Origin of the sequence: Pseudoxanthobacter soli DSM 19599 (assembly GCF_900148505.1) — a bacterium.
Lineage (GTDB): Bacteria > Pseudomonadota > Alphaproteobacteria > Rhizobiales > Segnochrobactraceae > Pseudoxanthobacter > Pseudoxanthobacter soli.
On record NZ_FRXO01000017.1, the window covers coordinates 1 to 54,140 of the forward strand.

Here is a 54,140-nt window from a genome sequence, read left to right on the forward strand (position 1 = left end):
CGATCGAGATCGTCCCCGTCTCCAGGTTCGTGCCACCCGTGTAGGTGTTGTTGCCGCTCAAGGTGAGCGTGCCGCTGCCCGTCTTCGTCAGAACGCCGATGCCGGACACCACACCCGCATAGGTCCCGTCCGCCGTCTGGTCGAACAGCAGCGTCGCGTTGTTGGTGATGTCGCCCTGCAGGCTCGTCGTGTCGCCCGCGAGCGTGCCCCCGGTGATGATCGTCCCGCCCGTATAGGTGTTCGCTCCCGTCAGCGTCAGCGTGCCGGAGCCAGACTTCGTCAGCGTGCCAGAACCCGAGATCACCGCGGAGTAGGTGCTGTCCGTCGCCTGATCGATCGCAAGCGTGCTGTTGTTGACGATCGTGGCGTCGCCGAGGCTCGCCACCGACGCCTGCAGCGTGCCCGCCGACACCGTGATCATGCCGCTATAGCTGTTCGCTCCCGTCAGAACGAGCGTACCCGCGCCGGACTTCGTCAGACCGCCGCTCCCCGACACGGCGCCCGACAGCGTCAGCGTGTTCGACGAATCAACCGACACCCCGCTCGCCGCAGACACAGCGACATTGCGCGCCGAAGAGAACGTCCCCGTCGCGGACAGCGTGCCGCCCGACAGCGTCACACCCCCGCTCGCGCCCAGATTGTTGTCCGCAGACACCGACAACGTGCCGCCGGACACCGTCGTCCCGCCCGTGTACGTGTTCGCGCCCGACAGAACCTGCGTCCCGCCGGACAGCGTCAGCGAGCCGGTGCCGCCGATCACACCCTCGAAGGAGTTCGCCGCAGCCGTCAGCGTCAGACCCTTGCTACCCAGCGTCACCGTGCCGGCGCCGGTGAGGCTCTTGATCGACGCGCCCGCCGTCGCCCCGCTGATGTCGAACGTCCCGCTCACCGCCACCAAGCTCGAAGCCGCGATCGAACCCGTCCCGGACAACGCCAGCGTCGCACCAGACGAGACCGCTGTCGAACTGGTGTACGTGTTCGCGCCGGACAGCGTCTCGCTGCCCCCGACCACTACCAGCGAGCCCGTGCCGCCGATCACGCCGGAGAACGTGCCCGTCGCAGCCGTCAGCAGCAGCGTCTGGGGCCCCAGCGTCACCGAGCCCGAGCCTGAGAGGCTCGCGATCCACACCCCCCTCGTCATCCCGCTGATGTCGAACGTGCCCGTCGCCGTCACCATGCTCGACGACTCGATCGCACCCGTTCCGGAGAGCGCAAGCGTCGCGCCAGACGAGATCGTGGTCGAGCCGGTGTATGTGCTCACACCCGACAGAACCTGCGTCCCGCCGGACACCGTCACCGAGCCCGTGCCGTCGATCGCGCCCGAGAACGTGCCCGTGGCAGCCGTCAGCGTCAGTGCCTGAGACCCCAGCGTCACCGTGCCGGCACCCGCCAGGCTCGTGATCGAGGCGCCGCTCGTGGTCCCGCTGATGTCGAACGTGCCCGTCGCCGTCACACCGCTTGACGAGGCGATCGAACCCGTCCCAGACAGCGCCAGCGTCGCGCCGGACGAGATCGTGGTCCCGCCGGTGTACGTGTTCACACCGGACAGCGTCTGGGTCCCGGTTCCCGACTGCGTCAGCGAAGCCGCGCCCGAGATCACACCCGAGAACGTGCCCGTCCCCGCCGTCAGCGTCAGCGCCTTGCCGCCGAGCGTCACCGAACCGGCACCCGCCAGGCTCGCGATCGAGGCGCCGCTCGTGGTCCCGCTGATGTCGAACGTGCCCGTCGCCGTAACACCGCTCGACGAGGCGATCGAACCCGTCCCCGAAAGCGCCAGCGTCGCGCCGGACGAGACTGTGGTTCCGCCGGTGTACGTGTTCGCGCCGGACAGAACCTGCGTCCCGGTCCCGGACTGCGTCAGCGAGCCCGCGCCCGAGATCACGCCCGAGAACGTGCCCGTCCCCGCCGTCAGCGTCAGCGCCTTGCCGCCAAGCGTCACCGAACCGGCACCCGCAAGGCTCTTGATCGAGGCCCCGCTCGTCGTCCCGCTGATATCGAACGTACCCGTCGCCGTCACAAGGCTGGAGGTCGCGATAGAACCCGTCCCGGACAGCGCGAGCGTCGCGCCAGACGAGACCGTGGTCGCCCCCGTGTACGTGTTCACGCCGGACAGCGCCTGCGTCCCGGTCCCGGACTGCGTCAGCGAGCCCGCGCCGCCGATCACGCCCGAGAACGTGCCCGTCCCCGCCGTCAGCGTCAGCGCCTGAGACCCCAGCGTCACCGAACCGGCACCCGCCAGGCTCGCGATCGACGCACCGCTCGTGGTCCCGCTGATGTCGAACGTGCCCGCCGCCGTCACAAGGCTGGAGGTCGCGATCGAACCCGTCCCAGACAGCGCGAGCGTCGCGCCAGACGACACCGTGGTCGCCCCCGTGTACGTGTTCACGCCCGACAGCGTCTGCGTCCCGGTCCCGGACTGCGTCAGCGAGCCCGTGCCCGAGATCACGCCGGAGAACGTACCCGTCCCCGCCGTCAGCGTCAGCGCCTGAGACCCCAGCGTCACCGCGCCCGAGCCCGCCAGGCTCGCGATCGAGGCCCCGCTCGTCGTCCCGCTGATGTCGAACGTACCCGTCGCCGCCACAAGGCTGGAGGTCGCGATCGAACCCGTCCCAGACAACGCGAGCGTCGCGCCGGACGAGACCGTCGTCCCGCCCGTGTACGTGTTCACGCCAGACAGCGTCTGCGTCCCGGTCCCGGACTGCGTCAGCGAGCCCGTGCCGCCGATCACGCCCGAGAACGTGCCCGTCCCCGCCGTCAACGTCAGCGCCTGAGACCCCAGCGCCACCGAACCGGCACCCGCCAGGCTCTTGATCGAGGCCCCGCTCGTGGTCCCGCTGATGTCGAACGTGCCCGCCGCCGTCAAACCGCTCGACGTCGCAATCGAACCCGTCCCCGACAGCGCGAGCGTCGCGCCGGACGACACCGTCGTCCCACCGGTGTACGTGTTCGCGCCGGACAGAGTCTCGGTGCCGCCGGACAGCGTCAACGCGCCCGTGCCGGAGATCGCGCCCGAGAACGTGTCCGTCCCCGCCGTCAGTGTCAGCGCCTGAGACCCCAGCGTCACCGAACCGGCACCCGCCAGGCTCGCGATCGACGCACCGCTCGTCGTGGCGCTGATGTCGAACGTCGCCCCCGTGGATGCGGTCACGCTCGCATTCGCGATCGAACCCGCCCCCGTCAACGCCAGCGTGCCCGCCGAGATCGTCGCCCGGCCTGCGTAACCATTGCTGCCGCTGGACAGCGTGAGCGTACCGCTCCCCACCTTCGTCAGAGCGCCAGCGCCGCCCAGGCCCCCCGCCAGCGTCACCGTGCTCGACCGGGTATCGAGCGTGCTCGCCGCAGAGACGGTGACGGCCCGCGTCGTGGTGAAGCTCCCGCTCGCCGCCAGCGTCCCGCCGTTGAGCGTCAGCCCACCGCTCGCAGCCCCCAGATTATCGGTGTTAGACACGACAAGCGCACCGCCGGAGATCACCGTCCCGCCTGAGTAGGTGTTGGCCCCGGTGATATAGAAATTACCCGATCCGCTCACCGCAACGGAGCCCGTTCCCGAGATCGTATTGGCAATCGTGGACGAGCTGCTTCCAATAAATACGATGGCGCTATTGTCGATGACGTTGCCGCCGCCGATCCGATAAACCTGAAGCGTACCGGCCGAAATGGTCAGGTCACCGGAAAGGGAGTACAATCCGGAGAGCGTCAGCGTTCCCGAACCCGTCTTCGTGAACGTGCCGGAGCCACTGATTTCGCCCGCATAGTCGCCATCGGTGGTTTGATTGAAGATCACCGCGCCGTTGTTGACGAGCGCTCCGGCAAGGGTCTGCGAGGAGGCCTGCAACGTGCCCGCAGAGACCGTAAGCTGCCCATTGAAGGTGCTCGGCCCGGCCAGAATGAGCGTGCCCGTCCCGAGCTTCGTCAGCGCCCCCACGCCGGTCACCTGAGCCGTCTGCGTCAGTGTATAAGAGCCGACGTCGATGGTACTTGCGGTGTTGACATCAATGGAATGGGTCGAGCTGAAGCTCGACGCCACCTTCAATGTTCCGCCTTGAAGAACGATGGCACCCGGGCCCAGGTTGGCGTCGCCCGAGACAATGAGGGTCCCACCCGAGATCGTCGTGGCGCCGGCATACGTGTTGGTGCCCGACAATGTCAGCGTGCCGCCGGACAGGGTCAGAGAGCCCCCGCCGACGATCACGCCGGAGAAGGTTCCGGTCGCTGCGGTGATCGTCAGACTTTTGGATATGCCGACCGTGCCCGCACCGGTAAGGTCAACAATTGTGGCCCCTGTCGTGTAATCGGCTTGCGAGAATGTGGCCCCGGCCGCGACAGCGACGCCGCTCGACGACGCGATCGAACCCGTTCCCGAAAGCGCAAGCGTGCCGGAAGAGATCGTCGTCGAACCCGTGTACGTGTTCGTGCCGGACAGCGTCAGCTTGCCGGAGCCCGATACCACCAGAATGCCGGCACCCGAGACGACGCCCGAGAGGGTCAGCGTGTCGCTCGCATTGTTGACCCTAATGGTGTTGGTCGTCGCGGTCGCCAGTGTGACCGCCCGCGAAGACGTGAAGCTCCCGCCGACACCAAGCGTGCCGCTGGAGAGCGTCAAACCGCCGCTCGCATCACCCAGATTGGCGTCCGCCTGGACGTTCAGGACGCCTCCGGCCAATATCGTCGTTCCGCCAGAATAGGTGTTCGTGCCGTAGAATGCCTGGCTAGAGCCGCCGCCGACAATCACCACGGCACCGGTGCCCGAGATCACACCGCTATAGGTGGTTGACGCCGGGGCCGAAAGTGTCAGCGTCTGAGAGCCCAATTTCACTGCAGTGGTGGCGTTGCCGGTGATCCACTTAACCGACGTGCCATTCGTCGCCCCACTGATGTCGAGCACACCATTCAGGGAGAGCTGCACACCGGAGCCTGCAATCGAACCTGAGCCCGCCAAGGCCAGCGTGCTGTTGCCCGAGATCGTCGTAAGGCCCGTATATGTGTTGGCGCCAGTCAAGGTCGCCGTACCGCCCGACACGGTCAATCCGCCTGCGCCCGAAATCACGCCGGCGAACGTGTCGTTCGCAACCTGCAGCTCCAAGCTCAGTCCGGTATTGCCCAGCGTCACCGCGCCCGACCCGGCCAGGCTCCTGATCGAAGCGCTTCCCGTCACGCCGCTGATGTCGAACGTGCCGCCCGTGGAAACCGTCACGACATTCGACGTCGTGATCGAGCCCGTCAGTGCCAGCGTGGCACCGGACGAGATCGTCGTCGCGCCCGTATACGTGTTCGCGCCCGACAGCGTCAGCGTGCCGCCGGACACGGTCAGAGAGCCGCCGCCCGAGCCGCGGATCGCGCCGGAGAACGTGCCCGCCGCAGCCGTCAGCGTCAGACCCTGAGTCCCCAGCGTCACCGTGCCGGCGCCCGTCAGGCTCGCGATAGACGCGCCGCTCGTCGTCCCGCTGATGTCGAACGTCGCCCCCGTCGCCACCGTCACAAGGCTCGACGCCGCGATCGATCCCGTCCCGGACAACGCCAGCGTGCCGGACGAGATCGACGTAGACCCCGTGTACGTGTTCGCGCCCGACAGCGTCAGCGTGCCAGGGCCCGACATCACCAGAGTGCCGGAGCCGGACAGGACACCCGAAAGCCCCAGGGTGTCGCCCGCATTGGCGACGCTCACCGTGCTCGTCGTCCCGCTCGTCAGCGTGATCGCCCGCGTCGACGTGAAGCCCGCCGTCGTCAGCAGAGTGCCGCCCGACAGCGTCAGCGTCCCGCTGCTCGCGCCGATGTTCGCGTCCTGCGAGATCGAAAGCGTGCCCTCCTGAAGGATCGTGCCGCCGGAATAGGTGTTCGTGCCGGTGAGGATGAGCGTGCCCCCGCCGGTCTTCAGCACATCGCCCGGCTGGCTGCCGTCGCTGATCGTGCTCGCGACGGTGACGGTGTCTCCGGTCGCGACATCGAAGGTCGGGTCGCCGGACAGCACGATCGGATTGGAGATGACGAGGCCATCGCTCGCGAAGCTGAGGGCGGTGCCTTCGCTCATCGAGAGCGTGCCGGTGCCGAGCGCGTTGTTCGAGCCGACCCCGATCGTGCCCGCGGTCAGATTGATCCCGCCGGAATTGGTGTTGTCGCCAGAAAGGGTGAGAGTGCCGGCGCCGTTCTTGGTAAGCACCCCCGATCCGCTGAGGACGCCGGACAGCGTGACGGCGTTCGATCCGATGTCGAGCGTGCTCGCCGACGAGATCACCACGGAACGTGCCGAGTTCGCAGCCGCCGTCACGGCGAGCGTGCCGCCCGCGAGGGTGACGCCGCCGCTCGCATCGCCCAGGTTGGCGTCCGACGAGATCGAGAGGATGCCGCCCGAGACCGTCGTGCCGCCGGTGTACGTGTTCGCGCCGGACAGCGTCAGCGTGCCAGAGCCGGATTGCACCACCGATCCGGTGCCGCTCAGGACCGACGTGTAGGTGAGATCGGAACTCAGATCGAAGTCGAGGGTGCCGCTGTTGGCGATCGGCCCCGCGAGCGAGCCGCCGTCCCCGAACTGCAGCGTGGCGCCCGAGATCGTCGTCGTGCCCGTGAACGTGTTCGCGCCGGTCAGGATCACCGTCCCGCCGCCCGAAACCGTCAGCGATCCGCTCCCGGAGATCACGCCGGCATAGGTGCCGGACGTCGCCTGATCGAAGACGACAGCGCTGTTGTTCACGATCGAGCCGGAGAGGCCCGAGGTCGTGCCCTGCAAGGTGCCCGCGGACACCGTGATCGTGCCGCCGTAGGTGTTCGCGCCCGACAGAATCAACGTGCCGGAACCCGCCTTCGTCAGCGCACCGGTTCCCGAGACCACGCCGGACAGGGTCACGGTGTTCGAACCGACGTTGACGGCACTTGCCGACGACACCACGATGCCGCGCGCCGACGTGAAACCGGACGAAGCGGCGAGCGTGCCGCCCGAGAGCGTCAGGCCTCCGCTTGCGTTGCCGAGATTCGCATCCGACGACACCGAGAGCGTCCCGTGCGACACCGTGGTGCCGCCGGAATAGGTGTTGCTGCCGGACAGCGTCAGCGTGCCGGAGCCCACCTGCGCCACCGAGCCGGTTCCAGACAGAACGGACGAATAGGTGAGATCGGAACTCAGGTTGAAGGCGAGGGTGCCGCTGTTGGCGATCGGACCCGCGAGCGAGCCGCCGTTCCCGAATTGCAGCGTCGCGCCGGACGAGATCGTCGTCGTGCCCGTGAAGGTGTTGGCCCCGGTCAGGGTGACGGTGCCGGTGCCAGACACCGTCAGCGAGCCCGTCCCGGAGATAGCACCGGCATAGGTGCCGGTGGCCGTCTGATTGAAGATGACGGCACCGTTGTTGACGATCGAACCGGTGAGGCTCGACGTCGTGCCCTGCAAGGTGCCCGCGGACACGGTGATCGTGCCGCTATACGTGCTCGACCCCGACAGAACGAGCGTGCCCGTGCCGACCTTTGTCAGCCCGCCAGCGCCAGAGACCGCGCCGGACAATGTCAGGGTGTTCGCCGATGTATTTATCGTGCTCGCAGCCGAGACCGCGACGGCACGAGCCATCGTGAACGTTGAGCCTGCGGCGAGGGTACCGCCGTTGAGTGTCAAGCCACCGCTTGCATCGCCCAGATTCGCGTCCGCCGACACTGACAACGTGCCGCCGGTGACGGTCGTGCCGCCCGTATAAGTGTTCGTCCCGGAGAGCGTCTCGCTGCCGCCCGACAGCGTGAGAGACCCCAACCCGGAGATCACGCCGGAGAAGGTGCCGGTGGCGGCCGTGAGCGTCAGATTCTTGCTGCCGAGGACCACAGTCCCCGCCCCAGCAAGGCTCTGGATCGAGGCTCCGCTCGTTGTCCCGCTGATGTCGAACGCGCCCGTTGCCGTCACACCGCTCGAGGTCGCGATCGAACCCGTCCCGGACAGGGCGAGCGTCGTTCCGGACGAAACCGTCGTCCCGCCGGTGTACGTGTTCGCACCCGACAGCGTCAGCGTGCCCGTCCCCGACGCAACCAGGGCGCCGGAGCCGGAGACCACGCCGGAAAGGGCCAGAGCGTTGGCCGGGGCCACGCTCACCGTGCTCGACGTCGCGGCCGCAAGCGTCACGCCACGCGAAGACGTGAAGCCCGACGAGGCGAGCAGCGTTCCGCCGGACAGCGTCACGCCGCCGCCCGCGTTGCCCAGGTTGTTATCCGCGGACACCGACAGCGTGCCGGCGGAAACGATCGTTCCGCCGCTATACGTGTTGGTGTTCGACAGGACCAGCGTACCGGCGTTCGTCTTCGTCAGCGCCCCGGCACCCGAAACGACACCGGACAGCGTCAGCGTGCTCGACGCGGCAACGTCGATCGAACTCGCGGCGGACACAGCGACCGTCCGGGCGGACGCGAACGTCGCCGTCGCGGCAAGCGTACCGCCGGACAGCGTCACGCCGCCGCTCGCACCCAGATTGTTATCCGCCGACACGGAGAGCGTGCCCGCGGAGACCGTCGTCCCACCGGTATATGTATTCACACCGGACAGTGTCAGCGTGCCGGTATTCTTCTTCGTCAGCGCCCCGGAACCCGAGACGACGCCCGACAGCGTCAGCGTGCTCGATGCCGCGACGTCGATGGCGCTCGCCGCAGACATGACCACCGCCCGGCTCGACGATATCGTCGCCGTCGTCGCGAGCGTGCCGCCATTCAGTTTCAGATTGCTGCTTGCATCCCCAAGGTTGCTGTCTGCGGATACGGAAAGCGTGCCCGCCGAAATCGTCGTCGCACCGGTGTAGGTATTGGTACCGCTCAGCGTGACCGTGCCCGTGCCCAGGACGGTGAGCGCGCCAGTGCCGGAAATCGCCCCGGCGTAGGTTCCGTTCGAGGTCTGATTGAAGTTCAGATAGCCATAATTGACAATCGACCCGGCCGTAATGCTGGTGGTCGTACCCTCCACCGTGCCGTTGACGAGCGAAAGCTTACCGGAATAGGTGTTGTTCGTCCCTGTAATGGTGACCTTGCCGGCACCTGCGATACTTAAATTACCGCTACCGGAGATTTGTCCCGAGAGCGTCAGCGCGTTGGTCCCCTGGGAGATCACGCTCGCGAGGGACACAATGATATTGCGGCTGGAACTTATATCGGCGGTTGTTTGCAGAGTGCCGCCATTGAGCTTCAGCGCGCTGCTAGTGGCGCCGAGATTGTTGTCGCTCGCGACTGAGATCGTACCGGCCGTGATGGTAATTCCGCTTGTGTTCGAATTTGAACCCGAGAGGACCAGCGTGCCGTCACCGGTCTTCGTCAACAACCCCGAACCACTGACAGTACCGCTCAATGTCCAGGTCGTACCAGACAGGACATTAACGACCGACCCGCCGTTGACAGCGAATAGATTTCGCGACGACGAGAATGTCGCCGTCGTATAAAGGCTATCGTACAATTGAACTGGTGTACTGGCATCTCCGAGATTCGCGTCGCTGGAGACCGAAATCCCCCCCGATGTAATCGTCGTTGCGTTGGCATATGTATTATTGCCGGAAAGCGTCAGGATGCCCGATCCCTGCTTAAAGACACCGCCTTGACCCGAGATGACACCGGAGTAGGTTCCGTTAAAATCCTGTTTAAATACAACAGCCGAACTATTGTTAATTGAGCCAAGTATACTTGACGACGTGCCCTGCAGCGTGCCCGCCGACACCGTGATCGTGCCGTTGTAGGTGTTCGCGCCGGATAGAACCAGAGTTCCGGTGCCTGCCTTCGTGAGGGTCCCGGTCCCGGACACGACGCCCGTCCACGTCAGCGTGTTCGTGCCGACATCGATCGTCCTCGTGACAGCGTTGGAACTGATCGTGAGGTTCCGCGCGGACGAGAATGTCGCACCCGCCTTCAACGTCCCTCCCGATAAGGTCACGGCCCCGCTTGCGGCACCGAGATTATTGTCGTTTGAAACAACAAGTGTGGCTCCGATGGGAGAGAAAATCGTCGTTCCACCAGAATACAGGTTGGTCGCATTCAGCGTTACTGTTCCGCTGCCGGCCACAGTCACACCGCCGGTCCCACCGAGAGGGGACGAAATCGTCACAGATGAGCCGTTTACAGGATAAAAAGTAACACCGCCGGAGGAGACGACGGCCGTGCTCGCGCTGAATCCGGAGAGATAATTACTCTGATCCGCTTCGATAAGAAACGTCCCTCCGAGATTGAGGAGCGCCGTTCCCGAATTATTCACGATCTGGGAAACAATTACATTTCCACTGGACGTATTTGTAAATGTATTCGACGCGCTCGTATATGAACTGTCGCCCAGATAAAGCACACCGGCCGCTGTTACCTGCGCATTGTTTACAACCGTGCCGGATCCACCCCCGCGGCCCAACTGAATGTAGCCCAGAGCGTTCATGGTATTTGTAGTTTGATCGCCACTTATCGTGACCGATCCTGTCGCCCCGACGCCATCACCTATGAAAATGTTAGTCGCGGAGAAGCCGCCGGCCGCTGAAATGGTGACGGTACCGCTCGCCGTCGACGTCGACGATGACGTGCGACCGATAAAGGCATCTCCGGCCGAAGCGGTAACACCACCGCCGGAGAAGGTGGCCGTCCCCGTCACCGCCCCCTGTGCCCGGACGTTGTAGCCGACATACAGCGACCCCGTCAGAAAGAGCTTGCCGCCAGTATAACTCGTTACGGAGCCGGAGGCGGAGTTGCTCGATCCACTGGCTGTCAGATATCCCACGAACAGATCGATGGCATTCCAGTTAGCCAATCCCGAGTAGCTCGGGTTTGTCGCCTGCAAGATGAGTTTGCCGGTAGACGAGGACGTGGTGCCGGAACCGACATAAATGGAGGTCAAGCCATTCGGCGTCGCGCCCGTCGTCGCGTTGATCGTCAGCGTTCCCGTCGGCGAAATCGAGAGAGCGCCCACAGGATCGGGGATGTCGCTTTGGACAGACCATGTCGTCGCGTTGCTGATCAACGTATCCGCGCGCGCCGACGGCATCGCCGTGACCATCGCGCTGACGGACGCCGCGCACATCAGAGCCGCGACGGCGGCACCCCGCGGACGCCCGGTCAGATGCCTGAACAGATCCCGGTGAGCCAGCCCCTTGATGGCCGGACGTTCGTTAGCCGGGTCCTTGATGGACAGGTCCCCGATGGCCACTTCCGGGCGCCGACGAGTGCCGTTGCGCCGACGGGTGGCGCCTGCAAAACCGCGTGAAATAGCCATCATCATTCATCTCCCGGCACTGTATCCGCAGCCGCTGGCCGCGCCCGCGGTCTCGGCCGTCCGCGCTGCGGTGTCCGGTCCGAGAGCCCACCTCCGGTGATTCCACCTGGAGAGAGAGGCACCTTGCTTGATAGATTTTCGGGGGGGATCGTGGAGTAGGCGGCGACGCCAAAATGGTTGCAAGACACGCCAATCTTGGAATGGCTCACATCTCGCAGAGCGGGCTATCCGCAACAGGTCGAGACGCCCCGGGTCCGCGTGCGGACTCGGTGGCGACGTGACTTGATTTATGTCAATTTTTTATCTGCCTAAACAGGCAACAAGCCATGCGTCCGCGCCGGGTCGACTTGGCTTCACTTACGCAGCGGCACCGATGCCGTGGATTCAACACCGCCGAATGCCGTCGCACCGCCGCCTGGGACGATGACGGCCGCCCGGCACACGCGATCCGGGGATGATGGTCGTCCGTTGCCCCCGGCATGCCGCCAAGGCGCGACAACTGACAGGCCGCCATCGGCACACGCCGAAGACGGAAAGGGCGCTAGGACGGAAGCGGAGGTCGCGCGCCCGTGGACGCGAGACCTCCGCTTTCGACGAAATGGCAGCCGCGGCTGAAGGGCCCGACTGAAGCGGCCGTGCCGGGCGTCGGCCGGGTCGCTGCGATCCGGCCGAGGCGACCGCTCGCGGAGAACGCGCGAGCGGTTCGAAGACCAGCGCGCTCAGGAGCCCTGGGCCAGCGCCTTGACGCGCGCGAGACCGGCGTCGAAGCCCTTCATGGAGATCGAGAGGTCGAGCTTTTGCGTGGAATCAACCGCCTGCGCGGACAGGGCGATCTGCTTCGCGGCCCGCAGGCTCTCCAGCATCGCGCCATCGAGCTTCAGCTGGACAACGCAGCCGGCGGGAACACAGGTCTGGAACGGCAGCGTCGTCGGCAGCCCGGCGTCGCCGACCTTGAAAGAGACGCCCTTGTTGAGATCGAGGCCGAAGGGCATCACGAGAATGCCGGTCGGCGCACCGTCGGTACCGATGGTGACTTCCATGGCGAGGACGCGCTGCTTCGTCTGCGGATCCGCCTGGGTCTGTGACAGGCTGCAGGTCTTGCGTCCATCCGGCAGCACGCAGGCCACCGTCCAGTCGCCGAACCCTTCCTGCAGCGAGGAAGCACCGCCGGGGAGAAGCGTGCCGTCCTTGTGGGTCGGATCGCCCTTGGTGGCGGACTGCACCGCAGGGAGCCTGGACCTCTGCGGCGCCGCCGGCGTCGTCGACGCATCGGTGGTCTGCGCTGTGGCGGGAAGGACGGCGGCGGCGGCGCAGATCAGCGACGTGACCGCGATGGCGCGAGAGATGTATTTCATTTTAGGTCCTGTTCTGTGACATGAATGGGGAGCCGCCCCGGACGAGGCGGGGGCAAAGTCCGGGGCGGCCTTTCCTCCTCAGGATGTGCAGGAGACCTGAGGAGGCGGGGCCGAGTGAACAGCCCCTATCCCGCTCCTGCTGGAGGAGGGGATTCGGAAAACACGCTTCATTCGAAAGCTCCGATCAGAGCGACCCTCTCGCCACTGCCGATGGAGCATCCGGCCTGGGTTGTGCGTCATGACCGGGCCTTACCTGGGACCGACCGGCCCGGGCGCGTGACGCGTCCCGGCTCATATGCGCGTTTCCTTACACTCACTGTGAAAAGAACGCCGCCTCTCTGAGGAGCCATTCGGCCGCCCGGATCGGATGAGCTTCCTCACCAGGCGCGCATGGCTACTTCATAAGCGTCCGCGACTCGCCGCGAAGTAGGAAGTTCCGCCAAATTGGTTGCCAAACACGCCAAACTCGATGCATCCCACTCATCTCAAGGATCCCGGTCGTCGGGGTCATCGATCCGCGGGCCTTAACCATCGACATACTGGTATGCATCCGCCTCAAGTTCGCGAATCTGCCGTGCGCGACGCCATTGACTTGGCGTCATCCCCTCTTGATCGCGAAAGGCTCGGTAGAAAGATTTAGCATCTCGGAACCCGAGGAGGTAGGCGACTTCCTCGACGCCGGTGAAGGGATCCGACAAAAGCTCATGCCCGAGCTCCTGTCTCGCCTCCAGGAGAAGCGCGCGAAAGCTCGTGCCTTCCTCGGTGATCCGTCGCTGCAGCGTGCGCTCGCTGATGCCGAGATCGCGGGCGACCCTCGTGATCCCTGGTCGCCCGCTCGCAAGTGTCCGCTTCAGGACAAACTTGACTTCCTCCCTGATAGAGCGCCTCGCATCGATCTTACCAAGTGAATTCGTCAAGATGGGTGTCAGAATTCCAAGCAGTTCCGGATTATAACTCGAAAATCGCCTGTCCAGGTCCGTCGATTTAAGGATAAGGGCGTTGCGCGACGCCGAAAATCGCACGGAACGGCCGAAATATATCCTGTGCGCCTCGCCATATGGCTCAGGGCGCACGAGATCCACCCGACCGGGGAAAAGGGTCGAACCCGTGCCCCTCCGGCCCAGTTCGAGCAGGGAAGCGAAGCAGACGTCCGCGATGATCGCCGGTTCCGGTACCGTGGCATAGAGCCACTCGGATCTGATCGTGAACTCGCCATCGCTCTCTACGAAACTGAACTGTTCCGGCCTGCACAGGCGCACAAAGCGTGCAACGCGCATAAGCGCATCGCGATAATCAAACGCATAGAAGGGCGAAAGCATTGCCGGCGGGAGCGACGCGGGATCAAGCTCCCGGATCAACAAAATCCCGATCGCCGGATCCTCGGACATCGCCTCGATCGTTTTGAACAACGTGAAGTATTGTTGCGTTGTGATGGTGGCGCAAGCATTGGTATGGAGACCGAAAGGTAGGTGGGCCCGCCGAAGTACGTCGACAGGTGCGAGGCCCACGCGCTCCATCGCCGTCCAGAGCCCCCTCGGTATACGGCATTGATCGGCCATTCACGCGCCTCCAAACGCTCAGATCTGGTGCAAGCGCGAGAGGTTTCGCTCGCTTGGTGAGCTTTTGTTGTTTCTTATCAAGTCACTATGCGACCAGCCGCATATGCGGCTAAAGTCATTTACATTTCAAGATAAGATCATCTAACGATAATGGACGGTGAAATAGCCATCCCTGGCCCAATTCGACGCCCGGAAGAGATGCAAACTGAGCAAGTTGCTCCTCTGTTTCAATTCCCTCGACAATCATTTCCAAGTTTATATCTCGCATCATCCTGGCGACCGCGTCCGCGATTGCGATCGCTTTACTGCCCTTATGCGCAACCTCAACCATGGAACCGTCAAGTTTAACGCCATCTATATCCAGGGTGACGAGTTGCGCGATACCGGAGTAACCAGTCGCGAAGTCGTCGAGAAAGACAGGATGTCCGCTCTTTCGGATACGATCTATGCCTCGCTTCATCAGCGTCAGATCCGCCGATGTCCGCTCCGTAATCTCAAACGCTACGCAGCTGCATGGAATCTTCCGGGTGCGACACACATTCTCGACAGCAATTTGGACTCTGTCATCGAGTAATTCCTGGCTTGATATATTTATGGTCACAAATAAATCCGGCCGATCACGCAACAGCTCTCCAACTTCTCGCGCGATTCTATCCAGGACATACAGAGTTAGCCTGGCAATCATTCCGTATCTCTCAGCAATAGATATGAATAATTCCGGATTTATATGATTGCTATCACCCATCGTCCAACGCGAGAGCGCCTCGAATCCCACGATGCTCCGATCGGAGAGGCGAACGATGGGTTGATACACAAGCGCGATCTCCTCACGCTCCAGAGCGACTCGCAGCGCATGCGCCATCGCATCTTCGCGCACACTCGAAGATGCGATATGTTCGCAGGGTCTGCCGTCTAATGGATGGAGCATGGGGCAGGGATCACGTTTAACCTTGTCTTCAATCATTCTTTCACGGCTGAGTTCTCGACTGTAAAATTCTCATCATCCTTTCGATACGCTGCATCGCAGGTGTGACTTCATAGGAACAATTTTGACGAGGGAAGCGAATTATTCAATATTCCCTCTACTTACATGAGATTTTCATCATAAATCTCATTTTTATTATCACACGGCACGCGGTGATATATATTTCGCATGATACATCTCGGCATGATTGCAGGTCACAGACGTTGTCACCGTGATCGACCCCTGGAAACTAATTTTCATCGTCGGAAATATTCGTGGTGATGCGGAGCTTATCGTCGCCACTAGCCTTAGACTTTCGGAGCATACGATCTGCATATATCACGCCCGTCTACCCCGTTATTTTTCTCAAGCGCGGCGCCCTTGTATCCGTACGATCCACCGAGATCGTGTTACTCGCACGCGGCGCCCCCCAGAGGCGGCTCTATTTATAGATGCATTAAGAACGCTGAGGAGTAGCGATATGCGCCAGCTACGTGGGCGATTGCGCCAAAGACAAGTGGGACCGGATAAGCCCGCGGGACGCATAGATGACGTAGAGAATATAATCTTCACGCCGCCCTCTCACTCCTCTTTCAAGATGAGAGAGAACCTCGCGCATGTATCCGGAATATGGCGGGCCCCATCTACGCTTAGTTTTCAATAGCAGATGGCGGATGCCCTGTAATGCGGACTGTCCAATCCCGTAGCGAACCCGTATCGACCTCGAAGAAGCCAGTCAGATCGTAGCCGCGGGCTGCGCAATCATCGGCACCTTCAATCACAAAGCGTTTTACATGCGTACACATTGACGCCGAGCCACCCCAGGCGCCTTGCGCAACACGATCCGCAGCATAGATGTAATAATAACGCGCCTGGAGCGGGCCGTTCTGAACAACGGCACAACTGCCTGACGAGATATTCCACCAACCCTGTGTTGTCCAGTCGCGGGCTGATTTGTATCCGACCGAAACGTCCAGTGCGTTCTCGGTATTATTACAGACTCTTAGATCTGCCAATGCTGCCTTCACATTGAGAAAGCACAGAATGATCGTTAAAATCGCGAGCTTCAGATATAAAGTTGCCGAGCAATGCACAGCCTTTTCATGCATTCACCGCCTCCGCTTGCATATTAAAATTTGCCCCTCACGAACACGCATCGAGACGAGCGGAGTATATTCGTTTGCTGTATTGAATTGAGGCTCGATGAATGAGCGTAGGGGACGCAGAATCATTGTCCTCCGCCCCCTAAAGATTGCTCGTCAGGCAGCCTTGTCTTTCACCGGAGCCGACGCATCGACCAAGCCCTGCCACGAGAGCTGCGATACGAGGTGAAGAACAATCAGATCCGACCAGCCCTTGCTATGGAATTCGACGAGCACATCGGCGGGCAGCGCGCGGTATGCCTGCTCGTTGACAATGCGGAAGCCGCGGACGTTGGCGCCACTCTCGTCCGCGTAGCGGACCTGCGCGGTCTGCTCAACGAGCAGGCCATTGGCTTCCAGCGCCTCGCCGAACTGCCGCGTCCGCTCGTGATCGACGGCGTATGCCTCGCAAAGAGCCATGGCGCTTCGGCTGACGTCGGTTGCGCCGCCGGCGTCATCGAACAACGCAAGCGCTCCGTCGCGCCCGACTTTTGCGGTTACCCTTTCGCTAGCGACATCAAGGCCAAGCATCAGGGGTACCGCCGCGTCCGGCGCCGCCATTCCGATGAAGGGGTAACGACGCAGATATCCGGGGATGTACGTATCCGCACGCCACTTCCCGTCCGCTTCCACAAACAGGTTGCGGCCAGCGGTCAGCCCAGTCACGGCAAGCGGCATGCTCGAGCCCTCAGTCGCGAACACGATCGGGTAGTGGCGGCCCGCCGCGCCGAACTCGCTCGCTACGAGGGGAATCGCCGTCGCTTCCGCCGCGAACCGAAAGTCCACTTGCGGCTTCACGCCATAGGTAGCGTGATCCTGGAACTGCAGGAGGATGGGTTTCTTATAGAAGAGCGGAAGTGCGTCATCGGCATTGGATGGGTTCTTCATAATAGCCTTTCGCGAGTTTCGACTTCACAAGCGGTCCGCGCCCGTCTGATCGGCACACCGGACCTCTCTTGATAAGGTTCTAAACTATGCTGCATCTGACAAATGCATTATTATACCCGTCGGCATTATTGTATTTGTCTTGCATCAAGAGCTGCCGTCCGCATACTTCGCGTTTGATGCAACCCGCCGTGAACCTGGATTGGTTAATATGCTTGTCCCAGGCCTGGCGGAACGGCATTTCACGTCAACGACGTTGCGGATCACGCCAATCTTACGGCTCCTGCCCCCTCGTTGGCGTTGAGGAGGCAGATGAACTTGGGATGCCGATGGCGCGGCGTGGTCCGTCCGAACGGCGTGCCGGTCTGGACGCTGGTCGAAATAATCGCAGCGTCCTTGCGCCTGCAATCGTGGGGCAGGAGGGGGCGTCGGAGGACCGGCTGCGTGCGGTCGAGGGCCCGGATCTGCGGCCCCCGGTCCAAGCCCAACACCGGGACGGGGCCTCTAGGCTGGTTTCGAGCCCGCCTGGACCGTGGAGCTTATCGGCGAGGGTGCGATGATTGGAGAGCCTGAGCTACTGCCGTTGATCCGGGGCAAGCCATGCCCTTCCAGATCTTCCGCACCGTTGAGACGGTGCACGCGGGGACCCTGGCTGTGGCGCGGTTTGTTCAGCGCGTGGCCCGATGGGGCGGCGGCGCTAACGTCACACGGACCGCAGCCGATGTCTCCTCTCCGGGGAGAGTGCAAGGCTCAGACATTGTGGGCGCGGATGTAGAGGGCGGAGCGAGAGGCAACGCATCGGTAGCTTCACACCACCCCTGAAGGCGTGGGACGACGGGAGCCTTGGACCTGCGGCAGGCCGACAAAATCCTGAGGAAAAGCGCCGGCCGATCACGCCGGACCGAAGCTCCACCGCTGACGGATGTGATCGCGCCATTCGTCGACGATTATCGTGGACAGCTCCAGGGCCGACTCAATCTGCCGAGTTTCGTCGATCGTTCCGTCGGGAAATTCAGCCGACGCCGCTTGTCCATCGATCCCTCGGCGGCACCTCTCCGGTGCGCCGGGACGAAATTTGCGGCGCTCGCGACGTCGCCAATCTGCGCTCTCCCGAGCACCGGGTCCGAACCACTTCCTCGTCTCGGACGTCGCTTATGTCGCGGCAAGGCAGGCTTCGTCTTCGTCCATCGTGATCGACGTTGCGCAGAGCGGATCGCCACTTGCCGATCGATCCGGACGATGTCCATGCGGGTTTCTTAGGTGGTGCGCTTCAGCAGCCGTGCGTGAGCGACAGCGCTGGCCAGCGCGATAGCGTCGCGCATGATCCCGACAGGGATCTTGATATGTCACCATTCGACGCAGCAGAGGCCGTGACGAGGTTGGCATCGAGCGCACGATCGGTGGCTGTGGCGACTCTTATGGACATGCTCTTCTCGAGGCATTCAATGGCCTCGACAAAACCGAACTGATCCATCGACGCGGACAGCCGCAAGTCTTCGAAACCGTGGAGTTCGCGGCATTGACCCGGGTCGACCGGCTCAACCATCGCAGGGCTGGAGCCTATCGACGACATCCCCCCGGCCGAGACCGATGAACGCACTGTGCGGTGCTGGACGAACCAACCCGCAGCCTGACCAAATCAAACGGCCTCCAGTGAACGCCGGGGAGGGGGCGCTTCAAACAGCCTCTAACGCATCGACGTAATAACGACGAGGCTCTCTTATTGTCGCCGTTTCCCGATCAGTGCTTGCCCTTCGGGCGGCCTGCCGCGTTCGCCGCCATTGGTTGGGAGTCATGCCCTCTTGATCACGGAAAGCTCGGTAGAACGACTTAGCATCGCAAAATCCAAGTAGATATGCCGCCTCTTCTACTGTCGTGCTTTGATCTGACAAAAGCTCCCGCGCAAGTTCCTGACGGGCCTCAAATAGTAGGGTTCGGAAACTCGTGCCCTCTTCGGTGATACGCCGCTGTAACGTCCGCTCTCCCATACATAGTTCACGGGCGACGGTCCGAATTGCCGGCCTTCCGCATGCGAAGGTTCCCTTTAGAACGCGTTTTACCTCTTCTCTTAAGGACTTCCGCGCGTGGAGATCACGGAGAGAATTTTCAAGGCCGGGTAATATGATTTTTATCAAATCCGCATTGTAATCCAAGAAGTCCGAATCGAGATCATCTCTATTCAAGACGAGTACGTTCCGAGGTGCGTTAAAATGAACCCGACAGCCGAAGTACACCTCGTGCTGACGATCGCGAGGGGCGTCGCGTTTCAGCTCAACCCTTCGCGGCACGATGTGGCGGCGACTGCCTCTCCTCGCAACTTCCATAAGATAGGAGAAGCTCAAATCAGCCGCTATCGGAGGAACCGATGCAGTCGCGTATATCCACTCTGAACTTATATAGAATTCTCCGCCACTTGTTTCGTATTTCAGATACTCTGGCTGATTGAGTTTCGCGTAATTTCTTACATACGAAAGAGCGTCCCGCAGATTCCGTGCCACAAACGGAATAAAAAGTGCTGCCGGAAAGCCGCTTGTTGTGATTGTTGGAATTAGGGACGTGCCCAATGACGCCCGTCGGCTGAGATCCTCAAGGCCGCGAAGAATCAAGAAGTACTGCCGCGTACTCATGAATAGATCTGTCTCTGCATTGTAACTAAGCGGCAAGTTCGCGTGGCGAAGTAAATCGGCACGATAAACCCCGCAACTCTCAGCCGCGGCCCAAAAAGTGCGATAGATTCGACATAGATCCATGATGGAGCTCCGCCACACGAAACCACGCGATAGCAATGAGATCGCGCTACATCGTGCAACAATGCTTTGCTAGTACAGGCAAGCTACGCATACGCGTTATTCCTGTACGTGCTAGCTAACGCAGAAGATGCTTATTCAACGCTTGCGTGGGCACACAGCCTGATCACAGGCAATCCCATCGTCGAATGCGCATCCCGCGTGCGCTACGATCGTGCATGACGTCCTCAACTAGGTCGCATGACCTATTTGCCGGCGCTTATATGCGCATTGGACGGATTGTCAAGAAAAATACCTCCGTGCGGGTCAAGAATCCGCAAACGATTGTCTCCGGCAGACCGGGGAAGGGGGGCGGGAGTCGCGGCGCCCCCCTGCGATCCAGAATGCGCACTATCTGAAGTCCCAGAACCGCCAGCGTTGCCCAGGCCGCCCTCCAGAGCATGAAATGGCAGCAGGACGCTCGTCCTGATGACGATGGACTTTCCCCGCCAGCTAAAGCGGCGGACGCTGACGGCGATCCGCGACCACCCCGATGGACTCCTGGAAGAAGCGACCGAAGGCGAACTCACGCTTCGGACGGCGATGGCACCGCTCCGCGAGCCAGAGTTCACCCCAAAAACCGCGACACATCGAGATGAGCTCCAGCCCCGCCCACTCGACTCCGGCGCCCAGCCCTCAGTCAGCGACGAGTTGATCCCCCAATTTGCGATTGGGCGCTTCAGTGCCAACGGCGAGCCAGCTCTTCTGCTCTCTGCCCATACAGTCTCGACGAGGCATCCGATCCGAGCCGTCGTCCGGGAGAGGATCGCGCTCGGCTACATACGATGTTTTCGCGCGGGCGCGGGGCTGTTCACCACCCTCGCAAAGGGCCACATCGGTGGCCCTGCCGAGGACAGGCTCGACTGCTTCGTAGAGCCCAAGCCCATTATCTCTTCTTCTAACGCGTCAGCCGGCGGTGTTAGAACGGCGTCCTGATGCCGGCCTGAAGCCATGCCGCGGGCAAACGGGCGACGCGGCTGTCGACGACCCGTCGTCCCGTAAGCAGTCCGCGACTGCATTCTCCGCCACAGCGACGCTGTCACCATCCTCAGCGAGAGCTATCGCCAGCGCGAACAGCGCCATACCGCCGTTGTCGATCATGCCGTCAACGGACAGCAAAAGGTGACAATGATGCCGTTGGACGGCGTATATCAAAGACATCGATAAACTGCGCGTCTAATCCCGCGAAAAAATGATGCGCTCGAGTGTCAATAGCGCTTCATCAGACATAATCTTCGACTCTTTATCAGACGGATTATATGAGTACCAGTACACGATCAGACCATCCAGAAACGCAATGACCTGTAGAGATAAAATTTTTTGTCTCTCATAAGACAAATCTCCGCGCACCGAAGCGATGAACGGCTCAAATATTTCCTCATTGTATCTGTATGTTTGACGCAATATTTGCGATACCTTGACGTCCTGCCGAGCCAGTTTCCAAAGTTCAATGAAGAATCCGGCCGTCTCTGGATTTCTTGCATCTTCGATTAGGTAGCGGAGAATCGCGAATAGGCGGCTCTTGGGATCTAATTCCAGGGACGAAAGAAAGCGTTCGTAGACAGACATATAATCATCTACATAATACGTTATCATCGTCGACAATAAATCTTCGCGCGTCGGAAAAAAATGCTGAAGATGCCCTAAGCTGATGCCACAGCCCTGAGCGACTCGACGCATGGATAACCCGCTGTTTCCCTCCGAAATAAAGAGACGATGGGCTTCCTTGAGAATTACTTCCTTTCTAGAGGGCCCAGATGGGGCTTTCGCTATTCTAGCCAATGGACTGGCCCTCCGTGCTGTTCAGAATGCGAATGAGCAAGGCGATCCTGCGATCCAATCTTAGGTGCGTGTGCCTCAATTGACGTTAGCCTGTCAATCGTCCGTGAATTGGTTGACGAACTTGAATGATAATATCATTCTTTATAACATGGCATCCATGGAAGTTCCCGTTGGAGCGTACAAACGACGATTATGGCGGCGATTTATCATGGTTGACAACACCGAGTGGACGAGCATTTTCACTATGCAAGAAAGGACAAATCTAACGGATTTATATTTAGAACCGTTTCAACTTTATTATTAAGATTTTATTTTCATTTGTAATTAATATTCAGCAGATATGAAATTCGGAATTGGCGGAGGGGGAGCGTGAGTACGCGCGCATATGTTAGCGGCGATTTTATAGGGGTGCACGGATATGACTTATTTGAATTACAATTCATTGTAATATTATCTCGCATAACGTCAGATATCGATATAACTGACGTTAACAATTCAAGCGAGAAGGGCAAAATTTTAGTACGATCTGTATTAGGTGCGCGCGCTAAATTCGTCAGTGCACGGGTCTTTCAGCTCTTCTTTCGTCTTGTTTCGCTGCAGTCCTTAGAAGCCGATCTGAGTTCGGAAGAACTTGGCGTTTTAAGAGCCGCCTGCAAGGCATATCCGGCCGATTTTCAATCGGTACGACACATATTCGCGAGCTCACATAGGCGCTCGCTCCTGAAGATGGTTTACATCACGAATGACGGCAGGGTCCTTGTTGGACACCAGAAAAGGCCGAAAAGAGACGAGATCGCCTTAATTGATAAATCAATATCTCTGCTTAATATTGACGGATGTCTGGCTGTCGCAAACGCACCTCATTGTAGGGCAGCGTTCGCCGATCTTATTCATAGTCATGGATGCGAATATGTACTAGCAATAAAAGCCAATAATCCAGATCTATATTACGAGTCAATCAGGCGATTCGCACGTATTGATGACATACCGACATATGGCAGACGATTACAAATACCGAATTTTCGTGAGGATGATTTCACATTTATTAATGCGGAGAATATCGATTTTCCGGGCATCGCCGCTCTTGGGTGTCTGGTGATACGGCAGCGAGACATGAGTGAAAACTCTCCCGCGAAGAGATTTTTTGCCCTTTCTGCTGCTTTTACTTCGGAGAGAATGCTTGAGATTGCCGCAATTCATCGAAGGATTGAAGCAGGCTCGTATTGGATCGTCGAGATCATAGTTGATGAACGGCGATTGTTTTCTCCGTTTGCTTAAGAGGACGCCACGTCTGAACCATCTAATCTGGCGGCCTAACCATCCGCACAGACGCATGCGCCGTCCAGCCTGACCCCCATCAGGCGGACAACCGCGAGGCGCGTAACTGGCCTTATGGAACATAAGCGGGGGGGGCGATCCGATGGACTCATCAGATCGGCAAGAAATCGCTGGGGATTCAAAAGCTTGAACATATCCTTGTCGCGCAGGTCGAGTCGATCTGAACGGGTTATGCGCTACCGCCAAGGCATTCGCATCGGGCTTGTGCCTGCATCATCGGAAGCCACCGCCCATCCGGTGACGGTCGCCGCTCTCTCGCAACTCTTCATCATGCGCGGTCGGGGACTGTCGCCGGAGCGTAGATCCGCCTCCTTATGTCGTGCCGAAATAGAGGTGCTTGAGCCGGGCATCCGTGCGTACCGATTCCGCAGTGCCCGACAGATCGATGCGCCCCTTGTCGAGGACATGGGCCGTGTGCGCCAACGCCAACGCCCTGTCGACGTCCTGCTCGACGATCAGCATGGTCAGTCCCTCCGCCTTGAGACGCGCCAAGGCTTCGTAGACGTGATCCATCATGATCGGAGCGAGCCCCAGACTGATCTCGTCGAAGATCACAAGTCTCGGTGCCGACATCAGGGCACGCCCAATGGCCAGCATCTGCTGTTGCCCGCCCGACATCGACGTGCCCGGGGATTGCCGACGGTCCTTGAGGACTCCAAAGAGTGTGTAGACCCGATCCAGGCGTTGCTGCTGTTCGCGAACCGGGACGCCGCGCGCCGCCATGATCAGATTTTCCTCCACCGACAGGCTCGGGAAGATCCGACGGCCTTCCATGCAGTGGGCGATACCGGCCGCGGTGATCTCATGGGGCGGACGCCCCACCATATCCCGCCCGCCAACGATGACGTGCCCGGCCGTCGGTCTGACGCTTCCACTCACCACATGGGCGAGCGTGGTCTTGCCGGCGCCGTTGGCACCGAGGATGGCCACAACCTCGCCCTTGCGTACGGTGAGATTGAGATCGTGGAGTACCTTGGCCTGACCATAGCCGGCATAGACACCCTTGAGTTCAAGGAGGGGTGGCTCGGATTTTTCCGGAGCGGGCGTTCCGGACGGCGCCACCCTCCCGCCACCGCCATGTCCTGTGCCGAGATAAACAGAGGCGACGTCGTCCGAAGCGAGCACCTGCTCCGTCGGCCCCTCGGCGAACTTCTTACCGAAATTGATCACGACGCAGTGCGAACAACATTCCCGGACGACGCGGATGACGTGTTCAATGATGATGATCGTACGCTCACCATCGGCGAGAGAGCGAATGAGCCCGATCAGTTCGGATATTTCCTGATCGACCAGCCCTGCCCCAACCTCATCCAGCAGCAACAATTTCGGCTTGAGAGCGAGAGCGCGGGCGACCTCCAGCCGCTTCCGGCGCAACAGCGGCAGGGTGCGGGCGGTGAGGTGCGCCACAGAGGCAAGGCCGGTCTTATGCAGGATGTCGCGCCGTTCTTCCGTTGCACTCCGGCCCGACTGAAAGGGATCGATGGCGAATTGCGCGACCTCGAGATTTTCGGTGACCGTCATGTCCAGGAACGGTCTCGGAATCTGATAGGTCCGGCCCACTCCGAGCTTCGCCCGCGCCGGTGCCGGCAGATCGGTGATGTCTTGCCCGGCCATCACGATGCGGCCGGCCGACGGCTTGAGGGCTCCCCCCAACAGCCCGATCAGCGTGCTCTTTCCGGCGCCGTTGGGGCCGATGATGCCTGTGACCTGTCCGGTGGGGATGGACAGGTTGAGGCTGTCGGTGGCGACGACGCCGCCGAAGCGCTTGCTCAACCCTTCGATCCGGAGAAAATCACCCACGAGACAATCCCCCTTCGGCAAGGCGGGTCCGTCGGGAACCGGACAGGCGCTCCATCAGGCCGAGGACCAAGCCGCAGATGCCGCTCGGCGCGAAACGGATGAGCAGGATCATGATGACGCCGGTGGCCGCCACATGGAACTCGGGATAGTCGGCCAGCAACTCCGACAAGACGACAGCGATAACCGCCCCGACGATGGCGCCAAAACGCCTTCCTGTGCCGCCGATGATCACCATGGTAAGCGCATCGACGCTCCAGGACATGCCGAAGCTGCCATAGGGTTCTATGGCGCCAAGGCGGATACCCTGCAATGCGCCAGCGCTGGCGATAAGCGCGCTGGCGACGGCGAAGACGGTGAGCTTGACGCGGAAGGACACGACTCCCATCTGGCCGGCCGCGTCCTCGTCATCACGGACCGCCTTCAGCAAAATGGCAAAGCGGCTCCCGGTGCCCACCGCCATGATCAAGGTCACGATGACATAGAGCAGAAGCGCATAGGTGAAGAGGGCATGGGAGTCCGGCGGATCCTGATCGAGAACGAGGCCGGTTGCCCCATTGAACCACGGCACATTGATCATGAAGAGCCGCAGCGACTCACCGATCGCCAACGTGCCGACGGTGAAGTAGAGACCCCGCAGGCGGAAGATGGCCCCCGAAACCAGAACGGCGAGCATGGCCCCGCCGACTGCGGCGATCCCGACCGACGCGCCGATCCCGAGCCCCGTGCGATTGAGCACGCCATAGGCGATGTAGGATCCCAGACCGAAGAACGCCGCAGAGCCCAGCGATACGAGGCCCGTATAGCCAGCAAGCAGGTTCCAGCTCTCTGCAAGAACGGCGGCGATCAGAAGATGGAAGCCGATTTCGACCCAGTAGTCTCCTAATGAGCCCTGCGCCACGAAGAGAACGGCCTCTATCGCGAGAAATACGGTGAGGCTCCAGAATGTTGATTGGCCGCGGGTGAGGTGGTTGGCAAGACGCGACATTATCCCCGCTCCCTGAGAAAGCCCTTCGGTCGCAGGGCAAGAACCAGCAGAAACATCAGAAAGCCAGCGAGATCGCGATATCCGTCGCCGAACACCAAGCCGCCCAGACTCTGGATCAGCCCGATGGCTATGCCCCCGACCAGGGTCCCGGCCACGCTGCCGAGTCCGCCCAGAACGATGATGGCGAAGTCCGTCAGCAGATAGGTTGCGCCGGTCGTCGGGGTGAACGAGAAGGCAATACCCATCAATGTGCCGCCGATGCCGGCCGCCGCCGCACCGAGAGCGAAGGTGAGGGCGTGCACCCGGCCCACATTGACGCCGATGATTGCAGCAGCACGCGGATCGTCCGTGCTTGCCCGCAGGTCACGTCCGAAACGCGTGTGGGCGATCATGAAATGCACGCCCAAGATCACGACGACCGAGATAGCAAAGCCAATGATGTAGACCTGCGGAACGCTGATCGCACCAAGTTCAAGCGGCATGCTGGCATAGGGTCTGTCAATCGATCGCGTGTCGGCAGACAGAAAAGCAACGAATAGATTTTGCGCGATGACGGCAAGACCGAATGTCGTCATCATCGGTGCTTCAGGCCCACGGTGCGCGATCGGTCGCAGAAACGCGATGTAGACCAAGTAACCGCCCGCCCCGACCCCAAGGCCGATCAGCGGCAACAGCAGCAGCGGGTCGATGCCCGTCCACATCAAGAGAAACAGGCCCGCATACGCACCGACGACGAGCAGTTCGCCATGCGCCAGGTTCACGAGACGCATCACACCGAGCACGATGGACAGGCCGAGTGCCGTCAGCGCAAGCATGCCGCCGAGCAGGACACCGGAGAGCAAGGTGCTGATGACGATGAATGGATCAGACATGGCCACACCCCTTCGATGGACCAGATTGTGAGTCCGAAGCCGCGTCCGGCACCGCCGACGCCGGATGGGGAGCGCAAAAGCCAGCGCACCATCCTTCGTCGATCGGCAGTCGAGCACAGGCGGTACGCGTACCGTCGTCACCCGACATGCCGGCTGACGCGCGTCGGACGCGATCAGGGGAGCGGAAAGAGAATTGTTCCGGTCGCGCGGTCCTTGGGCCACACCACGACGGTCTTGCCCGACTGCCACTGCAACTCGACCAGGGGCAGCCTCGCCGTATGAGCCGCATCGAACTTGACCGGTCCGACCACGTAGATCTTGTCGGTCTTGGCGATGGCCTCGTTGATCTTCGGGCGATCGAGTGTGCCCGCCGCGGCGATGGCGTCCAGCAGAACCTGCGCAGCGGTGTAGCTGTCCGCGATGTGCTGACTCGAGGTCAGCTTGGTTTCCGCTTCGAAGCGGGTGGCCAGATCCTTGGCGCCTGGATAGGGAAATGACGGGTCCCAGTAGCCGCCGACCAGGACGCCGTCGGAGAGCGCTCCGAGCGCTTCCGCGAACTGAAGCGGCTCAGCCCCCTTCTCGATGACAAGAACCTTGGGCTTGTAGCCGGCCGAAGCCATCTGCTTGCGGATCGACACCGCCTGCGGCGTGATGGCGTCGACGACGACGATATCCGCTCCCTTCGCCTTGGCCTCGGCGACGATGGAGGTGAACTGCGTGTTGTCGACCGGGAATGAGGCTTGCTGCACGATTTCGAAGCCCGCTTCCGCCGCGGCCTTCGGCCAGATCACGCCACCGACGACCTGTCCATCAGGCCCATTGTCGTGCAAGATCGCGATCTTCTTGTTTGTGTTCAGATCGTAGCCGAGTATTGTCTGAATCGTCGCTTGGGCCGTGTCTTGTTCTGCGAAGAAGAGATCCCAGACATATTTCCATTTCTTGACGCTGGTGAAGGCGCCGAGCGGATCGCATCCCGTCACCATGGGCACCTTGGCGCGCTCGGCGACCAGCGCCCCCGCGTTCACGAGAGCCGGCGTGCAAGAGCCCAGAACGGCCACGGAATGGTCGCGGGAAATGAGGCTCTCGGTGTTGGACGCCGCCGCGTTGGGGTCGCTCTTGTCGTCGCGCACGACAAGCTTCACGATTGCTTTTTTGCCGTCGATCGTGATGCCGCCAGCCTTGTTTACCTCGTCGACCGCCGTCTGGTAGCCCCATTTCTGGAAGTTGCCGAAGCCGGCCAGGGGGCCGGAGAGTGGCAAGGACGCGCCGATGACGATCTCGTCGTCGGCCATGGCCGGCCCGCAAAGCGACGCCGCAAGCAGAGCGCCTGCCAAGATTGCCGTTGATCCAAATCTGAAGATGCTTTGGTTCTTCATGAGCGTTCCCCTCGGTTCATTCTTTTTTGGCCGGCGACCATACGATCGCTCGTTAGCTTTTTGGCAGTCGGCCGACACGCGAGCCGGCGAGGTTTGTCAGGATCAGAAGGTCGCGTCTCCAGTCACTTGGCGATAGAGAATGGGCAGGAGATCGGCGAGATAACCCATCTCCTCGGTGGCGTGCTGATGCAGGCGACGGGCGAACTCCGTGTTCAGATGGGTCCGTCGGAGCCCGACCGCGATGTCTTCCGGCAGGAGCTCGCCGCTTTGGCGATCAGCAATAAGTCCGAGCCAGAAGCGCGAGCGCATTTCACAGCCGAAATCCGTATCGCGGACGAAGTGAACCATGCGACCGATGTGGACCGGTTTGTCCTGTTCACCGATGCGGGCGCAGACGGCTACCGCCCCGGAGGCATCGTATCGTTCAGGGTCAAACGTTTCGGCAGGATGATGAAAATCGATCCGCAGATCGAACAGCGGACCATCGTCGCCAGCGAGATATTCCTGCACAAGGTGGCTGGCGCCGATATATTGGCCGGCTTCGCGGTTTTCCCATCCGGAATAGACGTGATCGCGCGGATGCCAGAGCTTATATTGGTCGGTACCGCCAAGCCAGCCGAACCACCAATGGACCATCTTTGCACGGCAGCGGGGCATGCGGGTCAGAGCCGCTACGAGCCACTTGCCACCCGAGAGTTCCTTCACACCGGATTCGAACGGAAGGTATCCGGGATTCAGAAGATCGTTTGCTTCACTAAATTCCATGGCACCCTCGTCATGTCTTGGAGTAATTTCCGATTTGATGGAATCATCAGATCGACAAGAAATCCCTCCAGATTCAAAATCTTGAGAATATCCGTGTTATTCAGATCGATTCGATCTGAACGGGATATGCTCTAGTGTTCATAAGTGTGCAGCCCAAGGATTTGCCGTGCCTCCTCGGCGGTCGCCGGCTCGTTGTTGGCCTCGTTCACCAACCGCACCGCTCGCGCGACGAATTCAGCGTTGTTTCGAGCGAGCCGGCCTCTCGCGTAGTAGACGTTATCCTCGAGGCCGACGCGGATGTTCCCGCCGAGCGCGAGCGTCGCCAACAGGATCGGCATATGCCCGGCACCGATCCCGAACGCCGACCAGAGCGATCCTTGCGGCAGCAGGCTCTTCAAGAAGACCAGATTTTCAACTGTTGCGGCGATGCCACCGGCGGCACCGAGCACGAACTGGAAATATCCGGGAGATTTCAAGACCCCCTTCTGCATGTAGTGCAGCGCCGTGTAGAGCATTCCAGGATCAAAGATCTCGATTTCCGGCCGGACCGAGATCTCTTGCATCAACAGACCGAGGCGTTCGAGAAAGGCCGGATGATTGACGAACAGCGTCGAGTGCATCCAGTTCATGGTGCCGGCATCGTAGGATGCCAGTTCCGGAAGCAGAGCCTGCAAATGCGCCATTCGAGCCTCGTCGCTGGCGCTCAAGTCGCCCGACGTGGTCAGGTTGAGGACGATGCTGCAGCCCTTCTCGCGGATGCGGTGTACGGTCTCGGCGAAGCGATCCTTAGACATGGATCCCCTGCCGGCCTCGTCGCGCATGTGAAGATGCGCGATCGCGGCGCCGGCCTGCCAACATTCATAAACATCCTCGGCGATTTCGCGCGGTGTCAGCGGCACTGCCGGATTGTGCTCCTTGGTCGGAAATGCCCCCGTTGTCGCCACGGTGATGATCGTTTTAGCCATGAGCGGATCCGCCTCTTGGGTCAGCGATAGGCTTTCGAGGCCCGGAGCTGCCGGATTAAACGCTTCTGAAAGGCGCGTTGCCTGCGCTCTGCAGTCGCTGGATCGTATGAGTAGAAGCCTTCCCCGGTTTTCACGCCGAGCTTGCCATCCGCGACTTTGCGACGGAGAAGTTCATTGCCACGGCGCGAAGCATCCATGACCGGCAACAGGTTGTCCGCGACGGTGAGCCAAATATCGAGCCCTCCGAAATCCGCGACCTCCAGCTGCCCCGTCGTTGCGTAGCGGAAGGCGGGGCCGAACTTCAGCGCGCGGTCGACGTCCTCCGGGGCAGCGATCCCCTGCTCGATGAGGGAGAAGACCTCGCGGGCGACACCCTGCTGGATGCGGTTGGCGACCAACCCGGGCACGTCCTTGAGCACCTTCACCGTCTCCTTGCCGATGTCGCTATGGAGCTCCGCAACGGCGTCGTAGAGCTCGCCCGGCATGTTGCCGAAGAACGACAGTTCTACGATCGGCATGACCAGAGCGGGATTGTACCAATGGCTCAGCATCATGCGGGCGCGGCGAGGCTGGCCCGTCTTTTCCATCAGATGTTCCAGCGGCAGGCTGGAGGTATTCGATGCCAGGACGGCTTCCGCAGGGGCCAGCGCATCAAGTTCCGCAAACAGAGCCTGCTTAAGCTCCAACCGCTCGGGAATGGCTTCGACAATGAACTGGCGATCCGCGGCAGCGCCTGCCAAGCCGTCCGAGATCCGGATGCGTCCAAGGGCGGCTGCGGCCTCGTCAGTGGAAACCACGTCTTCCTCGACGAGAGGTGCAAGGGTCTCCGCTGTCCTCCTCAGAAGGCTGCCGCGTTGAGCGGCCTCCGGCTCGTAGACCACGACATCCTTGCCGCCGAGGGCGAAGGCCGCCGCGATGCCCTGCCCCATCAGTCCGCCGCCGATAACGCCGATCCGCTCAATCATCGGAGCCTCCTTCGGGCTATCCGGCGGTATAGCCGCCGTCAGCATGGAGAATGTGCCCTGTGTAGAAATCCGACGCGCGCGAGCAGAGGAACAGCAGCGGCCCGGCGAGATCTTCGGGTTCGCCCAAGCGCCCCTTGGGAACGCGAGCCAGGAAACCCTTCCGGACCTCCACGGCACGGTCGGTGTCCTCGAACATCCAGGCCGTCAGCGGCGAGCGAAAGACCGTGGGCGCTATGGCGTTGACGGTGATCCCACTGTCGCCCCATTCGCAGCCGAGCGCCCGCGTAATGCCGTCTATGGCCGCCTTGGAGGCGCAATAGGCCGAATAGCCGGCCGGATGCCCAAGCTTGCCCCGCGCCGACGACATCAGCACGATCTTGCCGCCGCGCCCTTGGCTCAACATGCGCCGGCCGACTTCGCGGGCCATCAGCCAGCTCTGCGTGACGTTGGCGTCCATCACGTCGAGAAAGCGTGAGGGCTCCATGTCGACGATCTTGGCGACATCGTTCTTGCCGGAGGCGACGACGAGGATGTCGACACCGCCGAAAGCCGCAACGGCATGCTCGACGATTCCGGTGCAGGCCTGCTCGCTATCGGGGCGCGCCTGCAGGCCGACGACATCGTCGCAATGCCGCCGGCAGGCGGCGACGGTGTCTGCCAGAGCCCTCTCGCTACCGGCAACGGCGACGACCTTTGCACCGGCTCCCGCCAACACTTCGGCGGCAAGCGCCCCGAAAGCACCGGAGGCACCCGTCACGATGGCAGTTTTGCCGCGCACGTCGAACAGCGAAAGCGGATTGCTGAAGATGGCGCTCATGGCTGTCCCTCGACAGCGTGCCCCGGCGGATAGGGGATCACGACCAGCAGGGTGCAAGTATGGTTCGACCGGTTCTCAAGGACGCGCACCTCGCCCGGGGCGATGGTGCAACTGTCGTATCGGCCGAGGACAATCTCGGAACCGCCGGTGGTGACGGTCATCGTGCCATCGAGGACCACGTAGACCTTCTCGAAGGGGGTAGAATCCGGCCCGGCTCCCCCGCCGGGCAGGAATTGCGAAAGGCCGACCCATTGATTTTTCGGTCCGCCAGGTTCGAAGCCCTGAAGGCGAAGCCCGACCGTCTGTCGATGATTGGGCGCGTCATAGGGCTTTGCCTCGGCAAAGCGCTTGACGAACATCAGAAGGCCTCGCCTCTCTCGATCCGGTAGTCCTGCGAGGGGTCGACGATCGCCACCAGGCGGATGATGCAGCCGTCGCCGCGGTCCCAATTCCACGGGAAGAAGGCGAACGTTACACGCTTGCCGGTGACGGCATCGAGATCGCCGCCGACATTTTCAATGCCGAGAATTCCGGCCTTGAACAATTTGCGATGGACCGGCTCCCATTCCGGGAAGTCGTCCTTCCAATCGCGGCCGCCGGACCATTCGAAATATTCCTTCTGAAGGTCGACGTGCTTGATGATCGGACCTATGCCGTGGGGACCGATCGCCGTCGCCAGCGGATGGTCGTTGGCCTGCGTATCGTGACCGACGACCTTGACCTTCTTCTCGATGAACCAATCGGCTGCGGAAGGTACAAAGCCGGGCGCGCGCAGGAAATAATCTTCGCTGTCATCGTAGATGTGGTGATAGCCGGTATTGACGATCACCACGTCGCCGGGACGCACAGCTCGGCCCGCCGCTGCTTCGAGATCGTCATAAGTGATCGGCTCCCACTTCTTCTTGGGTATCGACACGACCAGGCCTGAGCCGAAGAAGTGCGGCAAGGGCACCTCGTCGATGAAGGGAGTCCCCTGCACCACATGCGCCGGAGCGTCGATGTGGGTCGTATTGTGCATGCTTGTGGTGATCCTCTGAGAGAGGACACCCGATTTTGCCATATAATGGATGCGCTCAATCTTGACATCTTCAAAATATGGCCAGTTCGGCGACTGGTATCCGAAGCGATGCGAGAGATTATAGAATTTGAGACCCATCGAATTATCGAGGTTCGACTGAAACTCGATACCGCGCACCTTGATTGTCACGATATGTTTCTCCCTGCCGCTCCAGCGAAGCGGAGCGCCATTTTGCATTATTGATTTTTGGGGCGGACTGTTTGCCGTGCCGCTCTACCGCATTGTAATACAGCCGTCCCGCAATGCGGTCAATATGTATTGCATGATGGATTTTGGTGTCTCATATTGCGATACAGATGGCGGACCTCGTTGGAGCGTTGACCGCTTTGGGATAGACGTGCGCAACGGGTATTTTCGGGCGCACCGAGGGATCACGGATATGGGCGGCATCGACTCCAGCGCAGAACGCACCGGAGGAATTCAAGTCATCGCTCGTGCTGCAGCAGTCTTGCGCGCTCTGCGGGACCAGCGAGAGGGGCTCAGCCTCAGCCAGATCTCGGAGCGCGTGGAGTTGCCGCGCTCGACTGTGCAGCGGATTGTCTCAGCGTTGCAGACGGAACGCCTCTTGATATCAGCGGGGCCGGACGGGGGAATTCGGCTCGGTCCGGAACTGCAGTCCTTGGCCGAAGCCGCCCGCATCGATCTCGTGGAACTGCTACGGCCGTTCCTCCAGAATCTGGCGGCGGAGACTGGCGAAACACTCGACCTCGCCGTGTTGCGCGGGAAGCGCCTGATCTTCATTGATCAAATCCCGGGCACCCAGAGGCTGCGCGCTGTTTCCTCCGTCGGCGAGGTCTTTCCGCTCACCACCACGGCAAATGGAAAAGCCTGTCTCGCGCTGATGAGCGACGACGATGTTGCAACAATCGCACGCGACGAGTGGGCGCACGACGGGCGCACCGGCGATCTGGACGCGTTTCTGGCGGAGATCCATAAAGTTCGCCAAACCGGCCTCGCGTTCGACCTCGGCGAGCATACCGAAGGCATAAGCGCGATTGGCATAGCCTTCCGCGATGCACGTGGTGGTATCTACGCGGTGTCGATCCCGACGCCGACAGCGCGCTTTGCCAACCGCCGCCGCGATCTTTCCGAAGCCATCATGCGTCTTTCCGGCCAGATCGCCCGGCTGCTCTCGACGGTTCTGTAGCATCCCCTAACCGGCAACGCGCGCCGAAGCGCCCCCTTCCGCGTGTAGGCTCGCCCTGCCCGCTGGACGACGTCTTCGTCGCCTTGAAAGACGTCATCCCGCATCTGACGCGCTCGTCGCTGCACCGGCGCCTTGCCACGAGAGGTCGGCAAATCGGGGGCGGAAGGCGCACGCGGCGTCCGCTCGAACCCGGCGACTGCGTCATCAAGACCCTTATTGTCATCAGGAACAACTTCGCGTCGGGTGCGGGCCTGGGAGGCGATTGTTAGGCCACGGACTCACGGATAAGCTGGCCCAGCTTGGAACTCGACTAATCTGGGGGGAGGCGGGCGCGAGCATGGATGGCCAGGCTAGCGACATTTTGCGGTTCATCCGAAGATACATAAAATACGATTTCCGCCGCGAGGTTCTGACATGGCTTAAGGTCGCGGCGTTCTATGGGCCGGCCGTCGTGATCGTGGCCGTCCTCGCACTCATGATCCTCGTCTATATCGAGCCGTTTCCCCGACACCCGACCGTTCTTGCCATTGGCCAACGGGGTACGCTAAGCACCGAACTCGGCGAGGCCTACGAAGCCTATTTCCGCCGCCAGGGTCTGTCCCTTCAGGTTCGAAGCCGCATCGGCCTCGACAATGTCGAGAGGGATATATGGGATCCAAAGTCCGACATCACCGCCAGCTTTGTGGTATCGGGAGCCGGCTCGCCATCGGACTATAAAGACCTCGTCTCTCTGGGTAACGTTGCGATCGCGCCGGCCTGGCTGTTCTACCGGGGCGACACCGTCAAAGTCGATGATCCTTTCCAGTATTATAAGGACAAGCAGATCGCTGTCGGCGCACCGGGAACCGTCAGCCAGAAGTTGTTCTCCACCCTGATGGAACTGAACAATCCGGGTACGGGCGACAGGGCGAACTTCCTCAAGCTTCCGCATGCCGAAGCAGTCGAACAGCTGATGGCGGGCAAGATCGATGCCGTCTTCATCGTTGACGGCTTCGGTTCGCCTCTCGTCCAGCAGTTGCTGCGGGATCCCGACATCAAGCTGATGAACTTTCCGCTCGCCGACGGCTATGTGCGACGCCTGCCATTCCTGCAGAAGGTGACGGTTCCACGGGGCGCCATCGACATCGCCAGCATCAGGCCGGAGAGCGAAGTGGCGCTTCTCGCATCCGGCGTGAATCTCCTGGTCCAGAAGGACACGCATCCGGCGGTTCAGTGGGCCTTTCTCATGGCGGCCCGTGACTTCTCGCTGAAGTCGAGCCACTTCTTCCCAATCGCCGGGAGCCTGCCGCAATACAAGGATAACCGCTTCCCGTTGAGCCCGATCGCAACGCGCTTTTATACAAGTGGCGTCCCCGAGATTTTCAGTTATCTGCCGCTCTGGCTCGCCGCGTTGCTGGAGAATGTCTGGATCATTCTGCTCGCCCTCCTTCTTCTTGGCTTGCCCCTTATCAAGAAGATTATCGGCTATCGGGGCTTCGCGTCCCAGAAGCTGCTCTGGCTGCACTTCTGGGAGCTTCGCTATTTGGAGGATGAACTCGCCGCCGCCGGCACGGTGGCCGAGGCACGAACTGTGCTCGAACGATTGAACCAGCTCGACGACACCACGGCGCGAAGTTGGGTGCAGGACGACCAGATGCGCCACTATTTCAATCTTCGGCGATGCATCGCCAGTGCAAAGCAAGACACGGAAAAGAAAATGTCTAGCCTTGGTGAATCCAAGCGCGCGTCGGGGGCCGGCAATTCATGACCTACTCTTTTCTGCAATATATGTCCGACACCCAGCTGCTCGTGCTGTTGCCCCTGGTGGCCTGCATCGCCCTGCTGGTGATAACGGTCGCCCTGCGGTTCATGAACCGGACATGGAACTGGTTCGACTATGACAGCGACGTCGTCGATACCGCGACGCAGAACAGCATGTCCGGTGCCTATGTGGTGCTCGGCTTTGTCCTTGCGCTCGTCATGACCACCGCGTCCAATCTGGATGACAAGGTCTCGCAGGAAGCTCAGGCTATCAAGAGCCTGAACCGGATGCTGATCCTCGATGGCACGCCCCCGGCCCTGAAGGCCCGTGACGCGCTGCTTGCCTACACCAACTCCATCATCGTCGACGAGTGGCCCGATCTCAAGCAGGGGCAAGGCAGCGATGTCACTTCAAATGCTCTGGTCAATGTATTCCTGCAGATCAACAGGATAGATCCCAGCACCGAAAAAAGAATCGTGATCTTTTCCAAGATTATCGATGCAGTGGATCATGTCGCGCAAGCCCGCAACGACCGCATCCTCAGCGTCACCAGCGCACTTCCGACGATGTTCTACACCGTGAGCCTGCTTAGCATTCTGGGTGTCATCGTGATCTGCGGACTGAGACTGATCGAGGCAACGCCCCTGAGGGCCGTGATCATGGCGATACAACTCGTGATGCTGACCCTGATGCTGGCGGCCATCGCCATTATCGACCTTCCGTATCTTGGGGATACGTCCACCTCCGCCGAAAGCCTGCAGGAGGTTTATAACGGCCTGAAGCTGCAGTCGCCCACGCCGCTCCAACCGGGAGCGCAGTGACATGGCACAATCTGATCCGGTCGTCTTGCAGGGACCAATTACGGGCGTTCGACGCCTTCGTGCGGGCACCACCTATGTGGTCGCGTCAGAGGTCCGGGTGCAGAAAGGCGGGCGGCTGGTCGTTGAGGATGGAGTGAACATCCTGATCCTGAACGGTGTGCTGCCCTCCAGTTCGATCGCCCATGCGGCCCTGATCTTCGACCAGGGCTCGGTCCTGCAGGCAAAGCGGCTGTATGTGCGGGCCTGTGACGATCGTTTCCGGGTCGTGAAGGCGGCCGACAATGGCGGCCTGTGGTTCTTCGGCGGCTATCGCAGCGCAGAGAAGGACGGCCTTTCCGTCACCGCCGATCGGCCAAGCGCTGCGTCGTCCTTCAGGGCCGATCTGATCGCGGTCTATTATCTCGGTCATGGGGATCCCGTCCGGCAGAGCCGGGATCCGCTGCAGGATGATCGCGACGGGCTCTCCATCATGGGGGTGGGGCCGCAGGAATGGGATGTTACCGAGCTTAGAAGCTTCCATTCCGGCGATGACGGGATCGACCTCACCAATTCTCATATCGCGGTCCAGCGCCTTCGTGTGGTGGCACCGGCGGAGGATGGCATAAACCTCAGCAGCAGCATGCTGCAGGTCGCTCGAAGCCTGAAGGTCGATGTGACGATGACGGATGTCTCCGACCGGGACATCTTCGATCTCGAGACCGATGACGGCCCGAGCTATGTCGAAATCGCGCGCCACTGCCATGTGGATATTGTCGGGGTGTTTGGCGACGATCTGTCCCTGCGCAGTCCAGACATGCCCGAGGCGGACCATACGCGCGATATTTCCTACCGCTTCAAGGGTTTCCTCCGCTTGTCGCCAGCACTGGTGTTGTCGCTGAACGAGGATTGATGGGGAGCCGCGCATGAACCACGCACTCCATCCCGCCCCGTTGCCAGCGAGAAAGGCACGCCGCCGCGTGGGGGCGCTGTCCGGGTTCCTCGCGGGCTCGCTGTTCGGGTTGATGGCCGGGCTTGCGCCGGGCGCGGCCGACGCCGCTGCCCCGCAGACGCAAGCCTGTCCAGCGCCAGCCGCCACATCGGCCGGCAGCGCGGGCCAGCACTGGGCGTCTCCAGCCGAAGCGAACAACGACGACAAGGCCCCGCAACCCTGCGCATCCTGTGCGGAGCCAGCCAATGCTGGCGCCGGGACTTGCGCGGTCTATCGGTTTCTCGCATCCGCCGCCTGCGCCGACGGGCGGTGCCGCGATGCGCAGGGTGAGTTCGTGCGTCGTGAAAATGGCGGAGACACCTTCTTTTTGCAGCATGACACCCGCTTTCGCGATCCGATACGCTTTGCCCGGGCGCGGGGGGAAAATTGTCGCGTCCTGCTTTGGGCGATCGAGCCCGTGGTCGGGATCGAGGACGTCCCTGGCTATTCCGGGCGTCACTACTGGCAGGACGCCTATGTCGCTTCACAGCGCATGGTCGAACCACCCTTCGCGAAGGACGATGTCGCCTTCGCCATCCAGCCTGCCACGACGCGCGGCCAGCATCAGTTCCATATCCATATCGGAACGCTGAAGCCCGACTATCGCGCGGCGCTCGCCGCGCTGCCGCCCGACGCGACGCACGTTCGCATCGGCCATTATGATTTTCACGCCCGGTTCATCGCAGTCTCCGCGGGGGCTAATCCATTTGCAGGCATCGACGTGCTTGCCATCGCCCGCAGCCTGATGCCGCGCGGAGCAGCGGATCTGCCGCTCCACGGCGTTTTGGCCACGGTCACCGAAGGCGGCCGGGGTCTCTGGATTCTCACCGCACCGAGGTTCGAACGCTCGGAACTCAATTATGTGAGGCCGGCGGAATGCCGCCTCAACTGACGGAAGCCTTGTTGACCCCGGTTGGGGCCGTTTTGGGGGTATGGATGATGGGCCGCTCCGATATTCTGGCCGCGCTCGTGGCCGCGCTTGGCCTGATGGTGGCTCCCGCATGTGCGCTGGCGCGCGCGGCAGAGCCTGCATCGGCCGCCATTCCGTCGGGGGTGAGTTATGAACTGATCGGCGGCTTGAACGTCGACCAGCTCAATACGATCCTCACCGTCGACGCACCGGCTTTCTTCGGCGTCCCGATCACGGCCAAACCGGCACGGAACGGGGTGAAGCTCTATCGGATCACCTATCCCTCGGTCGTTCCCGAACTGGACAACAGACCCATCGTCGCCACGGGGCTGCTGGCGGTACCGGACACGGAGGGCAGTGTTTTTCCGCTGGTCTCCTATCAGCACGGCACCGTGTACAAGAAAACCGAGGTGCCCTCGTTCCCCCAGGAATCCGAAGAAACCAAACTGATGATCGCGCAATTCGCCGGTCAGGGCTACCTGCTGATCGGCCCCGACTATTTCGGCATGGGCGCCTCCACGGAGCCGGAGGGCTATGGCGTCATGGGCAGCCAGCAGCAGGCGAGCTTCGACATGCTGACGGCATCTCTGGCGGTGCTCCGGCAGCTGAAGATATCGAACGACAAGCTTTTCATCAGCGGGTGGTCCGAAGGCGGCTTCGTCACAATGGCCTTCCTTCAGCGGCTCGAACGGGCGGGCGTGAAAGTGGACGCCGCCGCGACCGCCAGCGCACCGGCGGACATCTACTCCTTGCTCAACGGCTTTCTCAATTTTCCGCGAAAAAACGACGCCACATGGGCCAATGTCCTCTACATTCTCTCGGCATTCTCCTTCGAGAATTACTACCGCATTCCCGGCCTGGCGCGAACGATCATTGCCCCGGAATATTACGACCTCGCGAAGCGGGTTTATGAGCGGCAGGATTACAAGAAAGACGAGATCCCGACGAACCTCAAGATACTGATCCAGCCCGCCTATTTTGATCCGGAATTCTTCGCGCAATCCGCCTATGGCAGGATTGCGCTGGCCACCCAAGCCTATCGATGGATCATCAAGACGCCGCTGCGCAATTATTACGGCGAAGATGACGAGATCGTTTCCGTCGGCCTTGGCAGGCTGGTCATGGAGTACCAGCGAGGCATTGGTGCCGGCAACAGCCGCGTCGAAGCTATCTCGACCGGGCCGACAAACCACCGCGGCACCTTTGCCACGGCCGTGCCGCGCTGGAAGGAATGGTTCGATACGAAGTGAGCGCCTGCCGGCTGACGCCCGTAGGTCGAACATCGACCGAAGGCGACGGGAATGTCCCCTGGCGGCGCATGAGGCCCCTGTTCTTCACGACAGACACCACACCGTGCGCGGGCGGCGCCCCCCCCCGGCCGCGCTCGAACCATGCCGCGGCAGAACGGCCAGATGACATTCCGCCCGGGATTGCTCTTTCCAATCGCCCTGCCGTGCGCCATATAGACGGCTTGACCGTCGCTTCCGACGCGTCTTTCCAAACCAGCAGTTCGGCTGCATGTGATCGGACAGGATTTGCAGGTTCTCGTACGCGACAACAATGTCGACCAGGCGTTGAGAGTTCTGAAGAAGAAGATGCAGCGTGAGGGCATCTTCCGGGAAATGAAGGCCCGCCGCGCCTATGAAAAGCCCTCTGAGCGGCGCAACCGCGAAGATGCCGAGGCTATCCGGCGCGCCAGGAAGGCTGCTCGCAAGCAGGCCGTCCGGGATGGCCTCATCGCAGCGCCAAAAAAGAAGCCGATGACCGGCCGTGGCCCCGCCAGACCGATGGCTCCGACCGCCGAGTAAAATTAAACCCCACACAGGGTTGTGTTATTGCGCAGCCCTGTGTAGGATTAAGCATCGATCTTGGACGTTGAACTTTGTTTCGCGCATATTGCGCCATAGCGAACTTCCTCTCAAATCGATGTCAACGTGACGCTCGCAAGCTTGCGGGCGATCGAATTTCTATGTCGACTGAAGGATATATCGCCATGGCGACAGGTGTTGTGAAGTGGTTCAACAGCCAGAAGGGTTTTGGCTTCATTCAGCCCGATAACGGCGGACCGGACGTGTTCGTTCATATCTCGGCTGTGGAGCGGGCTGGCATGTTCGGCCTGAACGAAGGTCAGAAGATCTCCTACGAGATCGAGACTGACCGTCGGAGCGGCAAGAGCTCGGCCGGCAGCCTCCAGGCTGCTTGAGGATTGGCTCCGGCCTCTGACCACGGATGTACTGGCAGGTGCCGTTGAGGCAATTTTGGGAAGGCCGGGGAAACCCGGCCTTTTTTATTTTTCGAAGGGAATGAAACATGACAGCTCTCACGCGTGACACGGTTTTCAAGCCAAAACTGTCCCAGACCGAGAGCAAGGCCGACGCGGTCTCGCGGATCGCCAGATCGATGATCGAACAGGAAGCCTCGCTTCGTCAGGCGAAGACCGCGCGTCTGCGCGAGGCCCGGCTGGCAAAGGAGGCCGCCGATGCCGCTGCGACGGCTCCGAAGCCGGCGCGCAAGAGCGCCAAGCGGTAACGCCCGTGCCCACGTTCACCAGCTGAGGCCGCAATTCGACCTAGCCGGTGCCGGTATCCGTCCCGGCGGGCCCAGCCACGAAGCCGGGGCGAACGCACTTGCCGGCGTGCTTTGCCGAGCGCGCTTGGCCCAACGTGCTCGCCTGAATGCCTGACAAGACACCGCCGGGCGGGATGCCGACTGCGCGACGCTCCCTCGGGCCTCGGGTCATCGCGTCCCGACGCCACATCGGTCGGCCTGACCTGCCGGACTGCGCCTCAACCGGAGGCTCCCGTCGGATGCGGTCTCCCGTTCACCCGGTTTCCGCTGAGGGGCTTCGCGGGAGCGACATGCGAACAGCGCCCCTGCGTCAGCCGGCCTGCGCCATTTCCGTACCGCTCTCGTAGCGTGCGAGGATGTCGGCGAGACTCGGAATGTCCGAGATGCCGTCCATGTCGATCCGGCCGACGACCGCGCCGCGCGACAGCACGACGACCTCGTCGGCGGCATCGAAAATCTCCTGAACTTCCGTGCAGAACACCACGACCGAGCGGCCCTCGGCTGCGAAGTCGCGCAGCAGTTCGTAGATGTCGGCCTTGCTGGAGATGTCGACGCCACGCGTCGGCTCCTCGATCACGATGATGTCCGTGTTCTGTTCCATTGCCGCGCCGAGCACGACCTTCTGCTGGTTGCCGCCGCTGAGCGCGGTGATCGGCAGATCCGTTCCGCCGGTCTTCACGCGGTAGCGGGCGACGCTGCGCCGCGCGAGCGCTTCGATCCGTGCGGGGTCGAGCAGCCGGCCCCGCCCGCCGATCACGTCGCTGCCCAGCCGGGCGGCCAGGTTCTCGCCGACGCTCATGTTGTGAAACACCGTGTGGCGCCGGCTCGCGGCCAGGTAGGAGACGGACGCCGCGAAGCGGAGCCTCGATCCATCGGCATCCTGCATCGGGCGGAAGGCGCCGATCGCCTGGGCGAGTTCGCGTGCGCCGGAGCCCTCGACACCGGAGAGCGCGACGACACGGCCGGGCATCAGATCGAGGGATACCTCGCGGAACGCACCGTGGCGGTCCGAACAGCGATCGAGCCGCAGCACCGGCCTGGACGATCCGGCTGACCGCACCGCCCGCGTCGACGCAGGATTAGCGACTGCGTGCGTCGCGTGCGTGGCCGTCAATTGCGCGGCAATCGCCGTTTCGCTGATGGCCGCGCCCCTGATCTCGTGGTTGATCCGCCCATCGCGAAGCACCAGAACGCGTTTGCAGCTGCGCACGAAATCATTGAGGCGGTGCGTGATGAGCAGGACGATGCGATCGTCGGCCGCCAGTTCGCTCATGGTCACGAACAGCGCCTCGGATTCCTGCTCGGTCAGGGCCGAGTTCGGCTCGTCGAACAGATAGACGTCGGCATCGCTGAGCATGGCGCGGGCGATCTCGACGCGCTGCTGAACCGCCAGCGAGAGATCGGCGAGTTCATAATGGGCGAACTGCGCGATGCCGAGACGCTCGAGCACGGCGGCGGCAGCGGCCGGATCCGGCGCAACACGGCCGAACCAGCGCCCCTCGCGGCCGACCGCCAGGTTCTGTTCGACCGTCATGTTCGGCCAGATGTGCGGCTCCTGATGCACGACCGCGACACGGCGCCAGACATCCTGAACCGGCCCGTCCGGGCGCATCAGCACGATCTCGCCGCTGTCGGCCTTCTCTTCGCCGGCGAGCATCCGCATCAGCGTGCTCTTGCCGGCCCCATTCGGCCCGGCGATGCCGATGATCTCGCCCGACGTGAGGTCGAGATCGAGGCCGTCCAGCGCGCGGGTCGCGCCATAGCGCTTGGTGATGGCCTTGCCGGTCAGGCGGATCATGCCGCGGCTCCCGTCCGGGCGGAACGCTGACCGGCGCTGCGGATCAGCTTCTGCGACACGAGGTCGAGCCAGACGGCGCCGATGGTGACGAAGCCGATGAACAGGAGCTGGACGAAGGACCCGACGCCGAGGAGCGCGAGACCGTTGTTGAGGAGCGCCAGCAGGATAACGCCGAGAAGCGTGCCGACGATGGTGCCGCGACCGCCGTTCAGGCTCGCCCCGCCGATGACCACGGCCGCGATCACCTGGAAGGACAGCGAACTCGACTGGGTCGGCCCAACCGATCCCACATAGGAGAAGTCGATGATGCCGGCCACACCCGCCATCAGCGCGCTGAGCAGGAACACCACGTACTTGTATTTCCGCAGGGGGAGACGGGCGACGCGCGCGGCCTCGGCGTTGCCGCCCATCGCCACGAGGCGGAAGCCGAAGATCGTGCGGTGGCGCAGGATCCAGAACAGGATGAAGGCGCCGAGCAGCCAGAGCGTCTCGACCGGAATGTCGTATGCCATCAGCGCGCCGCCAAGGCCGTGAAAGAAGGACAGTTCCCACGCCGGCGGCAGCGGATCGTTGTAGGCGGGCGTGAACGTGGTGGCGTTGCTGATGAGGAGCGAAAGGCCGTCGGCGACGTTGAGCATTCCAAGGGTGGTGATGAAGGAGGGAAGCCCCGCCCGCACCGTCAGGAAGCCGTTGACGAAACCGACCAGGAGCGCAATGCCGAGGCCCGCGCCGAGGGCGACGACAAGCGACGTCGTGAACGGCAGGCTTCCGCCGCCGAGCCACAGCGTGGCCACGACCGTGCCGGCGAGCCCGTAGACCGCGCCGACCGAAAGATCGATTTCGCCGAGCAGGATCACCAGCATCTGGGCGAAGGCGACGATGCCGAGCGCGACCATCGACCGGACCAGCGTCAGCATGTTCTCCGGGCTGAGGAATGCGGAGCGCTGCGACTGGACGATCAGCGCGATCAGCACGATGGCGAGCGCGAGGCCGAGGGTCCTCAGGCTGTTCAGGACTTTTTGCGTGCCCAGGAGGGCGGACAGGGATTTCGTCATGATGGCTCCGGGGCAGCGAAAGCGCAGTGCGTATGAGAACGGCGCGGAGATGGTGCAATCTCCGCGCCGGCGACGGTGTTTCCGCTCCCTCAGTGAGACGCGGCCTTCAGGCGCTCACGGCCTGCCTCTACGCTGAGCTCGTCCTGGCCGCCAGCCTTGGTGATGACGATGGGGCGCAGATACTGCAGCGGATCGGCCGGCGTCTCGCCGGTGGCGAGATATTTCGCGCACTGCTCGACAGGAGCCTGGGCCTGGTTGTCGAAGCCCTGGTCGATGGTCACGAGAGTGGTGCCGTCGGCGATGGCATCGAGGATGGCGCCGCTGACGTTGAAGCCGGAAGTGAACACCTTGCCGTTCAGCTTCAGGTTACGGATGACGTTGCCCACGCCCTCGACACCCTGGTCGGTGTGGAAGAACAGCGTGACGTCGGGGTGCGCGGTCAGGAACGGCGTCACCGAATTCAGCACTTCCTGGGTGGTGAAGTTCTTGCCGGTGGGAATGCCGGACTTCGCGTCATTGAAGAACTTTGCGTCCGGGAACACCGACTTGTAGCCCGCCATGAAGCCTTCCATGCGCGACTGCGCCCACGGCTGGTCCGGCGCGCCGCTGCCCATCGCGATCTGATCGACCTTGATGCCCTTTTCCTTGATCAGCTTGGCGGTCGCCTCGCCGTTGATGGTGCCGGCCTGAACCTCGTTCAGGGCGTAGAAGGCGAAGCGCTTCGCCTTCGGCGCATCGATATTGAGCGTGAACACCGGAATGCCGGCGGCGGCGTACTTGTTGATGATGCCGGTGAACTGGTTCGGCAGCGGCGGCTGCAGCGCAAGGCAATCGACCTGACCGGAGTTCAGCAGCGTCTCGAGTTCGGCGAGCTGCTTGGTGGTGTCGGGATTGACCGGCCCGACCAGGCGGCACTCGGCAGAGAGCTCCTTGTTGGCCGCGTCGCAACCCTTCTTCGTCCCGATGCGCATCTCGGCACCCTGGATCGGAATGCCCGTCCCTTCGATGTCGACGATGATGTTCACCTTCTCGCCGGCCTCGATCTTCTTGACGATCCGCGGCGCGAGCTTGAACTCGCCCCAAGGCATCTGGTGCGTCTTGGCGGCTTCCGGGACGGTCTTCTCGGCGGCATAGGCCGAGGGTCCCGTGCCCGAGACGCCCGCGATGAAGGCCACGCCGGCCATGGCGAGCATGTGGCTGCGAAGGAAGGACATAGGGAGCTCCGTTCTCATCTGGAAATGTTCCGCTAGACAGAACTATGTTTTGTGCAATAGAACTGTATCGGACGAAGTCCCGTTGTCAATATGAGCCCGAGCGCATTTTGTGAGCGCGGCGCGCGATTGGGCGTGAGGGTGAAAGCCACCACTCCCCGGGGCCCGACGGGCCCGTGACTTACGCGCGCACTCGGGGGGATCACTGCAACCGGATTCAAACGCCGGTGAACCCGCATCAAAGGGAATGTCTTTGCCGGCTGCACGGCGCGGATCGGGACGAAGTGCCGGGCGGACCGATGTCCGAGCGGGACGCGGCGAGACGGTCGGCACCTCGCCACCGTGCGGCTCACGAAAAGTTCAGCCGCCGCGCAGGCGCCGGATCATGCCGGGGCCGGCTCCCGCACGCGAACGGGGCGCCCTATGGGACACCGCATGATCAGGAACAGCTGGACGTCCCGAGAACCGGAGGCGTGGGATCAAGCTCCGCGACAGACGCGGGGCGCCTCTCTTCCAAGTCGCGAAGCATGCCAGTAATTCAGGCGTATTTGAGCGAAATTTTCCACAGCCTCGACACTTTTGGGCTCGATGGCGTCTTAGGTCGGACAGTGAATGGCTGCGAATTTTCGAGATATGCTGCGTTCGAATCGATCCGATTTGAACGGATATCGATATCAGTCCAAGGGCGGCAAAGCGGAATGCGCCGGCCCGCCGAGAAGATGACTGATCCGGTCGGCATAAGCCCGAACCGCTGAGCCGAGCTGGTGCAGGTCGGCATCGCTGCGGCCGAGCTTCATGCATGTCACGCTGATCGCGGCCACGGCATCGCCGGTGCGGTCGTAAACGGCGGCCCCGACGCAGACGACGCCGATATTGTCCTCCTCGTTGTCGAAGGCATAGCCGCGCGCGGCGATCTCGCGCAGGTCGTCGATCAGCGCGGCCTGGGTGGTCAGCGTGTGCTCGGTCCGGCGCGGCATGCCGAGGCGGGTCAGGATCGCCATCACCTGCTCGCTCGGCAGCCGGGCGAGCAACGACTTGCCGACCGCGGAACAATGCGGCAGCTCCCGTCGGCCGAGCGACGCGGTCATGCGGAACGGTCCCGGCGCGTCGACGCGACCGATCGCCACCGCATAGCCGTCGTCAAGCACCGCGAGGCGCGAGGTCAGCTGCGTCGCATCGGTCAATTGCTGCAGGATCGGCGTCGCGATCTGGGTGATCCCCATTTCGGCCACGGCGCGGTCGCCGAGATGCACCAGGGTCAGCCCCAGGCGGTAAAGCCGGGCACCACCGATGCGGGTATCCGCCACGAAGCCCCGCGCCACCATGGTCTGCAACAGCGTGAAGGCCGTGGAGCGCGAGACGCCGATCGTCTCGGCGATCTCTCCGACGCTCATGCCCTTTCCGCTCCCGGCACCGAGCGCCTGCAGCACATCAAGCGCCCGGCCGACGCTGCGCAGGGAGTACTTCTCGTCTGGAGTTTCCGTGGTGTCCGACACGTCGATGCGCCCTTTCGGTCTTGCGTTCCCCAGGCTTCTGCAGAGGCCCTTCGACCTGCCATCGATAGCGAGCCACGAGGTCGGTTGACAATATCCACCGCCTGCCCTAACGATTTGTAGGGCAGAACGTTATTCTGTCTAGCCGAACATTAGCATCGTTTCCGTCGCGCGCAATGGCCGAGGCGAAGAAAACGCCACCGCCGACCCGGATCGGCGGCACGCGGCACTCCTCACCCATCGCATCGGCAGCCGCGTCATCGCGCCAGCCCAACACGTCCAGCCCTGGAGAATTCCATGCGTCTTGTGCAGTTCAAGAGCCGGTCTGGCGAACGGAAGGTCGGATTTCCCGACGAGAGCGGCGGCTTCATCGTGCCGCTCGCCGGGCCGAATACGGTCTATGATCTGGCCAGCAGCGCCATCGAACGCGGGGTCGGTCTCGCCGACGCGGTGGCGTCCGCCGCGCACGACGCACCCGTCAGCTACGACGAGATCATCGCCGAAGGGCGCCTGCTCGCCCCCCTCGACCATCCGGAGCCGGCGCGGTTCTGGATCACGGGAACGGGCCTCACCCACATCGGTAGCGCCGATGCGCGCGACAAGATGCACGAGATCGCCCACGGCGCCGATGCCGACATGACGGATTCGATGAAGATCTTCCGCATGGGCCTTGAGGGTGGCAAACCCCGCGAGGGCGAGATCGGCGTGCAGCCCGAATGGTTCTTCAAGGGGCTCGGAACCTGCGTCGTGCCGCCGGAATCGGACATTCCGATGCCGGCCTTCGCGCTGGCGGGCGGCGAGGAAGCGGAGATCGTCGGCCTGTACCTCATCGGGCCCGACGGCAACCCCTGGCGGCTCGGCTTCGCGCTCGGCAACGAGTTCTCCGATCAGGTCACGGAAGCGCTCAACTATCTCTATCTCGCCCATTCGAAGCTGCGCGACTGCTCGATCGGGCCGGAGTTGCTCGTCGGCGATCTTCCCGACGACACGAGGGGCAAGATCCGCGTTCTCCGCGACGGCCGAACCCTGTGGGAGGGCGAGTTCCTGAGCGGCGAAAGCAACATGTCGCACTCGGTCCGCAATCTCGAGCATTACCATTTCCGCTACGACATGTTCCGCCGCCCGGGTGACCTGCACGCCTATTTCTTCGGCGCGCCCCTGCTGAGTTGCGCCAATGGCGTCGAGACGCAATCGGGCGACTGCTTCGAGATCGACGTGCCCGATTTCGGCCGGCCGCTGCGCAATCGCATGGTCGCCAGGCCGGCACCCAGCTTCGTGGTGCGATCGCTCTGATCCCGTTCCTGCCGTCGCGGCCGCATCCAGCCGCGCCCTCCCCTCTTCTCTCTGGAGCCGAATATGGGCCTTCGCTTCGCCGTCGATACGGGCGGCACCTTCACGGATCTGATGGTCGCGACCGAAGTGGGCGTGCTCAGCATGCACAAGGCCTCGACCACGCCCTCCGATCCGGTCGCGGGCGTGATCGACAGCCTGAGGATCGCAGCCGAGGCCGCGGGCGAGGACCTGAAGGCCTATCTCGGCCGCGGCGAGATCCTGGTCCATGGAACGACGCACGCGATCAACGCGATCATCACGGGCTCAACCGCGAAGACCGCCTTCCTGACCACGAAGGGTCATCCCGACACGCTGGTATTCCGTGAAGGCGGGCGCATCGAGCCGTTCAACTTCACCGTGCCCTATACCGAGCCCTACGTTCCGCGCGCGCTGACCTACGAGGTGCCCGAGCGCATCACGGTCTCCGGCGCGATCAAAACGCCGCTCGACGAGGACGCGGTGGTCGCCATTCTCGACGAGATCAAGGCGGCCGGAATCGAGGCCGTCGGCGTGTCCTTCCTGTGGTCGGTGGTCAATCCGGCCCATGAGCTTGCGGTGGGGGCGCTCATCGCGAAGCATCTGCCGGGCGTGCCCTACACCCTCTCCCACGAAATCAACCCGTCGATCCGCGAATATCGCCGGGCGTCGTCGACCTGTATCGACGCCTCGCTGAAGCCGATCATGGGCGCCTACATGCACGGCCTCGAACAGCGCCTGCGCGAGGCCGGGTTTAACGGCCGCGTGCTGGTCGTGACCTCGCAGGGCGGCGTGATGGACGCGGCCCGCGTCGCGGAAGCGCCGGTGCACCTGATCAATTCCGGTCCGAGCATGGCCCCCGTCGCGGCCAAGGCCTACGGGGCCGCAGACGCCGCCGAGACGCTGATCGTCGGCGACACCGGCGGCACGACCTTCGACGTGTCGCTGGTGCGCCGCGGCCGCATCCCGCGGAGCCGCGAGACGTGGCTCGGCCAACCCTTCCGCAGCCACATGACGGGCATGCCCTCCGTCGACGTGAAGAGCATCGGCGCCGGTGGCGGCTCCATCGCCTGGGTCGATGCCGGCGGGCTGCTGCATGTAGGCCCGAAAAGCGCCGGCGCGGTGCCGGGCCCGGTGTGCTACGGCCGCGGCGGCACGCGGCCGACGCTGACGGACGCCTCCGTGGCACTCGGCTTCATCGACGCCGAATTCTTCCTCGGCGGCAAGATGGCGCTGAACAAGGCCGGCGCCCTCGACGCCATCCGCACCGACGTCGCCGAGCCGCTCGGCAAAACGGTGGAGGAGGCGGCCGAAGTGATTGTGGCGCTCGCGACCGAGCACATGGTCCAGGCGATCATGGATATCACCGTCAACCAGGGCATCGATCCGACCCAGGCGACCTTCGTCGCCGGCGGCGGCGCGGCTGGCCTGAACTGCGTCGCTATCGCGCGCCGTCTCGGCTGCAAGCGCGTGCTGGTGACGGAAGCAGGCGCCGCGCTCTCGGCCTCGGGTGCGCTGATCTCGGATCTGACCGCACACCAGCGTGCCATGTTCCACACCCGCAGCGATTCCTTCGACATCGAGGGTGTGAACAAGGTTCTCGCCGGCCTGAAGGCGGCCTGCGACGCCTTCGCTGCCGGCCCCGGCGCGGGCGCCGAAGCGGTCGAGATCGATTGGTCGACGGAAGCCCGCTACACCGACCAGGCCTGGGAGATCGAAGTGCCGCTGCAGGTGGCGCGCTTCGCCGGTGAGGAAGACGTCGGCGCACTCGTCGCCGACTTCCACCAGATGCACCAGGACATCTTCGCCGTCAGCGACGACAAGGCCAGCATCGAGACGGTGAGCTGGAACGCCGAGGTGCGCTGCCGCATCGGCTCGGGCGTCCCCGGGCGTCTCGCCGCCGATGGACGCCCCGCGAGGCTCGCGTCCCGTCCGGTCCGCTTTCTCGGCACCGACTGGATCGAGGCCGACGTGTGGCGCCTCGAGGCGATCCCCGAGGGCCAGACGCTGGCCGGTCCGGCCATCGTCGAATCCGATTTCACATCGATCGTCATCGATCCGGGCGCCAAGGCCTGGCGCGACGCATCCGGCAATCTCGTCATCGAAGTCTGAGCGGAGAGAACACCATGATTGGCGCCAACACCTCTGCCAAAAGAACCATGGACGGCTCGACGCTCGCCGTGCTGACGGCCCGCTTCGAGGGCATCGCCCGCAAGATGGCGAACACGCTGCATCGCACCGGGCGGTCCGGCATCCTGACCATCGCGCGCGATTTCTCCTGCGTGGTGCTCACGGCGAAGCACGAACTGCTCGCGACCGCCGAGAGCCTGCCGAACCATGTGCTGCGCGGTCCCGACATCATGTCGCGGACCATGACCGACAATCACCCCGTGCTGAAGCGCGGCGACGCGTTTCTGCACAACTCGCCCTATCACGGCTGCACCCATCCGGCAGACCACTCGATCCTGATCCCGGTGATCGACGATCAGGGCGTGCACCGGTTCACCGTCCTCGCCAAGGCGCACCAGGCCGATTGCGGCAACTCGCTGCCGACGACCTATATGGGGGCCGCCGTCGACGTCTATAACGAGGGCGCCCTGATCTTCCCCGCCGTGAAGATCCAGGACAATTACCAGCACGTGATGGACATCATCCGCATGTGCCAGATGCGCATCCGCGTGCCGGATCAGTGGTGGGGCGACTACCTCGCCACCCTCGGCGCCGCCCGGGTCGGCGAGCGCGAGATTCTGGCGCTCGGGGCGGAAATCGGCTGGGATCGTCTGGAGGATTATTCGCAGCAGTGGTTCGACTACAGCGAGCGGCGCATGATCGAGGTGATCCGCGCTCTTCCCAAGGGCCGCGTGACGCGCACGAGCACCCATGACCCCGTTCAGGGCACGCCGGCTGACGGCGTGAAGATCACGGCGACGGTCGAGGTCAAGCCGGAAGAGGCGATGATCGAGGTCGACATGACCGACAATCCCGATTCGCTGCCGAACGGGCTCAACCTGTCGGAGGCCTGCTCCCTCTCCGCGCCGATGATCGGCATCTTCAACTCGATCGATCACACCGTGCCAAAGAACGAGGGCAGCTTCCGCCGGATCAAGATCCATCTGCGCGACGGCTGCGTCGTCGGCCGCCCCCGCCATCCGACGTCGTGCTCGGTCGCGACGACGAACATCGCCGATCGCGTCGCCAATCCGGTGCAGGCGGCGCTTGCCGAACTCGCCGACGGCCTCGGACAGGCGGAAACCGGTGCGCTGATCCCACCCTCCTGCGGCGTCGTCTCCGGCGTGCACGACGGCAAGCCCTTCGTGAACGAGGTCTATCTCGGCTGCACGGGCGGCGCGGGAACGCCGTGGACCGACGGCTGGCTCACCATCCTGCACGTCGGCAACGCCGGCATGTGCTACCAGGACTCGATCGAGATCGACGAACTGCGCCATCCGATCTTCGTCCACCAGAGGCGCCTCATCCCCGACTCCGAAGGCGCCGGCCGCTTCCGCGGCGCACTCGGCGCCTATTCGGAATTCGCGCCGGTCGATTGCTCCATGACGGTCGCCTATGTCAGCGACGGCAACGTCAATGCGGCGCTCGGCACGCGCGGCGGCCTCGCCGGCGCGCGCTCCGCCCAGTTCCGCCGGCTTGCAGACGGCTCGCTGCAGCCGGTTCCGGCCTGCGCCGAGGTGGTGATCGGCCCGGACGAGACCATGGTTTCGATCAGCGGTGGCGGTGGCGGCTACGGTCACCCCCACGAGCGCGATCCCGCGCGCGTCCTGCATGATGTGCGCGAGGGCTGGATCAGCCGCGAACGGGCGCAGTCGATCTATGGCGTGATCCTGACGGAGAACGGCGAGATCGACCGCGAGGCGACCGCGGAGCTGCGGAGCGCCTCCGCGCGCACATGACCGTCTACATCGCAGGCTGGCCGATCTTGTGATCGGCCGGTCCACGGCTCAGCCATGGCTGAGCACATCGGCAAGCCGCGTCCGCCGCCCGCGACGGAAGCGTTGCCTAGAGCATAACCCGTTCAGATCGAACCGATCTGAACGATAAGGATATGCTCAAGCTTTTGAATCTGGAGCGATTTCTCGTCGATCTGATGATTCCATCAGATCGGAAAGCGCTCTAAGATCGATGCCGCCGGGCTCACGTCGAGCTCACTCCGCCGGCTTGAGGTCCTCGAGCAGCGTCGGGATCAGTTCCGACACGGTCGGATGGATCGGCACGGCTCGGCGGAAGACCGTGTAGGGCAGGTCGCCATTCATGACGTCGAGGATGCCGTGGATCGCCTCGTCACCCCCGGTGCCAAGGATTGCAGCCCCCAGAATGCGCTTGGTTTCCGCATCCACGACCGCCTTCATGAAGCCCTGCGTCTCTCCTTTTTCCACCGCCCGTCCGACCCGCGTCATCGGCCTCTTGGCGATCAGAAGCGGCCGGCCGGTCGCCCTCGCCTGCGCCTGGGTCATGCCGACGCGACCGAGCGGCGGATCGGTATAGAGCGCGTAGCCCGGGATCCGCTCGCTGACCTTGCGGTCCTCGCCGTCGATGAGGTTGGCGGCGGCGATCTCGAAATCGTTGTAGGCGGTATGGGTGAACGCGCCGCGGCCGTTGCAATCCCCCAGCGCGTAGACGCCGGACACGCTCGTTTCCAGCCGGTCGTCCACGGTGATGTAGCCGCGGGCGTCGGTCGCGATGCCGGCCGCATCGAGCCCGAGATCGTCGGTGTTCGGACGGCGTCCGATGGCGAGAAGCACATGTGAGCCGACGATCTCCGGCCGTCCGGACGCGCAATCGACCTTCACCGCCACGCCCGCATCGTGCCGGGCGAAGCTGAGGCACTCGGCCCCGGTGCGAATTTCCACACCCTCTGCTTCCAGGATCTCGCGGATGGTGGCGGAGACGTCCTCGTCCTCGCGGGCGATCAGGCGCGGGCTTCGTTCCACCACGGTGACCCTGGCGCCGAAGCGACGGAACATCTGCGCGAATTCGAGGCCGATATAGGAGCCGCCGATCACCACGAGATGCTCCGGGACGACGTCGAGTTCCACCATCGCGCTGTTGGTCAGGAACGGAACCTCGCCGAGGCCGGGCAGATCCGGCACCGCGGCACGTCCGCCGACATTGAGGAAGATCAGCGGCGCCGTGATCGCGGTGCCGTCGACCTCGATCTCATGGGGACCGGTGAAGCGGGCATGGCCGCGAAACACCGTGCAGCCTTCCATGCCCGTGAGCCAGGATTCGATGCCGGCGCGACCGTCCTGGATGATCTTCTCCGCCCGGGCCTGCACCCGTTTCATGTCGATGCCGGGCTCCGCGCCGAGGACAACGCCGTATTCGGCGGCGCGCGCCGCCATCCGGGCGGCATAGGCGCTCGCGACCAGCGTTTTCGTCGGCTTGCAGCCGGTATTGACGCAGGTCCCGCCGAAATGCTGGCGCTCGATCACCGCAACGGTCTTGCCGGCGGCCGTCAGCCGGCCGGCCATCGACGGACCGGCCTGACCGGCGCCGACGACGATGGCATCGAAGGTGCGGGTCATCGCAGCACCGCCACGATGAGAACGGCACCCCCGACGGCAACGGCATCCTCGATCAGAGCGGCGGGAAGGTCACGGCCGAAGGCGGCGGCACCGCGTGCGCGGGCCGCCCGCCCACCGAGCGTGCCGATCACCGCACCGATGGCCCCGCAGATGGCGCCGGCGACGAAAAAGCCCCCTGCCGCACCAACACAGGCCCCACAGAAGGCACCGCTGACGAGGCGCGCGCCGAACTGGGCCGGCACCGTGCGGCTGGGGGTCGACGGCAGCTGGTCGCCGACGAATTCGGCGAGTGCGAGAACGGTGAACACCCAGGGCGTCCACGCATAACCCATGAACGCGAGCGGGGAGCCGGACAGATCGATCCAGCCGAGATGCGCGGCCCAGGAGACCGCAGCGGGCGCCGTCATGGTGCGCAGGCCGGCAACGACGCCGATCAACAGCGCAGCGAGATAAAGCATCGTCACGTTCCCCCGTCAGCCGGGCGGGCGGATTCGACCCGCGTCGTGCAACCGACGCGGGCGAGTGTGACGTGATTCCCGGGAGAAGTCTTCCCACAATCGGGCCGGCGCCCGCTGTCAGGAAAGCCCGGCCCTCACTGCATGAGCTTCTGTGTTCTGGCGAGGGCTGGGGCGAAGCCGTTGAGGGAGATGGTGAGGGGGATGGGGGCTTTGGTGTCGGCGGCGACGGCGTTGAGGGTGAGTTTCTTGGCGGTCTTGAGCTTGGCGACCATGGCGGCGTCGAACGACAGCGGCACGAGGCAGCCGGCCGGGAGGCAGGTGGTGTAGGCGATGGGGGCGCCCGGCGCGGCGTCGTCGATCTGCAGGGTGACGCCGTCTGGCAGGGCGAGGCCGAACGGCATGACGACGGCGCCCTCGGCGGCACCGCCGTCGGCGGCATGAAGCTCGATCGCGAGCACGCGCTGGCGGTTCTGCTGGTTCATCTGGGTCTGGGAGAAG

Annotated in this window: 38 protein-coding genes and 3 pseudogenes; 15 read left to right on the forward strand and 26 right to left on the reverse strand. The window is 62.6% G+C overall.

Annotated elements, in window-relative coordinates; translation table 11 throughout:
• From BUF17_RS22795 to BUF17_RS21630, 8 genes and pseudogenes are all read right to left on the reverse strand, one after another.
• Positions 1-9,268: beta strand repeat-containing protein (locus tag BUF17_RS22795; protein ID WP_073632700.1), on the reverse strand; the 9,268-nt coding region annotated here is incomplete at its 3' end.
• Between the two features lie 189 nt (positions 9,269-9,457).
• Positions 9,458-11,197, reverse strand: a pseudogene (locus tag BUF17_RS23525) (autotransporter outer membrane beta-barrel domain-containing protein); the annotation flags it as partial.
• 713 nt (positions 11,198-11,910) lie between these two features.
• A complete protein-coding gene (locus BUF17_RS21600; protein WP_073632704.1) occupies positions 11,911-12,546 on the reverse strand; it encodes an invasion associated locus B family protein in 636 nt (211 codons plus the stop codon).
• 524 nt (positions 12,547-13,070) lie between these two features.
• Complete coding sequence (locus BUF17_RS21605) at positions 13,071-14,105, reverse strand: AraC family transcriptional regulator (RefSeq protein WP_073632706.1); 1,035 nt, start codon at positions 14,103-14,105, stop codon at positions 13,071-13,073.
• Positions 14,106-14,220: 115 nt separating this feature from the next.
• Positions 14,221-15,069 (reverse strand): EAL domain-containing protein, encoded by an 849-nt coding sequence (locus BUF17_RS21610; RefSeq protein WP_084565088.1) that lies wholly within the window; start codon positions 15,067-15,069, stop codon positions 14,221-14,223.
• A 650-nt stretch (positions 15,070-15,719) separates the two neighbouring features.
• Positions 15,720-16,178 (reverse strand): DUF1036 domain-containing protein, encoded by a 459-nt coding sequence (locus BUF17_RS21615; RefSeq protein ID WP_073632710.1) that lies wholly within the window; start codon positions 16,176-16,178, stop codon positions 15,720-15,722.
• 150 nt (positions 16,179-16,328) lie between these two features.
• Positions 16,329-17,099 carry a SapC family protein gene (locus BUF17_RS21620; protein ID WP_073632712.1) on the reverse strand — a complete coding sequence of 257 codons (771 nt, stop codon included), beginning with the start codon at positions 17,097-17,099 and terminating at the stop codon, positions 16,329-16,331.
• Between the two features lie 1,673 nt (positions 17,100-18,772).
• Positions 18,773-19,846, reverse strand: coding sequence for an AraC family transcriptional regulator (locus BUF17_RS21630; protein ID WP_073632716.1), 1,074 nt, complete (start codon positions 19,844-19,846; stop codon positions 18,773-18,775).
• Between the two features lie 465 nt (positions 19,847-20,311).
• Between BUF17_RS21630 and BUF17_RS21635 the strand changes: the two genes are divergently transcribed.
• The gene (locus tag BUF17_RS21635) at positions 20,312-20,818 is read left to right on the forward strand and encodes a hypothetical protein (RefSeq protein ID WP_073632718.1); all 507 of its coding nucleotides are present in this window, start codon (positions 20,312-20,314) and stop codon (positions 20,816-20,818) included.
• Positions 20,819-21,058: 240 nt separating this feature from the next.
• Here BUF17_RS21635 and BUF17_RS21640 read toward each other — a convergent pair whose 3' ends face one another.
• The gene (locus BUF17_RS21640; protein WP_073632720.1) at positions 21,059-21,664 is read right to left on the reverse strand and encodes a TetR/AcrR family transcriptional regulator; all 606 of its coding nucleotides are present in this window, start codon (positions 21,662-21,664) and stop codon (positions 21,059-21,061) included.
• 369 nt (positions 21,665-22,033) lie between these two features.
• On the opposite strand from BUF17_RS21640, the gene BUF17_RS22800 reads away from it, so the two are divergent.
• Complete coding sequence (locus BUF17_RS22800) at positions 22,034-22,942, forward strand: hypothetical protein (protein WP_139282639.1); 909 nt, start codon at positions 22,034-22,036, stop codon at positions 22,940-22,942.
• Between the two features lie 372 nt (positions 22,943-23,314).
• Here the strand turns inward: BUF17_RS22800 and BUF17_RS21645 are convergent, their stop codons facing one another.
• The 10 genes and pseudogenes from BUF17_RS21645 to BUF17_RS21690 form a co-directional block, all read right to left on the reverse strand.
• Positions 23,315-24,802, reverse strand: coding sequence for an ATP-binding cassette domain-containing protein (locus tag BUF17_RS21645; RefSeq protein ID WP_073632722.1), 1,488 nt, complete (start codon positions 24,800-24,802; stop codon positions 23,315-23,317).
• Complete coding sequence (locus BUF17_RS21650; RefSeq protein WP_073632724.1) at positions 24,795-25,787, reverse strand: branched-chain amino acid ABC transporter permease; 993 nt, start codon at positions 25,785-25,787, stop codon at positions 24,795-24,797. Before BUF17_RS21650 ends, BUF17_RS21645 begins: the two co-directional genes overlap by 8 nt.
• The gene (locus tag BUF17_RS21655) at positions 25,787-26,659 is read right to left on the reverse strand and encodes a branched-chain amino acid ABC transporter permease (RefSeq protein ID WP_073632726.1); all 873 of its coding nucleotides are present in this window, start codon (positions 26,657-26,659) and stop codon (positions 25,787-25,789) included. The genes BUF17_RS21650 and BUF17_RS21655 overlap by 1 nt, the downstream gene beginning before the upstream one ends.
• 266 nt (positions 26,660-26,925) lie before the next feature.
• Positions 26,926-28,035, reverse strand: a pseudogene (locus BUF17_RS21660) (amino acid ABC transporter substrate-binding protein); the annotation flags it as partial.
• A 102-nt stretch (positions 28,036-28,137) separates the two neighbouring features.
• Positions 28,138-28,800 carry a DAPG hydrolase family protein gene (locus BUF17_RS21665; RefSeq protein ID WP_073632730.1) on the reverse strand — a complete coding sequence of 221 codons (663 nt, stop codon included), beginning with the start codon at positions 28,798-28,800 and terminating at the stop codon, positions 28,138-28,140.
• Positions 28,801-28,931: 131 nt separating this feature from the next.
• A complete protein-coding gene (locus tag BUF17_RS21670) occupies positions 28,932-29,765 on the reverse strand; it encodes a beta-keto acid cleavage family enzyme (protein WP_073632732.1) in 834 nt (277 codons plus the stop codon).
• A 20-nt stretch (positions 29,766-29,785) separates the two neighbouring features.
• Positions 29,786-30,730 carry a 3-hydroxyacyl-CoA dehydrogenase family protein gene (locus BUF17_RS21675; protein ID WP_073632734.1) on the reverse strand — a complete coding sequence of 315 codons (945 nt, stop codon included), beginning with the start codon at positions 30,728-30,730 and terminating at the stop codon, positions 29,786-29,788.
• 16 nt (positions 30,731-30,746) lie between these two features.
• Positions 30,747-31,547: an SDR family NAD(P)-dependent oxidoreductase gene (locus tag BUF17_RS21680; protein ID WP_073632736.1), complete on the reverse strand. Its 801-nt coding sequence runs from the start codon at positions 31,545-31,547 to the stop codon at positions 30,747-30,749.
• Positions 31,544-31,906 (reverse strand): cupin domain-containing protein, encoded by a 363-nt coding sequence (locus BUF17_RS21685; RefSeq protein ID WP_073632738.1) that lies wholly within the window; start codon positions 31,904-31,906, stop codon positions 31,544-31,546. The genes BUF17_RS21680 and BUF17_RS21685 overlap by 4 nt, the downstream gene beginning before the upstream one ends.
• Positions 31,906-32,754, reverse strand: a complete 849-nt coding sequence (locus BUF17_RS21690) for a cyclase family protein (RefSeq protein ID WP_073632740.1) — start codon at positions 32,752-32,754, stop codon at positions 31,906-31,908. Before BUF17_RS21690 ends, BUF17_RS21685 begins: the two co-directional genes overlap by 1 nt.
• Before the next feature lie 250 nt (positions 32,755-33,004).
• Here BUF17_RS21690 and BUF17_RS21695 point away from each other — a divergent pair, with 250 nt between their 5' ends.
• From BUF17_RS21695 to BUF17_RS21740, 10 genes and pseudogenes are all read left to right on the forward strand, one after another.
• Complete coding sequence (locus tag BUF17_RS21695; protein WP_073632742.1) at positions 33,005-33,772, forward strand: IclR family transcriptional regulator; 768 nt, start codon at positions 33,005-33,007, stop codon at positions 33,770-33,772.
• A gap of 41 nt (positions 33,773-33,813) precedes the next feature.
• A pseudogene (locus BUF17_RS23530) lies at positions 33,814-33,918 on the forward strand (IS481 family transposase); the annotation flags it as partial.
• 191 nt (positions 33,919-34,109) lie between these two features.
• Positions 34,110-35,519 (forward strand): TAXI family TRAP transporter solute-binding subunit, encoded by a 1,410-nt coding sequence (locus BUF17_RS21705; RefSeq protein ID WP_084565094.1) that lies wholly within the window; start codon positions 34,110-34,112, stop codon positions 35,517-35,519.
• Positions 35,516-36,334 (forward strand): bestrophin-like domain, encoded by an 819-nt coding sequence (locus BUF17_RS21710; protein ID WP_073632744.1) that lies wholly within the window; start codon positions 35,516-35,518, stop codon positions 36,332-36,334. The genes BUF17_RS21705 and BUF17_RS21710 overlap by 4 nt, the downstream gene beginning before the upstream one ends.
• Before the next feature lies 1 nt (position 36,335).
• Entirely contained in the window at positions 36,336-37,223 is an 888-nt protein-coding gene (locus BUF17_RS21715) for a hypothetical protein (protein WP_073632746.1), read from the forward strand.
• A 13-nt stretch (positions 37,224-37,236) separates the two neighbouring features.
• Entirely contained in the window at positions 37,237-38,193 is a 957-nt protein-coding gene (locus BUF17_RS21720) for a CDP-diacylglycerol diphosphatase (protein ID WP_244530990.1), read from the forward strand.
• 44 nt (positions 38,194-38,237) lie between these two features.
• The gene (locus BUF17_RS21725) at positions 38,238-39,461 is read left to right on the forward strand and encodes an alpha/beta hydrolase family protein (RefSeq protein ID WP_428977669.1); all 1,224 of its coding nucleotides are present in this window, start codon (positions 38,238-38,240) and stop codon (positions 39,459-39,461) included.
• 285 nt (positions 39,462-39,746) lie between these two features.
• Positions 39,747-40,019, forward strand: coding sequence for a 30S ribosomal protein S21 (rpsU, locus tag BUF17_RS21730; RefSeq protein ID WP_073632748.1), 273 nt, complete (start codon positions 39,747-39,749; stop codon positions 40,017-40,019).
• Between the two features lie 185 nt (positions 40,020-40,204).
• Entirely contained in the window at positions 40,205-40,414 is a 210-nt protein-coding gene (locus tag BUF17_RS21735) for a cold-shock protein (protein ID WP_073632750.1), read from the forward strand.
• A gap of 107 nt (positions 40,415-40,521) precedes the next feature.
• On the forward strand, positions 40,522-40,740 hold the full coding sequence (locus BUF17_RS21740; RefSeq protein ID WP_073632752.1) for a hypothetical protein: 219 nt from the start codon (positions 40,522-40,524) through the stop codon (positions 40,738-40,740).
• Between the two features lie 349 nt (positions 40,741-41,089).
• On the opposite strand, the gene BUF17_RS21745 is transcribed toward BUF17_RS21740, so the two are convergent.
• The 4 genes from BUF17_RS21745 to BUF17_RS21760 form a co-directional block, all read right to left on the reverse strand.
• A complete protein-coding gene (locus BUF17_RS21745; RefSeq protein WP_073632754.1) occupies positions 41,090-42,577 on the reverse strand; it encodes an ATP-binding cassette domain-containing protein in 1,488 nt (495 codons plus the stop codon).
• Complete coding sequence (locus BUF17_RS21750; RefSeq protein ID WP_084565096.1) at positions 42,574-43,632, reverse strand: ABC transporter permease; 1,059 nt, start codon at positions 43,630-43,632, stop codon at positions 42,574-42,576. Before BUF17_RS21750 ends, BUF17_RS21745 begins: the two co-directional genes overlap by 4 nt.
• Positions 43,633-43,721: 89 nt before the next feature.
• Entirely contained in the window at positions 43,722-44,846 is a 1,125-nt protein-coding gene (locus BUF17_RS21755; RefSeq protein WP_244530991.1) for a sugar ABC transporter substrate-binding protein, read from the reverse strand.
• A gap of 671 nt (positions 44,847-45,517) precedes the next feature.
• Positions 45,518-46,339: an IclR family transcriptional regulator gene (locus tag BUF17_RS21760; RefSeq protein WP_084565098.1), complete on the reverse strand. Its 822-nt coding sequence runs from the start codon at positions 46,337-46,339 to the stop codon at positions 45,518-45,520.
• Between the two features lie 294 nt (positions 46,340-46,633).
• On the opposite strand from BUF17_RS21760, the gene araD1 reads away from it, so the two are divergent.
• The 3 genes from araD1 (at position 46,634) to BUF17_RS21775 (ending at position 51,552) form a co-directional block, all read left to right on the forward strand.
• Positions 46,634-47,629: an AraD1 family protein gene (gene araD1 / locus BUF17_RS21765; RefSeq protein WP_073632756.1), complete on the forward strand. Its 996-nt coding sequence runs from the start codon at positions 46,634-46,636 to the stop codon at positions 47,627-47,629.
• Positions 47,630-47,692: 63 nt separating this feature from the next.
• Positions 47,693-49,756: a hydantoinase/oxoprolinase family protein gene (locus BUF17_RS21770; protein WP_073632758.1), complete on the forward strand. Its 2,064-nt coding sequence runs from the start codon at positions 47,693-47,695 to the stop codon at positions 49,754-49,756.
• Between the two features lie 14 nt (positions 49,757-49,770).
• A complete protein-coding gene (locus BUF17_RS21775) occupies positions 49,771-51,552 on the forward strand; it encodes a hydantoinase B/oxoprolinase family protein (RefSeq protein WP_073632760.1) in 1,782 nt (593 codons plus the stop codon).
• A 252-nt stretch (positions 51,553-51,804) separates the two neighbouring features.
• On the opposite strand, the gene BUF17_RS21780 is transcribed toward BUF17_RS21775, so the two are convergent.
• The 3 genes from BUF17_RS21780 to BUF17_RS21790 all read right to left on the reverse strand — a co-directional run.
• Positions 51,805-53,184, reverse strand: a complete 1,380-nt coding sequence (locus BUF17_RS21780; protein ID WP_073632762.1) for an FAD-containing oxidoreductase — start codon at positions 53,182-53,184, stop codon at positions 51,805-51,807.
• Positions 53,181-53,642 (reverse strand): DUF4126 family protein, encoded by a 462-nt coding sequence (locus tag BUF17_RS21785; RefSeq protein ID WP_073632764.1) that lies wholly within the window; start codon positions 53,640-53,642, stop codon positions 53,181-53,183. Before BUF17_RS21785 ends, BUF17_RS21780 begins: the two co-directional genes overlap by 4 nt.
• A 134-nt stretch (positions 53,643-53,776) precedes the next feature.
• On the reverse strand, positions 53,777-54,140 hold a 364-nt coding region (locus tag BUF17_RS21790), incomplete at its 5' end, for an invasion associated locus B family protein (protein WP_139282640.1).

Excerpts from the sequence above, each read along its gene's own strand:
- BUF17_RS21780 (WP_073632762.1), bottom strand. The coding sequence starts at position 53,184 with ATGACCCGCACCTTCGATGCCATCGTCGTCGGCGCCGGTCAGGCCGGT.
- BUF17_RS21665 (WP_073632730.1), bottom strand. The coding sequence starts at position 28,800 with ATGGAATTTAGTGAAGCAAACGATCTTCTGAATCCCGGATACCTTCCG.
- BUF17_RS21725 (WP_428977669.1), top strand. The coding sequence starts at position 38,238 with ATGATGGGCCGCTCCGATATTCTGGCCGCGCTCGTGGCCGCGCTTGGC.
- BUF17_RS21680 (WP_073632736.1), bottom strand. The coding sequence starts at position 31,547 with ATGAGCGCCATCTTCAGCAATCCGCTTTCGCTGTTCGACGTGCGCGGC.
- BUF17_RS21650 (WP_073632724.1), bottom strand. The coding sequence starts at position 25,787 with ATGTCGCGTCTTGCCAACCACCTCACCCGCGGCCAATCAACATTCTGG.
- BUF17_RS21670 (WP_073632732.1), bottom strand. The coding sequence starts at position 29,765 with ATGGCTAAAACGATCATCACCGTGGCGACAACGGGGGCATTTCCGACC.
- BUF17_RS21600 (WP_073632704.1), bottom strand. The coding sequence starts at position 12,546 with ATGAAATACATCTCTCGCGCCATCGCGGTCACGTCGCTGATCTGCGCC.
- BUF17_RS21685 (WP_073632738.1), bottom strand. The coding sequence starts at position 31,906 with ATGTTCGTCAAGCGCTTTGCCGAGGCAAAGCCCTATGACGCGCCCAAT.
- araD1 (WP_073632756.1), top strand. The coding sequence starts at position 46,634 with ATGCGTCTTGTGCAGTTCAAGAGCCGGTCTGGCGAACGGAAGGTCGGA.
- BUF17_RS21710 (WP_073632744.1), top strand. The coding sequence starts at position 35,516 with ATGACCTACTCTTTTCTGCAATATATGTCCGACACCCAGCTGCTCGTG.
- BUF17_RS21655 (WP_073632726.1), bottom strand. The coding sequence starts at position 26,659 with ATGTCTGATCCATTCATCGTCATCAGCACCTTGCTCTCCGGTGTCCTG.
- BUF17_RS21630 (WP_073632716.1), bottom strand. The coding sequence starts at position 19,846 with ATGGATCTATGTCGAATCTATCGCACTTTTTGGGCCGCGGCTGAGAGT.
- BUF17_RS21735 (WP_073632750.1), top strand. The coding sequence starts at position 40,205 with ATGGCGACAGGTGTTGTGAAGTGGTTCAACAGCCAGAAGGGTTTTGGC.
- BUF17_RS21785 (WP_073632764.1), bottom strand. The coding sequence starts at position 53,642 with ATGCTTTATCTCGCTGCGCTGTTGATCGGCGTCGTTGCCGGCCTGCGC.
- BUF17_RS21620 (WP_073632712.1), bottom strand. The coding sequence starts at position 17,099 with ATGAAGAACCCATCCAATGCCGATGACGCACTTCCGCTCTTCTATAAG.
- BUF17_RS21770 (WP_073632758.1), top strand. The coding sequence starts at position 47,693 with ATGGGCCTTCGCTTCGCCGTCGATACGGGCGGCACCTTCACGGATCTG.
- BUF17_RS21695 (WP_073632742.1), top strand. The coding sequence starts at position 33,005 with ATGGGCGGCATCGACTCCAGCGCAGAACGCACCGGAGGAATTCAAGTC.
- BUF17_RS21705 (WP_084565094.1), top strand. The coding sequence starts at position 34,110 with ATGGATGGCCAGGCTAGCGACATTTTGCGGTTCATCCGAAGATACATA.
- BUF17_RS21755 (WP_244530991.1), bottom strand. The coding sequence starts at position 44,846 with ATGTCCTTCCTTCGCAGCCACATGCTCGCCATGGCCGGCGTGGCCTTC.
- BUF17_RS21635 (WP_073632718.1), top strand. The coding sequence starts at position 20,312 with ATGACGATGGACTTTCCCCGCCAGCTAAAGCGGCGGACGCTGACGGCG.
- BUF17_RS21715 (WP_073632746.1), top strand. The coding sequence starts at position 36,336 with ATGGCACAATCTGATCCGGTCGTCTTGCAGGGACCAATTACGGGCGTT.
- BUF17_RS21605 (WP_073632706.1), bottom strand. The coding sequence starts at position 14,105 with ATGGCCGATCAATGCCGTATACCGAGGGGGCTCTGGACGGCGATGGAG.
- BUF17_RS21720 (WP_244530990.1), top strand. The coding sequence starts at position 37,237 with ATGAACCACGCACTCCATCCCGCCCCGTTGCCAGCGAGAAAGGCACGC.
- BUF17_RS21740 (WP_073632752.1), top strand. The coding sequence starts at position 40,522 with ATGACAGCTCTCACGCGTGACACGGTTTTCAAGCCAAAACTGTCCCAG.
- BUF17_RS21610 (WP_084565088.1), bottom strand. The coding sequence starts at position 15,069 with ATGATTGAAGACAAGGTTAAACGTGATCCCTGCCCCATGCTCCATCCA.
- BUF17_RS21775 (WP_073632760.1), top strand. The coding sequence starts at position 49,771 with ATGATTGGCGCCAACACCTCTGCCAAAAGAACCATGGACGGCTCGACG.
- BUF17_RS21745 (WP_073632754.1), bottom strand. The coding sequence starts at position 42,577 with ATGATCCGCCTGACCGGCAAGGCCATCACCAAGCGCTATGGCGCGACC.
- BUF17_RS21750 (WP_084565096.1), bottom strand. The coding sequence starts at position 43,632 with ATGACGAAATCCCTGTCCGCCCTCCTGGGCACGCAAAAAGTCCTGAAC.
- BUF17_RS21675 (WP_073632734.1), bottom strand. The coding sequence starts at position 30,730 with ATGATTGAGCGGATCGGCGTTATCGGCGGCGGACTGATGGGGCAGGGC.
- BUF17_RS21615 (WP_073632710.1), bottom strand. The coding sequence starts at position 16,178 with ATGCATGAAAAGGCTGTGCATTGCTCGGCAACTTTATATCTGAAGCTC.